Here is a 57,671-nt window from a genome sequence, read left to right on the forward strand (position 1 = left end):
GATTTCCCGCCAGCAGGCCCTCGATCATCGCCGCGACCTCAGATGACGAACAGCTTTTGAGCTGGGAGTAAATGCAGACGTTCTTCCGCTCGACGTGCCAGTAGGGGATCACGCCGTTGCCGGAAGTGGGCTGGTTCGCTGATTTCTGGTCGCTGAGTCAGTGGAACCCGCGCCTTGGTGGGCGAGCATGACCCTCTGGACGGACGAGTTCATGGCCACCGCCTGTCATCCGGGTGCCGTTAGCGAACGGGTCACCAGCCCCAAACCGCGGTGGTGAGTTACTGCGAGTGGGTGTCTTGGTCTGGAGTGGTTCGGCATGATGCGGTCATGGGGCGGGAGCCGGTGGGGATGGGCGAGCTGGTCGAGTGCTGGACGGTGCTCGATGACGAGGCGGAGCTCGTAGCAGAGAAGGGTAGCGCGACCGGTCTTCGCCTGGTCCGTCCTCCTCGGCCCCGCCGACCGCCGTGGCCTTACTCCCCTGTTCTGGCCCCACGTACGCCCTGACGGTGAAGTCCGCCTCGACCTCGGCACCCGCGCAGGGCCCTTCGAGGCGGGTCGTCACCGACGGCGGCCACGCACGGCACGGATCAGCTCCGCCACAGCCTTGATCACGATGGCGCGGTCCTCGAGGACTCGGCACTTCCTGGGGTGCGATAGCGACGATGAGCACGGCGGCCGTGGCCGCCACCAGCATGGCGGCCACGGGCACCCACACCCAGGCAGTGATGTCCGGAAATTCCTCCTCCGGCGCCGCCGTCCGTCGAGCGACACCGTGAGAAAGCGCACCACGTGGGCCCGCGACGCACCGCAGCTGGTGGACCGTGTGGACATGTTTGATAAAAGGCCAGGTCACACCTACGGGCGTTCTAAGCGTCGTTTCGGCGCGGGATGCAGTGCATTCGAGTAGATGCCGGGACACGGGAGAGGAGAGCAGTGGTGAACGACCCGTCGGACCTCAGTGCTGAACGCGCGGCGCTACGCAACGCACTGCGCGAACTGGAGGCCGTAGCGTACAAAGGCAACCACCGCACGCCGGCTGTCAAGGAAGCGAACGACCGCCTGGAGCGGATCGGGGTGTGCACGGCCGCTGAAAGCAGGAGCGGTCAGCCAATGGTTCACCTGGGGTGATCCTGAGACAGACCGCCGCAGCCTGTGGGCGCTGGTGGAAGCACTGCGCGAGCGGGCTGGGAGGCCGCCAGCCGGCACGCACTGGGACCCTACCCGCGGTCCGGCCGCCAGCGAGCGGCAATACCACCACGAGCTGTGGAAGATCCGCTGGGAGCGAGGCCAAGCTCACCCCTCCCCGGCGCACCAGCCTGGATGAGGGGCTGCTGCGCTACCTCGCTGGCGCCCGTGCTGCAGCCGCAGCACACCCGTACCTGGGCTTGCGCGACCCGAGACCTTGACGATGCCGAAGATACGCCGCCGCCGTTGACGGAAGTTTACGTGCGTCAGCAAAGCCGCTCCGGCAGCCCCGAATGCGCACCCCGGGCTCCCGAGACGACTTCCCGCTCGAACCGTGCAGAAGTCGACCTCGGTAACGACGCGCGCATCTCGGTGGTCATCGCCGGTCCGAGGCGTCGGGAAACCCACGCTTGCTGCGCGCACAGGTACGCAAGGCCGCTGACCAGTGGCTCGCCGACAAGCATTCCGCCGGGAAACGCTCGCGTTCCGATGCGGTCTGGGTGAACGCCCGCACCCTCGTCGGAAAGACCACCCACGTACACGAGGAGCCTCGCCGCCGCAAGCGACGTTCTCCCCGACCACGGGCTGTAACCCCTCCCTCCTCCCGAGCGCTTCCTGCAGTTGCCGTGCGCCGGGGCACACTGCAACTCCTCGTCGACAGCTTGGACGAACGGCCCAGCGCCAGCGAGCGCCGCGCTGTTCTAGAAAAACTGAGAGACAGCCATCGCGGAAGATCCCCGCTGTGCCGGTGCGTCGTGGCCACCCGCCCCCTGCCCCACAATGAACTGGGCGTCCTCGGCGACACAGCCTCGCGCTACGAACTGCAGCCCTTCGCCCCCGAAGACGTGCACGCCCACGTCGGAAAGTACTTCAACACCCGCTGGCCGCAACCGAGGCTACCCATCGCGCCGAGGAGTTCACCAGCGCGTTGCGCGGCGCCTCCCGGGCCGAGCCAGCCCGCACCCCGCTGATGGCCTTCATGCTCTGCCAGCTCTACCTCGCTCAGCCGGAGCCGCCGTTGCCCGCCGGCCGCAGCGCCGTGTACACGCAATTCACCGGCCTACTTTACCTGCACAACAAGAGCGAGGAAGGTCGCAGACAGCCACGAACTTAGCGATGCATCACCTGCTGACAGATCTCCAGACTGCGAAAGCGCGTCCGGAAGGCCGCCGCCGCCGCCGAAGCAGATCCACGAACAGCTACCCGAACTGATCGACTACCTGGCTTACCAATGGCTCACCGGGCAACCGACCTCAGCAGCCGAGGCAGTGGCCTCACTCATGGCCGTGCACCCCCCTGACGATGTACTGGCCAAGCGTTGGCGTGCTGTTCCTGGACGACCTTCTCAGACACAGCGGCCTGCTGTATCACCATGCAGACAGCCTCGGCTTCCCCCATCGTGACCCTCCTCGAGCATCACGCCGCCCGCTACGCCACCCGAAACACCCATGCCCGCGCGCACGCGGGCAATCCTTGTTTCGTTGGACCCCGAGTCGCGACCAGCCGTGGCCCCCTGGCCTCGAACCACGTTCTACGTCGGCTTCCTCTTGGACCAACTCCTCCACGGTGCAGACGCCCGCGCAGTTTGCTCACCTGTGGATGACGCGCATGACGGACGATCCACCTAGCCGCTCTGGACTTCTTGGCCAGCCAGATCCTGGCTGAGAACCGGACTCCCCGGTCAACCCACAGCCACGCTCCTCACCAATATCGCCGTCGATCCCGCCATTCCTGACCTCAGCCGTGGGGACGCTGCGCGAACACTGGCCAGCATGGACGGGTACGCCGAGGACTTCGCGCTCCGCCTCCTCGGCACGCTCGCCACCGACGTCCTTGAGCACGGCGCCCACTCCAACGCCATGCGAGGCCTACTCGAAGTGGGGCGCCGTGCAACGGGAGCGGCAAACATCCTGACAACGCTCGCCACTCGGACACGGCTTTCAACCCCACATCTCGCGTCCAGGCGGCCGAGGCGGCTTGACCAAGGTTGGTCGGTCACACCGAGAAGGGGCTCGTTTCCTCGCGGCGCTCGCCACCAATACAACTCTTGAGAATTCTGACCATGCCTGGGCGGCCCAGACGCTAGCGGGAGTGGAGGGATATGAGGGACGAGGGCGCCCGCCTCTCCTCGCCACGTTCATGGCCGACACCAATGTCGACGCCTTCCGTCGCATCTATGCGGCCCAGAGTCTGGCGAAGATGCCCGGCCACGCCGAGGAGGGGACTTGTTTCCTCGCCACGTTCGCCGCCGATGGCAACCCAGATCATGTCCGCTGTTCGGCCGCCAAAGCACTTGCCGAGGTGGGCGAACATGACGAGGAAGCAGCCCGCCTTCTCGCCATGCTCGCCACAGACAGCACCGTTTGGGTCAACACGCGCGCGTATGCCGCCATAGCCCTTGCCGAGTTCGGGGGACACGCAGAAAGAGCGGCCCGCCTTCTCGCCCTGGTCGTCACCGACCCCGCTCTCGACAGCTACGTCCGACATGAGGGCTGAGGGGGCACTCGCGCGGACTGAGATTCCGCACGTCCCGCGATAGGCACCAACGTGATCAACCTCAGGGCGCCGCACAGGGGTTGTTCGTTAGGGGATCCCTCAACGAACAGACACGATCATGAGTAGCGGGGGACCGCGACCTGCACGATCACCGTCTCATTTTAGGTGCCCGGTGATCTGTACGGTTAGCGAGGGGGAGAACTACGCCTCCGGCCGCACGTCGGCCACTCCCAGAGCTGGCCTTCCTGTTGCTGCGGCTCGCCGAGAACATCGTCTTCCCCGTCACGGGGGTCCTGGGCGACAGGGAGCCGCACGCGGACTCCTTCGCCCTGGACGAGGTCGGATGCATCTTGCTGTCCGCCCTGCGGGAATGGACGCGCGACTCCCCCACTACGGCCGTGCTGAGCATCGCCCGCAGCATCATCCGCTTCGTCGAGAACGTCATCCCCGACCCCGACAGCCACAAAGACACCGCCGCCACCCTGGAGACCATGCGCGACGAACACTTGGAGTGGGCCCGCACCGTGCAGTCCATGACCGCGCGCCCGTAACCACGCCCCATGCGCATCGGGTGGACTCGGTGCGGGGAGTGGGCGAGTGGAGGCGGCGCGTTCTCCTTGACCTGAGCTGAGCGCACCGAGTGGATGCGCGGCACCGTCCCACAAGATGTCGGCCACTCCACCCACTAGGCTCCGCCCAGTGGAGTCGATACCGAACACGGTGGTGTCCACTGGCACGACATCGTCGGTGTGCATCGAGTGGGCCGCGCCGGGTGCACTCAACGGCCGGCTTCTGGCCCGCGGTGTCGGTCCGGCTGCTGGGGGCGGTGCGCGCGCTGGTCGTCCTCGCGCACCGGGCGCGGTGGGGTGGTGTCCTCCGGATCGGCGTACCAGCTCATCGTCTCGCGGGCGCGGTCGGCCGACTTGGTGAAGGCGTCCTGGAGATGGCGCAGTCGTTCGTCGGTGAGATCGAGGGCTTCCACGTCGGTGCGCGACGCCTTCAGCGTGCGCAGTGCTGTCAGGTCGCTCCCCGACCGTGGCCCGGCCTCCGGCTCCTGGTCGTCGTCCTCGGGGTCAGCGGCCGGGGGCGCGAGCAGCTGCTCGGGCATCGCCGCCTGTTGGTGCGCGACGACGTCGTACGCCCGACCCCGCACGGCGGTGACGGTGGTGGTGCGCAGCTTCTCCTGTACGGCCGCGCCGGCGAGGACGGCACGGTCGTAGCTCAACGGGACGCGGGGTATCTCCCACTCCCTCGCCCTCTGGCCCGGCAGTTGGGGAGCCGCCGGGGCCGATGCGCCGGGGTCGGCCGGGGGCAGTCGGTCCGGGTCAGGGACAGCGGTCGGCGGGCGCCGGGGAGATCCGAGATCGGACAGCGCCCACCGGGCGGTGTAGAGGCGGTAGTCCGAGAGCAGGCCGCGTCTGGTCTTCGGCTCGCTGATGTCCAGGCAGTAAGTGGAGATGGCGGCACGCACAATGGTCTCGTCCAGGCGGGGGTCGCGGCGCCGGCCGCGCAGGACCAGAGCGAGGTGGCGGCGGGATTCGGCGAGCAGATGCCGGCGGTGGAACCGGCCGCCGCCGTTCATCACGATCACCACCGCGGCGACGTCGACGGCCGCCAGGGCGACGTCGACCACGGCGGCGACCCGGGCCCGGATCGCGGCGGCTGCGGCGCGGGCGCGCTCGAGGAGCGAGTTGATGACGTCAGCGGCCACCTTCGAGGTGTCGATCGCGCTCTGCTTCCACTCAGCGCGCAGTTGCGCGAGTGACCGGGCCTTCTTCTGCTTGGGCGGCCGGGTCTTGTGGGAGGCCAGCTGCATCAGTTCCACCCGGGCCCGCTCGGAGACCGCGGGCAGGTACTTCAGCTCGCCCTCGTCGTCGACGGCGGTGACGTACTCGTACTCCAGGTCCGCCAGGCAGGCGTCGATCTGCTCCCCGCGGCTGGCGGTCCAGCGGATCAGCTCGTGGGGCACGCCCGCGATGTCCATGACCGGACGCCGCCCGGTGCTCACCACGCGCGGCTCGGTAGCCAGGCCCAACTCCTCACAGACCTCAGCAGCCACGATCTCGTTGTAGAGCGCGGACGCGGCGACCGTGTTCTCCAACACGACCTCCGAGTGGACCGACCCCCACTTCCCGTCCAGGCGCTGCCCCTTCACCGACAGCAGCACATGGTCATGAAGCAGCGGCATACCGGAGCGTGCCTCGTAGTGGCGGAAGCGAGCCGCGACCAGGCCGCCGGGCGGCCGGACCTTGCAGATGCCGTCCTTGCCGTACCGGATCACCGCCGACTCGACCTCAATCCACTCCAGGACCCGCTCGATCGCCCGCTCGTGCGCGGCCTCGATCACCCGCCGAGTCTCCTCATCACCCAGCGCCCACAACAGGTAGATCGTCGGCTGCGGCCGGAACACGAGATCGAACCCGGTAACCGTCACCCGACGCCCCAGAGCGCCGGCCTTGAACGCCTGCTTCGGGGACTTCCCCGCGGCAAGCTCTTCGGCCTCGATCCGGTCCGCGTACGGGTGCCGGCCCCGCTCGCCGAACAGGTTCCGCAGTTGCGCCTCGGTGACTTCCTCACCCTCGCTCAGCCCGAGCGCGGCCAGGCCGCGGCCCATCCATCGCCCGGCCGGGACGCCGGCCTCCTCCTGAGCCTCGCGCAGCGGCGTACGCGCCGGGCGGCGGCCGTCGCCGACAACGACCTGGCGCAGGTAGTACCGGTACATCTGACCAGCTCGAATGATCGCGATATCCATCATGAAGACCACGCCACACGGCCCTGACCTGCAAGAAAAGGCCGGACAGTCGTACGTCCCGCCAGGCGGGAGCAGCGGCCGAACTTTCTTCCCAACTGGCCGTCAGGCGGGAAGCGGCCCCGGGCCGAATGCGAATGTCATCGCTCTCCGGCCGCAGGCACATCACGACCCGAACGGGACCGACAAACACCGCTGAGCATCACCACGCTCCAAGGAACGAGCACCGCCAAGGAAGCCCCCGGCGCCCGCCGGGGGCTTCGTCGTGCTGCCCGGAGGAGACCACCGTGCCCACCTTCGAGACCCTCCCCCGCTTCACCGCCGACTTCCAGCACCTCGCTCCCGCCCAGCGCCGGCTCTTCCGCCGGGTCGTGCTGGACGCCTTCGTGCCGGACTTGCGCACCGGCCGCCAGTTCCGCCCCGGGTTACGGGAAACGCGCGAGTTCGCGGATTCCTGGACGTGGCGAGAGCGGAACTCGCGCGAGACGCGCCAGTTCGGGGGGTCTCCCGCGCGGGTTCGTGCTCGTGGTGAGTAGCTGGGTCCTACCTGGAGTCGCCTCACGCAGGCGTAATGGGCTGCCTCTGCCGCAAGCCGGAGTCGGGACGCGCCCCGTCTTAGACGTGGCCGATGTTCCGCGGGCCGCGCCCAGTGACGGCCAGCTCCCGCAAAGCCAAGAGCCGAGCCTGCTCCGTTTTGTCCAGGCGCAGGGCTCTGGACAAGGCGTACAGGGTATTCGCAGACGGAGATGAGCCTTCCGTGTTGAATGCCTGGGACACCGTCGTGCGGCCAAGTTCTGTGCGCGCAGCGACCTGGGACTTGGTCAGTCCCGACCTCTCCAGAGCATCCCTGAGCATCTGCTTCAGCTCGATGTGGGAGGCCACATCGGGCACCACCTTGGACGACCCCGTGAACTCTGCCTCGCCCAGCTGGTCCTGCGGCCCGGGCAGCGGCTTCTCCATGGCGGCGTCGACGTTCCCCGGTGACGAGGCGGGCTCCGTGCCCATGAGCGCGTCCTCCACGTCGGACCGAAGCCGCAGCCACCTTCCCCTTGCCTCAGCGCTGTCCTCGTCCCACGCCGTCACCATCGCGCACAGCGTGTCCGTCGACGGTAGCCGAGTGCCGTTCAGCGCCGCGTAGATCGAGGCTCTGCTGGTCTTCCACAAGCCGTCCGGGGCGGCAATCTTGTCGATGCTGATCGCGCGGGCGCGGGAAGACGAGCCCGCCTGCGCAAGTGCCTTCCGTTTCAGGTCCAACAACTTCAACGCGAAGCCGCCCAGTGGAGTAGAAGCATCGATCGATCGTCGTCTGTTCGGCATCGAGTCCCCTCCGCAGCACACCACAAAGTCTCATGAAGTCTCACATGATCCTGCTTGATCTCAGAATCTGAACAGACTGGGACTTGGGTGCTGACATAAAAGCGGCCCGCCGGACGGCGTCCAACCAAGCCGGCGGGCCTCGGATCACCAACCTGAGAGAAGGGACCCTAATGTCCAACGGTACGTGTCCTGAACCCGCCCCGGCGGGCAAGCTGCTAGGCACTGTTTCTCGGATCTCCTGACGTGCGTGGGGTGTTGGGGTCAGGCTGTTTGTATGGGCCGTGGTGATCTGACGAATGCGGAGTGGGACAGGCTGGAGTCGTTCTTGCCTCCTGGTGGGGCCCGCGGGGGCCGGTGGAGTGACCACCGTCGGGTGATCAACGGGGTGCTCTACCGGGTCCGGACGGGCGTGCAGTGGAGGGATCTACCGGAGCGGTTCGGGCCGTGGGAGACCGTCTACAAACGCCATCGCCGCTGGTCAGCGGATGAAACTTGGACGATGCTGCTGTCGCGGATCCAGGCGGCCGAGGACGCTGCGGGCCAGATCGACTGGGACGTCTCGGTGGACTCGACAGCTGTGCGGGCCCACCAGCACGCCGCGGGCGCGCGCAAGGCGACGGCGGTCGCGGCCCCTCAAAAGGGGATCGCTGGGGGGACGAACCAGGTCGATCCGGTGTTGAGGAAACTGACGGTCCGGCTGGAGGAAGTGGTCAGATCGGCGAGTGTCTGGGACGTTCCCGCGGCGGATTCACCACCAAGATCCACCTTGCCGCCGACGGGCGATGCCGGCCCCTCGCCCTCGTCCTGACACCCGGACACTACGGTGACGGCCCCCAGTTCGAGCGAGTGCTGGAGCAGGTCTCCGTGCCCCGCATCGGAGTCGGCCGACCCCGGACCCGGCCCGACCATGTCCTGGCGGACAAGGCCTACACCTCTCGGAAGAACCGTCATTACCTGCGGCGACGCGGCATCCGGCACACGATCCCCGAACGCCTCGACCAGCAGAGACACCGCAAGAATCGCGGTTCCCGAGGCGGCCGTCCCACCGGTTTCGACAGCGAGCGATACAAGAAGCGCAACACCGTCGAACGCGCAATCAACCGCCTGAAAGGCTTCCGCGCCGTCGCCACCCGCTACGAGAAACGCGCCTACATCTACCTCGGCACTGTCACCCTCGCAGCCCTCGTCATCTGGCTCAGAACATGATCCGAGAAACAGTGCCTAGTGCTCTGCTCAGCTGTGCGCGGCGTCTTCTCGGGCGCGGCCCGCGCCGTGACTGACTGGGCCATCCGAACCTTCGTCGAGCGCTAAGCAGCTACTGGCTGGCTCCCGCTGAGGTTGGCGGGGGCCAGCCATCCTGGTCCACGGATCAGCCCCAGGTGTTCAGCGAGGAAGGCGAGCGGTCTTCTCGGGGTGGGCGGCGGTGACGTAGTGCATGGCGGTCTTCTCCGTGATCCCGAAGAGCCTCATCAGCCTGAGGGGTCGGCGGTTTCGGTTGCTTCGTTGAGGATGCGGCCGGAGTGGGGCGGGGCCGCCCGGGTGAGCGCGGGAACGGTGACCGGCGTGTCCTCGCAAACCACATTCGAACAGTCGTACTATTCAGGTGTGCCCACGTACGACTTCCCCCAGGACCTGCGCGACGCCCAGCTCGCCCTCCACCGCACCCGTGCCGCCATGGAGCAGTACGCCAAGACGCTGGCGTGGTCGGCCGAACCGATGCCCGGATGGGAGGCGGACAAGCAGCTGCACTCCGGCTACCGCTCCGCCAAGCCCGACAGCCCCGGCTACACCGACGAGCAACGCGAACAGCTCGCGGCCTACCGGGCGCAGCTCCTGGAGCTGAGCACCACGGTGATGACGCACCCGTACTGGGAGGGGCTGAGCGAGAACGTGGTCGCGGCCCGCATGGCGCTGCAGCACGCCCATGAGCAGCCGGCCGGTGAGGCGGGCTGAGAGCGATGTCCGGCGCCGGCTCTGGTGCGATATCCAGCCTCGACAAGTGGCGGGCGACGCGCGAGTACCTCGCGTGGCAGCTGCGGTGCGCGGACCAGAGGATCCGCGAGCTCGAGGCCGCAGAGGATAAGGAGCGTCGGCAGGCTGAGCGGGCGCAGGCTAAAAGAGCGTTTTGTCCCGGCGGGGGTGCTTCATTGCAGTTCAGATGGCGGACCGCTTCGGGCCGGCTGAGGTGGTAGACGCTTGTTGTGGCAGATGGGGCGGGTGACGGCCTTCGAGGGTCCGTTTCGGTCCCTTCGCTCCTGTCTGATCCCAACACGCCCCCGGTCGGCCCGTTTGCGCCCTGTGGCGGGACGACTGCCATCGGTACTACGGAAACATGCCTAGCCGACAGCGGCCGTACCCCAGTGACCTGTCCAATGCCCGTTGGGAACTGCTCGAACCAACCCTGACAGCCTGGCGAGTGGAACGCAGAGGGAAGGGCCTGGACATCGGGCGGCCGCCCGAACACGACCTGCGCCGGATCATGGACGCCATTCTCTACGTCGACCGGACCGGGATCCCATGGCGGTACCTGCCACGCGACTTCGCCCCGTGGGAAACCGTCTACGGATACTTCGCCGCCTGGCAGAAGGACGGCGTCTTCGACCAGCTCAACGGACTCCTGCGACGGCTGGTCCGGAAGGCCGAGGGCCGAGACGCCGAGCCCAGCGCCTGCATCCTCGACGCCCAGAGCATCAAGACCTCGGCCAACGTGCCCGCGGCCGGCCAGGGCATCGACGCGGGCAAGAAGATCGCGGGCCGCAAACGGCACATCGGCGTCGACACCGTCAGCCTCCTGCTGGCCGTGCTGGTCACCGCCGCCAGCGTCTCCGACAACGCCGGCGGAATCCGCCTGCTCTCGAACATTGCCGAAGGCCACCCTCGCGTCACGAAGGCGTGGGCCGACAGCGGCTACCGCACCAAGGCCATCGACCACGGCGCCCGCCTGGGCATCGACGTCGAAGTCACCCGCCGCGACCCCGCCCAGAAGGGCTTCAAGGTGATTCCGCGGCGCTGGGTCGTCGAGCGGACCTTCGGCTGGCTGATGCACCACCGCCGCCTCGCCCGCGACTACGAAACCCACCCACACCGCTCCGAAGCCATGATCAACATAGCGATGATCGACCTCATGAGCCGCAGACTCACACGCGAATCGACCCACAACTGGCGCGACAGTTGAACGGCGGCAGCGTCGGGCTCCTGCGAATCACAGCAGGTAGGGCCACAGGCTGACGCTGTTCCGCTCCACACTGATCTCGACCCACGTTCCATCGACAGCAGTCGATGGCGGCGGGTCGGCGAGGTCGAACAGGATGCGGGTTCCAGCTACTTCCAGCATGGCTCCGCCATCGCCCGTCAGGCCCAGCCGCCCCCGAAAGACGATCCGACCGCCTTCCTCCTCATCCACCCCGGGTGAAGATGAAGTGGCCGGTCGAGTGTTGCCGCCCCAGGCCACGTCCTCTTCAACGGTCCACTCCACATGATGTTCGCGGCCCACTCCCGTCGGATCGCCGCACCAGAACGCCGCAGCGGCACCCACCTCCGAGCGCACCCGAACCGTCGCGCGCCCGTCGGCGACCTGCCCCACCGCTTCCACGTGAACCAACACCCCGCAATCATCCACGGCAGCACTGCGTTGCCAAACACTCCTGCCAGGACAAAACGCTCTTTTAGGTGCGGGCTGGGTGAACAGGGCCCGCTCCGCGCGGGCGAGACCGTCCAGGATCTTGGCGCGGGTCCGGGCCGCGCGCTTCACGTCGTCATCAGTCATGTGATCATTTCCGCCCGACCGGGCCTGCGGACAGAGGCCGGAGACGTGGCGCCGCACGGCCGGTCTGACCTGATCTGTGACGTTGTGTCGGCGGATGGCCACATTGATTCGTAGTTGGCCAGCAGCCCCGGCTATAGATCGTTCGGCCTGCGGTTGCTCCGCTGGGAAGCGGTACCTGGACCGTGACTGGCCAACTGCCGTTTGGCTTCTGTGCCGCTGCCAGGCCAGAAGAGTGACTCGAGCATGCGTACGGGCACGTGGTGCCTGCCGAAGTCGGTGGGCAGACAACGATGCGGGCATGACGACGGATGCCCCCTGGAAGTTGGGTGGCGTGGAGGCGTGCCAGAACGCCGCGGAATCGCGGGGGTGGTGCCCGAAGCACTACTGGAGGTGGAAGAAGTACGGCGACCCGGATACTCCGGTGCGGGTGTATTCCACTGCGGCACCGGCGTTGGGGACGCGGCAATGCACGGTCTCGGGGTGCGAGCGGCCACGGCGGACGAAGGAGTGGTGTGGTACGCACTACGCCCGCTGGCGCAAGGAGGGGAACGTCGCAGGCGAGCGCCGGATCCGCGAGCGCTACGACTCGAATATCTGCAGGTCGCCGGTCTGTGACCGTCCCCGCCGCACCAAAGGGCTGTGCCTAGCTCACTACCAGCGCTTCAAGAAGCACGGCGAGGCGGCCCTGGTCACGCCGATCACGGTCGCGGTACCGCCCGCGGTACGGGGATGCCACGAGGGCTGCACGCGTCCGCATCAGGCCCAGGGCTACTGCGGAGGGCACTACCTCCGCTTCCGGGCCACGGGTGACCCCGGCGGGGCGGAGCTCCAGGCCAAGATGAAGCAGACCGGTGGGTGCCACGCCCCTGGGTGCACAGATCCCGGTCGGGCGAAGAACATGTGCGCCGGCCACTACCGGCGGCTCGCCTTGGGGCAGCCCTTGGGCGAGAAGAAGAAGTACGCCCCCGCCGGCGCGGGCTACGTGAACGGCGGCGGCTATCGGGTAATCCGGGTCAACGGCAGGAGTGTGATGGAACACCGGCATTTCGTGCAGGAGCTGCTGGGTAGACCGTTGCTGGCGACGGAGACCGTCCACCATGTCAATGGCGTCAAGGCGGACAACCGCACGGACGGGCCTCTCGTTGAGGACGAGCAGGGGCGGTGGCGGTCAGGGAACTTGGAGCTGTGGTCTCACGCCCACCCCTACGGCCAGGAGATCGGCCCGAAGTCGGACTGGGCGCGGGGGTGGCTCGCGGCGTACGGGACGCCGCAGGAGCGGGTGGCCTATGCCGGTTTCGCCGGCCCTCTGCCCCAGGCAGAGACAGGCGGCTCCTCGAACCTGGGGTGCGGGGAGGAGGAGCAGTCAGCGGGCGGCCGTGGATTCCGGGCTGCTGCCAGTACAGGTGCCTGAGCACGCCGATCAGCTCCGGAGCGTGGACGGCGTCCACCTTGTCACGCAGTCGTTCCACCTGCTCCAGCACGCTCTGCCGCGTGTGGTCGCGCCGCTGCTCGGCTTCCGCGAGGACGGCTTCGGCGCTGGTGAGATCGCGGACCGACCCCTCGATCTCGCCCAGAATCTCGTGCAGGCTCTCCTCACTCATGCCCGAGAGCTCATGCACCAGGTCAGCGGCCCCTTCCTCGAGGTGATCCTCATCGGCAACGGAAGCGTTCGGGTTGTGCGTCAAGTGGGCAACGAGCCGGACTGCGAGCCGGTGGACATCCAACCTGCGGGGATGAACAAGTTGATCGAGTTGGCCAGCACTCTTGCCTCCGGGGCGTTCATCGCCGTCCTGGCGGCGTGGCTGACCACGCGCTCCCACAACAAGCAGGAGCAGCAGGCCGAGATCGGGGCCCTGCGCGTGCAGGCGGATGCATTGACCGTGGCGGTGATGGAACTGCAGGGTGCGGCCGTCGCCAACCGTCTGCTGTGGGAGGGCCGGGCAGAGCGCGGGCGGACGTTCCTGCTGACCCTGCTCGCTTTTTCCGGTGGTGCCGCCCGTGCCCGGATCGCTGGCGGAACGGACGCACAGAGCGGACTGGTGGGCCTCGGGCGCGCGGCTGAGCTGCTGAGCCGGGAGAGGGTGGGGAGCAAGCAGATCGTGGCCGCCGTGCGGGAACCGCTCACCCGGGCTGGGACTGCTGCCGCCCCGCTCATGCGCTGCTCCGACCCCGCCGTCGTCACTGCCACCGAGCAGCTGCTCGCTGCTCTGGTCGCCGTGGAGGACACGGCGCGTCTGGAGGCCGCCCTGGAGGCATTCGGCCGGGCCGTCAACGCGGCCACCGCGCCGCAGCAGTCCTGGTGGACTCGGCGACGCGGTAGCCGGACTGGGTGACTTCTGCGTCATGGCGGAGCTGCCCAATGGCCGCCTTCACGAGGAGGTGCTCACCGTCATCGACGCCGTGGCCGAGGCCCCGCCCCTGGACAGCGCTGCGCGCCGGTCGCGGCGTTCGGCGCTTCGTGCTGGGGCACGCGCAGCGTGGCGGGCGGAGTCGTCGAAGTCCTGGATGTCGGATCGGCCGGCTGACGTTGGTCAGCGGCCGGGCCGGGGAGGTCCATGGCCCCGGCCCGGCCGGTCTCACCGGTCGCAGGACTCAGTGTGGTGTCCTGCGTGCGGGCCTGTCGGCGCCAGCGGCGTTTCATCCAGCCGGCCAGCGCCACGATGAGTGTGGCGCCCAGGCTCCCGAGAAATTCGGGCAGCGCGGCGGAGAGTGCGTTCACTTCAGTCTCCGTGCGGTGTGGTCTGCCGCCGCGGCACGGTCCATGTGTCGGTCGCCCAGTCTCTTGAGTTTGCGCCGCACTCTGTCTCCGAACTGCCGCTCGAAGCTGAGTTCCCTGGCTACCGAACCCCAGGAGTCGTGGGCCGCTGACCACTCCAGGGCGAGGGCCTGCTCGGCAGGTCGCATTGCCTTCAGCACCGAAGCGAGTCGCGTGTCGAGCTCGTTGGACAGCAGTTTCTGTTCGGGGGTGCGGTGATCGACCAGTAGGTCTTCGACGGTTCGGGTCGCGTCAATCGGCTGCCCCAGCAGGAGGGTCCGCTTCCCTCTTGCCTTCCGCTCCCACAGCGGCTGCAGCTGGCTGTGGTGCTCCTCCGCCTCACGCTCGAGCACGTCCCTGACGTAAAAGGCACCGTGTCTGCATGCCAACAGGTCGACCCAGTCCCCTAACAGGGCCATCTCCACGGCTTCGCGCCAGCGGCCGGGGTACCGGCCCAGTACGTCTTTGGTGAACGCGTCGACAACCCCAGCGTCGCCCTCAAGTGCGGCGTTCCGTGCGAGGAACGCTTCATGCACATGTGGATGGAACGCGACCAGCACGGACGGCCGCCTGAGCACGGCATCCAGCTGCAGCAGAATGATTGCGAGGAATTCGGCACCGTCACGGGGGCCGAAGACATTCTTCGCCAGGTCCTCAGCTGAGGACTGCGCCTCTCCTTCCTCCGGCGGCAGCTCTGCCAGCACAGCTGTTAGCTCGTGCTTGTACTTGCGGAACTCCTCGATCACTTGGACTGCCAGATGGATCAGGTGCTCGCGATGGCAGATCCTGGTGCCGTCGGCACCGTCCGTCTCTGCGAGGAACGACTCGAGAGTCTGCTCCAAAGAGTCAGAGGCCGTACGAATGCGGTCCTGCAAGGAAGTTGGATCTGGTCGGGGCGGCGTGTTCACGTGGGACTCCAGCGGCGTCAAGGTGAATGAGGCTTCTCCACCTAGGCCCGGGAGCGCCCTGGTCCGGCAATAAATCTTGCAGCCTTCTCTGTGATCTGCGCCACACCATCTCTGACCTGGGGCACACCGCCGGGCTCGCCCTCCGGCATGCCCCCGGAGAGAATGCGCGGCCGTTCAGATCCACGTGGAGCTGCTGCTGAAGTTCATAGACACCGCGACACGGTGGAAACGCTCGCCCGGATCGAGGCGCTGAACGCCGTGACGTACGAGGACTACCAGCAGGCGAGGCAGAAGCCTGCCGAGGAGAAGGCCGCCGCTGGCTGATCCGGCGGCGGCATGTGGCAGGGGCCCCGGACCGGCGCGCGATTCAGGGCCCCTGCTGTGGGCGGGTGATCACAGCTCGATGTCGAGCCACTCCACGTCGGTGAACTCCACGCCCAAGCCGTGGGCCCTGCTGTTGTTGGCGCGGAAGTACATCCGGGCCAGACCGTCGGCCGCGATCTGCCGGAGCTGGTCCTCGGTCTTGCCCTCCTCCCGTGCGCTGAACAGCTTGTCGGCGTACTCGGGCGGCAGGGCCTGGGTGATGTCCCGGATCCGGGCGTCGTCGGTTGTGCCCCCGGCGGCTTCGAATCCGAAGCGGGCGCGGGTGGAGACGACCAGCCCGTCCGTGGACGCCGCCTTGTTCCTCGCCTTCGCGCGGATCTGCGGCTGCCACCGCTTCTTGACCTCGCGCTCCAGGCGGCCTCGCAGGTCCTGGCGGGGCCGCTTGAGCTTGCCCACGAGTGCCGCACCAGGCAACGTTCGCCTCTTCGGACGTTGCCTGATGGTCGGCCAGATGCCCGCCTCCGACCGTAGGAACGGAACTGAGGCCCAGTGCTCCCGTAGGGTGCTTGGGTGTTCAATCGGCTTGAGATCAGTGTGTTGCCGCCAGGCCCCCGATGGGCTGCCCAGTTGTCTTTCCGGATCGATGGCGCGGAAGTAGTGGCAGCCGCGATTGGAGAGGGAGGCCGCAGCCCGCTTGCCGAGGAGGCATTGCCAGCCGATGGCCAGGGTCCCCTCTGGGCACCCGAGGGGGGAGGGGGAGGTTCCTGGCCCATGTGCGGATGTCCTTCCACTCGGTGGGGAGGTGCTCGAACACGTCGCGGCCATCGCCGTCGGCCGCTGCGAGCGCGGCAGCCAGGTCGGGGGTCGCAGGCAGGAAGCGGGGGTCGCGGCGACGAACGGCGGCCCTCACGGGGAGGAACGAGGCGGGCGGTGACCCAGGCGATCGGGCCGTGGCCGTTGTTCGCGACGTGACGGATGGGCCGCCCGGCGGTCTCCTGGCACAGGGCCGCGTAGGCAGGGGATTGGCCAGGATGCTGACGGTTTTCCTGGGCTTGGCAGACAGGTGTTAGGACTGGACTGGACACTGAAGACCTGCACTGATGCAAGTAGGCGCGGGCAGATGTGACGCTGCCTTCAAGAGCGAAGTGGATGAGTAACGGGATGGCGGCTATGCCGGGGTCAGGTACGCGGGGTCTCTCGCGGGGTGCATTGATCCGGCAGCGTGCGACGGCGCGGTTTGTGGGTCGGCACGCGCAGTTGGCGCTCTTCATGGAGAACTTGTCGAAAGACCCCTTCTCTGAGGATGCTCCGGCGGAGTTCTTGTTCCATGTGCGTGGGGTGGGCGGTGTGGGGAAGTCCACCCTGTTGCGTCAGTGGCAGGACGCGGCCAGGCGCGCAGACGCGGTGACGGCCGTGGTAGACGAGAACGACGTCCATGGGGTGCAGCAGGCCTTGGTCGAGCTCGCCCGGCAACTCGCGGAGCAGAACGGGCCGTGCAAGGAGTTCGACAGGGCAGTCGAGCAGTTCCGGCGTGAGCAGGAGGCGCAGGCGGAGCCGGTGCCCGTGGAGGGTGAGGCGTCGGTGTCGAGCCGGGTGGTCACGCAGGCCGCGCTGGGAGCGGCCTCATTCATCCCGGGAGCCGGTGTCGTGGCGGCGATGGCAAATCCGGATACGGCGGCGCAAGGCTTGGACCGGCTTCGGTCGGGCTCGCGGTCCCGTGCCCAGCGGCGCGGTGGCCGGGGGGACGAGTCGGGGCTGAGCCGTGCTTTCGTCGCGGAGCTGGAGCGGCTATGTCGTCGCCAGCGGTGGGTGGTGCTGTTCTTCGACACGTGGGAGCAGACCGCTCAGTATCTGGATGGGTGGCTACTGCGGTTGCTGGACGAGGAGTTCGGTCCTGTGCCGGCGAACGTCATCATCGTGCTGGCGGGCCGGGACGAGCTGACGGAGCGCGAGTGGGCGCCGCTGCGGAATCAGGTCGCAGACGTACCGCTGGAAGTCTTCACCGAGGCGGAGACACGCTCGCTGTTGGCCTCGCGGGGAGTGAGCGATCCGGGGGTGGTGGAAGCGGTGCTGCAATTATCGATGGGGCTGCCGCTACTCGTCGAGCTTCTCGCTCTGGCCCGCCCACAGACAGCCGAGGACGTAGACGACGGCGGGAACCTCACCGATGTGGCTGTCGAGCGCTTCGTGCAATGGATCACGGACCCAGCACGACGTAAAGCCGTACGGGCGTGCGCGTTGCCGTTGCAACTGAATGAGGACATCTTCGTCGCCGCGACGGGACCTGAGGCAGAGGGGTTGTGGGAGTGGCTGTGCAGACAACCGTTCGTCAGCGGCCGGGGCGACTACAACCACTATCACGCCGTGGTGCGCGCCAGCATGATCCGGCAGCAGCGCACTCAGTCACCGCAGAAATGGACTGCGGCACAACTCCGCTTGGCCGATCAACATGCCGCCTGGCGGATCGCGGCCGAGGAACGCATTCCCGAGGTCAAGCGCTGGAAAGACTCGAAATGGCGACGGCACCAGCTGGATGAAACCTACCATCGGTTGTGTGGGCATCCAGAATCATTCCTGAAACCCGCCCTTGAGAACGTGGTGCGCGCCGCAAGTCGGGACACGTCAGTGCTGCGGCAATGGGTGGAAACACTTGAGCAAGCCGCATACGACACTGCGAATGACTCACTGCTAACCTGGTCCAAGCGGCTCCGGGACGCTCTCGGCAATGAAGAATCCGCGCTCACCTGTCTTAGTGTTTTGATTTCTCATGGCCAACTCAGCAATACAGTCACGAGTGAGGCCTACACCTACCGCGGCTATCTCCTTTATCTCTCCGGCCGGGCGGAATCCTCCCTTAGTGAATTGGACTGCGCCCTGTCATTCGATGACCACAACACGTTCGCCTGGGCCTGCAGGGGAGAAGCCCGTCGTTGGTTGGGCCAACACGAGGAAGCCATCTCGGACCTCAACACCGCACTCGAACTCGACCCGACATACGCGTGGGCGCTCGGCTCCCGCGGCGGGGTGCACTTTTCCGCGGCACGGTATGACCAGGCTGAAATTGACCTCACAGTCGCACTCGAACACAATCCCACGTTTGTCTGGGCACTCGTTGAGCGCGGAGAAGTCCGCCGCAAGACAGGACGCTTTGAACAATCCATTGCCGACTGCACCACCGCACTCAAGCTCGACCCCTCCTACGCATGGGCACATGGTTCCCGCGGCCATGCATATTGCGGCGCGAAGCAATACACACAGGCCGTAGCTGACTTCACGGCCGCCTTGCAAATCAACCCCACCTACACGTGGGCACTAGCAATCCGCGGCCAAACACACAGTCGAATGGGACTGTACAGGAAAGCCATCGCCGACTTCACCGCTGCACTCGAACAAGACCCCACATACGCCTGGGCACTCGCATGCCGCGGCCGAACACACCAACAAGCCAGCCAGTACGACCAGGCCATCGCCGACTTCACCGCTGCACTCGAACAAGACCCCACATACGCCTGGGCACTCGCATGCCGCGGCCGAACACACCGAAAGGCGGGCCTCCGCGACAAGGCGCGAATGGACCTGGAACAAGCCGCCGAAGCGCACCCCGACAATCACTCGGTCAGGCTCGAAATCCTCATGCTCGAAACTGTGGAAGGGCGGCTTGAGGAATATACGGAGCAATGGAATCAACTATTTTCGTCCCCAATTACGCCACTGGAAGAAGCTCACGCCATATTCTTGAACCTCTTACAAGCACTGCTCATCGAACCGGAAGACCGTGTGCGAGAGGCAACAGCGAGGCTACTCACCACACACCCGGGGCATGGCGAAATCGTAGATGTCCTGAGCTACCTCGTCGAGTTTTTCGGGCTGCCAAACGGAGTGGGCGAGCGTGCACGGCAGTGCCATTTCCTGATCTCGGAACACGTCTCGAGACGAACTTCCTGACCGGCTTGTCTCGTGGATGTCGCCCTGCTGGACCACGTGGAAGCGGCCCGGGCGCGGGTTCTGCTTCGGGACAGGGCCGCCATCGGGGCGAGGCGCTGCCAGGTGTCGGCCAACCGCGCCCTGGCGGAGCGTTGGCACGCCCACCACCAGGAGCACGCCGTGCTCGGGCTCCTGTCGGCCAAGGAGAACCTGCGCCGCCCGCACCTGTAGAGCGCCGCACGCACCGGAGGTCCGGGGCGGCGGCGCGCGCACGGTGCGTTGAGTTGCCCACGATGTAACGCACCTTCCCACCCGGTGGAACGCACCGGGTGGACTCCACCCGCACCCGGTGCGCCACACGATGGCTTTTACTCCCCACTCGGTGCGGGCGATGTCGTGCACTTCCACCTGGTGGAACACACCGCGATACGGGAGTGCACGGCATCGTCCGCGCCACGCACCGGTTCTACACACAGTGACGGTGCGCGGCGTGCCGGGAGGGATCTCCCCCTTCCCGCACCAGACATCAAGGAACCAGTGCGGGTCGTCTCCGTGGCGATGCTCATCACCCTCGGCGAGCACGACACCCGCCGCCTCCTGACGAACCGGCTTGTCGACCAGGCCCTCGTCATTGCCCGCAACACCCGCACCATCACCCCGGCGTTCTGAGGAGGACACGATGACCGATCCGGACCCCTTCGTCCCGAAGGGCAAGCTGCGCCCCCTCAGTGGACAGACCTGCGGGTACTTCCCCCGCACCGCTTCTGGCCGGTGCGGGATGCCCGGTGCCTGGCACATCAGGTGGGACAAGCTCGACAACAGCGTCACCTGCGACGAGCACATGACCGTGATTCAGCAGCAGTGGGTGTACGACGACCGGCACCCCATCGGCGCTGACTGCACCATGCCCGGGGCTGTGTGGCTGTACCGGGACAGGAAGTGCGAGGTTCCGGGCAGCGAGGCCGCGCTCACGGAGTCCGCTTCGGGGGAGGTTCGGCTGTGACGACCGACGCTTCCGGCCTGGACCTCGCCCGGCTCGCCCTCGCCCAGTACGAGGCCAGCACCAAGAACCAGCCCCAGCAGCCCCGCCAGACGGCCCGGCGCCCACTCCGCAGCGTCCGCAATGGCGACCGCCGCGAACCCTCACCCAGCTCGCCGGCGACCTCGGCTGGCAGCCTGGCGTCCAGGGCGGGTGGACAAGGGTTGCATTCCATCCGATGGCCTGGGTGGAAACCGGCGGCACACCTGGTCAAGGGGGTGCATCGAGTGCACCCCATCCGATGCGCCGTCACCCTCTGCGCGCGCATTGGGTGGGTGAGCGGAGTGGCGGCTACTCCCGTGCGGTGCGGCCGGCGGGAGTGTCGTGCATCGTCGACCGGTGCACCAGTGCGCCTGATGCACCGCACCGCGCGCCGGATGGAGCGCACCGAGTGGAGGCCACCCACTACTGCGCTCCACCGTGAGCGCTCAGTGGAGCCCACCTCCCTGGGCGGCGCCCCACGATGGGCTCCACTCTCCGGGGGTGCATCGTCGGGCCCCGGCCTCGGTCCGCTTCCGCACCGTCCTGGTGGGCGGGCCACCCGGGCGCGCGGTGGGGTCTGCCGTGTGGGGCTCACCCGTGCCGTCGGCGCAGACGCGCGACCCGCCACGGGTTCGGCCGGCCGCCGGGGTACTGCCGGGAGCGGCGCCGGGTCGGCGGCGGCTTCGGGGACGGGGATCGCGCCGCGCGCAGCCGGCTCGCGGTGACGAGCTCCTCCAGGTGCTCCAGCTGCTCGGGCGTGAGGTGCGTGGGGCTGGCCAGCGAGAATCCCTGCTGGGGGCACCGAAGGATCCAGGGCGAACTGGCCCGGCTGGGCCATCCGATCGCACCATCCACGCAATCTCGCCGACCAACTCGACACGCGCATGGAGTCCCTGCGCTTCGTGCTGCGCGACCGCGACGCCAAGTACGACCAGTCCTTCGACGCCGTCTTCGAAGCCGAGGACATGGAGGTGCTGCTCAGCGCGCCACGGGCGCCTCTGATGAACGCGCACTGCGAGCGGGTGATCGGCACCGTCCGCCGCGAGGCGCTCGACCACCTCTTGCTCATGAATGAGGCCCACGCCCGTCAAGTTCTTGCCGACTTCGAACGGCACTACAACACGCATCGATCTCATAGGGCCCGAGATCAACGGCCCCCTCACACCTCCGGGCAGCCAGCCACCGTCCACGGCCTCGACGGCCGCAGACTCCTGCACACCCGCATCTTCGGCGGTGCTATCAACGAGTACCGGTACGCCGCTTGACCTGCGCCGATGACTTATCGATCCCCCACAAGGTGGAGCGGGGTACTCCCAGCACGCGGCACAGAAACGTCACGCTGTGACCTGGAGGATTACCCTCGGACGCCTTCTCCACGTCGATGAAACGGCACCGTGCGGCGGCGCCTACCTCATCTTGTCCCGCGCGAAGAAAGCGGTCGCTTTCCCCAGGACCTCGATCGTGGCCTCCTGCTCACGGAGCTTCCGCCGCAGCCGGACCAGTTCATCACGCTCCGCAGTGGCCAGGGCCCCAGTCGGTTCCTCGCCGCGGTCGATCTTCGCCTGTTTCACCCACCCGCGCAGCCCTTCCGGACTCACGCCCAGGTCCCTGGCGACCTCCGTGACGGTCTTGCCCGAGGACAGCGCCAAAGCGACCACGTCCCGCTTGAACTCGGACGTGTACCGCCTACTCATATTGCTCTTATTGCTCACTACCTGTGGCTGCTTCCTCCGGGACCATCCCGTCCGAGAAAAGCTGTCCAGGTCAAAGGGGGAACTTCAGTGTCGTCGCCACGGTCAGTGTGGACAGCAACGCCAGGTCGGCCTGTTCGAGGCTGTCCAGCAAGGTGATCCGGTCGGCCTCGGCGATCGGCACGGTGGAGGGAACGGCCAGCACCGAGCAGCGCGCCGCGTGCGCGGAGGCGACCCCGGTCGGAGAGTCCTCGACGGCCACGCAGGCCGCAGGGTCCAACCCGAGTCGGTGGGCGGCGGCCAGGTAGGGGGCGGGGTCGGGCTTGGTGCGCTCGGTGTCCTCGGCGGCAAGCGTGACGGTGAACCAGTGAGCGCCGAGGCTGCCGAGGACCAGGTCCACCACGCGGCGGGGTGAGGCCGAGACCAGCGCGGTGGGCACGGCCGCCTCGCTCAGCTCGGCGAGCAGCGCCAGTGCGCCGGGCTGGGGGACGACCTCGGCGGCGACCTTGCTGCTGAACGTGTCACTGAGGATCTCGGCCAGTGCGTCCGCAGTGAGGCTGGTCCGGGTGATACGGCCCAGGTGGGCGGCGGTGTGGTCGACAGCGCGGCCGAGCACCTCGGGCAGATCCTCCTCGGTGAGGGTGTGGCCGAGATCGGCGGCGAGTTCGGCCGTGGTCCGGAGCCAGAGTCGCTCGGTGTCGACCAGCGTGCCGTCCATGTCGAACAGGACGGCGGCGGGGAGTACGGGCACAGCGGTCCTACCTTCTTCGGTCATGGCTTGGCTGATCACTCGTGAGGTCGGTGGCTCCGGAGTTCCCTTACCGGAGAGCGTCGGTCAGCCACTCTTCCGGGGCCTCAGCCGGAGAGTGAGGATCTGGAACGGGCGCAGTGCCAGGTGCACTCCTCGGCCGTCCGTCTGTACGGCGTCCGTGTTCCGGCAGGGGTCGAGTTCACGCTCCAGCAGATCGGTCTCGACCGTGGAGGCCAGCGGGAATCCGGCGGTCAGAACGGTTCGGGCGCGTCCCCCGCATGCCTCGTAGAGACGTACGACGATGTCGCCGGAGCGGTCATCGGCGAGTTTGACCACCTCGATGACCACGGTCTCGTTGTCCACGGTGACGAGCGGCTCGACCTCGGCCGAGCCGAGGAGGCTGCGCTCGGGCTGGTTGAACACGTAGCCCTCGCGGACGGCGTCGGCGATGTCCGCGCCGATGACGAACCCGTATCGCAGATGGTGGTGGCCCTGGTCGGCGTCCGGGTCGGGGTAGCGGGGAGCGCGGAGCAGGGAGAGCCGGACGGTCGTGGTGGTACCGCCGTCCGTGCGGACGTCCCGGGTGACCTCGTGCCCGTAGGTCGAGTCATTGACCACGGCCGCGCCCCACCCCCGTTCGCCCAGGTGCAGGAAGCGGTGGGCGCAGATCTCGAACTTGGCGGCGTCCCAGCTGGTGTTGGTGTGAGTGGGGCGCCGGACGTGTCCGAAGGGGATGTCCGCGCTGGAGTGGTCGGCCCGCACATCGAGCGGGAAGGCCGCCTTGAGGAGCTTCTCCTTCTCGTACCAGTCGATCTCGGTGTCGATGTCCAGGCGTCGGGAGCCTTCGGACAGGGAGACCAGCTGTTCGATGCGGGAGTCACCGAAGGTCCGCACGATCCGGACACCGTCTTCCTGTGCCTCGACCGATTCGGCGTCGAGGAGGTTGTGAACGGTGTTGCGGTAGAAGGCGTCGATGTCCCAGGCGTCGTACTCGTTGGGGAAGTCCTGGTGCAGCTGGAGGAGGTTGGCGACGGCACCGGGGGCCAGCGCTTCGCGCCCGTCCGCGATGTCGTACGCCGAGGTCACCAGGCCCTGGGCATCGACCCGGACGCGTACCAGGCCGTTGTCCAGCGCGAAACCGTCCCCGCAGGGGACCGGGGCGACGGGCCGGCCCTGCGGCCGGGTGCGGAGCGTGGCGCCGAGGGCGGGGACACTGTCGCGGGCGAACGGAGCGGCGTTGAAGACCACGGGCAGATCGCCTTCGCCGGCCAGGGCGCGCTGGGCGGCGTCCGTGATCGCGCGCAACTCGGCGGTGACGGCGGCGTAGGTCTGCTCCGCCTCCCGGTGGACCCAGGCGATGGAGGAGCCGGGCAGGATGTCGTGGAACTGGTGCAGCAGGACCGTCTTCCAGAGTCGGTCCAGGGCCTGGTAGGGGTACGCGAGTCCGGTGCGCGAGGTGGCGGTCGCCGACCACAGCTCGGCCTCTCGCAGCAGGTGCTCGCTGCGACGGTTGCCCTGCTTGGTCCTCAGCTGGCTGGTCAGTGTGCCGCGGTGGAACTCCAGGTACAGCTCCCCCTGCCACACCGGCGCGTCGGGGTATTCGGCGTGTGCCCGCTCGAAGAAGTCCGCGGGGCTCTCGATGAAGACCCTGGCCGAGCCCTCCAGGTCGGCGAGACGCTCCGCCCGTGCCAGCATCTCCCTGGTGGGGCCGCCGCCGCCGTCCCCGTAGCCGAACGGGAGCAGTGAGCTGTTGGCTGCCTCCTTGTCCTGGAAGTTGCGGACGGCATGGGCGAGTTCGGCGCCGGTGATCTCGGCGTTGTAGGTGTCGACCGGCGGGAAGTGGCTGAAGATCCTGGTGCCGTCGATGCCTTCCCACCAGAAGGTGTGGTGCGGGAACTTGTTGGTGGTGTTCCAGGAGATCTTCTGGGTGAGGAACCAGCGGATTCCCGCCAGCTTCATCAGCTGCGGCATGGCCGCGTTGTACCCGAAGGTGTCGGGCAGCCACATCTCCTCGGTCTCGACGCCGAACTCGTCGAGGTAGAAGCGCTTCCCATGGATCAGCTGCCGGGCGAGGGACTCGCCGCCGGTGATGTTGGTGTCGGGTTCCACCCACAGGCTGCCGACCGGCAGGAACTGCCCCTTGTCCGCCTTCTCCTGGACCCGGGTGTAGACCTCGGGGCGGTGCTCCTTGAGCCAGGCCAGTTGCTGGGCCTGGGACATGGCGAAGAGGAAGCCCGGGTGTTCGTCCATGAGATGGGTGACGTTGGAGAGCGTCCTGGCGACCTTGCGGACGGTCTCGCGCAGCGGCCACAGCCAGGCGGTGTCGATGTGGGCGTGTCCGACGGCGGACATGCGGTGGGCGCTGGCGGCCGCGGGGGCGGCGAACGCCGGGCGCAGCACCTCGCGGGCGGTGGTGGCACTGCCGGCGATGTCCTGCAGGTCGATTCCGTCCAGGGCCTGCTCGATGGTGTTCAGGAGCTGCCAGCGGCGTGGGTCGGCCTCGGGCAGTTCGTGCATGAGGCCCCCGAGGACGTCCAGGTCCTGGGCGAGTTCCCACACCTGTGCGTCGAAGACCGCCAGGTCCAGTCGGAGCAGCTGGTACAGGGGGCCGATTCCCGATTCGGCTCCCGTCATCCACGGGGGCCTGTCCCCGGTCCGGGACGGGATGTGGTCATCGTTCAGGTTGGGATTGGCGGCAGCCTCCACGTAGTAGGTGAAGTTCTCGCCGCCCGCCGCCGGGTCGGCGACCGGAATATAAGCGTTGCGGGGGTTGAGGGCCTTCACCACGCTGCCGTCCGCACGGTGGACCAGGCCCTCGGCGGAGAAGCCCGCACCGGTGACGTTGAAGCCGAGGTCGATGACCGCCTCGACCCGCAGGCCGGCCCACTCCTGCGGAACCCTGCCGCTGATCCTGAACCAGCTTGTGGACCACGGCGGCCCCCACCGGTGCCCGAGCGCCACGGGTTCGTACGGTGCGGCCAGGCCGTCGGACACGGGGACCGGTTCGCCCGGCACGTTCCAGATCGCGATCTCGACCGGGACGGAACGCGCATGGACCGCGGGCCTGATGCGCTCGTTCAGCACCCGGTCGAGCCGCTGCTCGGTGAGACGTCGCTTGCTGTGCATGGATTCCTTCGTCGTCGGGCCGGCACACCTGAGCCGGTCGGTCCGCCGGCTGAGGCGTACCGACCGGTGTCACGGACGTCAGTCCTCGACGGGGCCCAGACCGGGGGTGCCCCGCAGTTCCACCGTGTGCGTGGTGGAGCTGTGCAGTTCGAGGACCGTGATCTCGTTCCGGCCGGCCCTCAGGACCGGCGCGGGGACGTAGAGCGCGGTCTGCGGTCCGCGGGACCAGTACCGGCCGAGTGCGAAGCCGTTGATCCAGACCTGACCCTTGGTCCAGCCGTCCAGGGCGATCCAGCCGTCGGCCGGCCGCTCGATGTCCAGGTGTCCGCGGTGGAACGCGGGGCCGACCGGGGGCGAGGCGGGATCGAATGCGGTGAAGGACATCCGGTCCGGATCGTCGAGGGGCAGCGGCCTGCTGTACCAGACCTCCGGGGCAAGTGCGTTGACGGTCACCTCGCCGAGCAGTCCCTTGCGGTCGTGCATGGCCTGCCCGTAGTTCACCCTGCCCTGGTTCTCCACCAGCACGGCCAATTGCGCGCCGCGCCGGGGGACGTGGAAGGCGAGGCTGTGCTCATGGTTCTCGCGTTCCAGGACGCCGACCGGCTGGCCGTCGACGAAGACCTGGGCGCGGTCGTGCACCTCGGCGATGCGCAGGACGGCCGGTCCGGCCTCCGGGAGCGCCGTCTCGTACAGGACGAATCCGAAGGACTGGCCGAGCTGCTCCATGAGCTGCGGGCGGTCGGCGCGCACCGCGCTGCCGAGCCGCTCGCACTGGTCCAGGAGGCTTGCGTATGCGGTGAGTTCGGCGACCGCAGGGGAGAGCTTGGGCGCGGGGGCGGGTGCCGGCTCCTCGGGGACCGGCGCGTACCGGGCGATGACCTCGCGGAAGGCGGCGTACTTGGGGCTGGGGTCGCCGGCCTCGTCCAGGGGCGCGTCGTAGTCGTACGACGTGACGGTGGGGCGGTACGTGCCCTTGTCGTTGGCGCCATTGGTGAAACCGAAGTTGGTGCCGCCGTGGAACATGTAGATGTTGACCGAGGCGCCGGCCGCGAGCAGCCGGTCGAGGTCGGCCGCGGCGTCTCCCGCGTCGCGGGTGGCATGGATGGAGCCCCAGCGGTCGAACCAGCCGATCCAGAACTCGCTGCACATCAGCGGCCCGGACGGCTGCTGCGTGCGCAGGGCGGCGAGCCCGGCGTCCACCCGGCTGCCCAGATTCACCGTGCGCAGGATGCCGTCGAGGCCGCCGCGCTCCAGGTCTGTGGGCTGGTCGCAGGTGAACAGCGGCACGTCGACTCCGTGCCGGTGCAGCAGCTCCGCCAGGTTCTCCAGATAACCGGAGTCGTCGCCGTACGCGCCGTACTCGTTCTCCAGTTGTACGGCGATGACCGGGCCGCCGCGCGTGGAGAGGTGAGGAAGGACGGCCGGGAACAGGGCGCCGAGGTAGTCGTCCACCGCCTTCAGATAGCGCGGGTCGCGGCTGCGCAGTTCGATGCCCTCTTCGGCCAGCAGCCAGGAGGGCAGACCACCGCCGTCCCACTCGGCGCAGATGTAGGGGCCGGGGCGCAGGAGCACGTGCAGGCCCTCGGCGGCGGCCAGATCGAGGAACCGGCAGAGATCGAGACCTTCGTCCAGCCGGAACTCACCCGGACGGGGCGCGTGGAGATTCCATGGGACGTAGGTCTCGACCGTGTTCAGCCCCATCAGACGTGCCTTGCGGAGCCGGTCGGCCCACTGCTCCGGATGGATCCGGAAGTAGTGCAGCCCACCGGAAATGATCCGCAGGGGCCGGTCGTCGAGACGGAATCCGTCTGCGGCAACCTCAAGTCGTGGCATGGCCGTTGTCTCCTTGATGATGGGGCTGATGGAACTGCCGGCGGTGGGTCAGCTCAGCGGACGGCAGAGCAGTGCGTCGGGCACACCGCCGTGGTTCCACTTCCAGGTGAACGCGACACCGGCGATGTACTCGTTGTCGGTGCACTGGCCCTTGTAGTAGCCGGGAGCCCAGTCGCTCCCGACCGAGCCGCCCGTGGCGGGGCGGTTGTCTCCCTGGTCGAACCAGACGTTGCGGCCGGTCAGCGGCAGCGGAGCCGCTGACGGTGCGCAGAGCAGGCCGGCCATGGCGTTGCCGCTGACGCTGTAGCCGACGGCGAAGGTGTTGTCGGGGCACTGGAGCTTGTTGTAGCCCGAGGCCCAGTCGCCGTGGGTGACGTAACGCTCGTCATGGACGGCCACCCAGTCGCCGGCGCCCTTGGCGGGCTGGTTCGCGTCGGTGCACAGGCCGCGCTTGTCGCTGCGGCCGAGCCCGGTCAGGCGCTGGCTGTCGGGGCAGTTGCCCTTGCGGTAGCCGGGGCTCCAGTCGCCCTGGGCGAGCATCCGGGTGGAGACGTTGTGGTCGCGGAAGTCGAGGTTGAGCATGTTCCAGTGGTCAACCCGGTCGACCGGACCGGAGCGGCCGGGGGCGTTGACCAGCTTGTTCCAGTCGGAGGTCCGCCAGTCACCGGAGTCGTTGAGGCTCTGCCGGTTGCCTGCGGTGTCGTAGGAGACCAGGGCCCAGGTGTCCTGCGGAGCGCCGTTGGCGCCGGTCCAGCCGACCAGCGGCCAGATGGCGAAATCGGTGTCGTTCTCGACCAGGATGTCGGTGAAGTTGCTGAACCAGGTCTGTTCCTTCGTGTCGGTGGACCCGCGTCCGCCGGCGCCGAACTCGCTGATCCAGACGGGGGCGGTGAAGTGCTGCCCGGACTCGGTGACGAACAGGGCCTCGTCGTGGACCAGTTGCTTCAGCTTGTCGAGCGGGAAGTTCTCGTACGGCCAGTCGTTGGTGTGGCCCGGTCCGCTGTCGGCGCCCGTGTAGTTCGGACCGGTGTAGCCGTAGAAGTGCGCGGCGTAGACCAGTTTGCCCGAGGTGGTCAGGGTGTTGGAGAGTTCGCGGACCGGGGTCAGCATCGGCCTGCCGTAGTCCAGGCCGTCCAGCGGGATGCCGTACCAGTTGATGCCCTCCATGATCACCAGCATGTCGGGGTCGGCCCCCAGGATGCGGGTGCCCGCAAGCTCGAAGGCCGCGTAGGTGTCGTGGTCGTCACCCCAGCCCCAGTTGGGGTCGTCCCAGGTGTCGCGGCGGATCTCGTTGCGCAGGTCGGCCCCGACCACCCGCTTGTTCGCCTTGTAGCGGTTCACCAGGAAGAGCCAGTCGTTCTGCCACTGCTCAGCGGACTGGCTGCTGTTCCAGCGCTCGTTGCCGTCGAGGCCACAGCAGAAGCGGTAGGTCGTGGTGTGGTTGTTGAGGATGACCGCGAATCCCTCGGCGGTCAGGGACGCCACCACCGCGTCGAACACCTGCAGCGGAGTCTTGCCCTTCAGCTCCGGATTGGCCGCGATCGCGGAATCCGGGACGATCGTGGTGTCACTCATCATCGCGTTGGCGAAGGGCAGTCGGATGCTGTTCAGCCCGAGCGCGTGGAAGTCGTCCATGATCTGCTGCATGGGCGCGCGGTCCAGGCCCAGCGGCAGGTTGTGCGACATCTGGTCCGCCTGGTGGTTCGCGGGGTCGTTGACGTCGCCGCTGCCCTCATAGGTGCCCTGGGCGCCGGCCCAGTTGCCGGACTTCAGCTTGAAGCGGTTGCCGTTGGCATCGACGATGTACCGCCCACGGGTGCTGAGCGGGCCCTTCCATGAGGCGGCCAGCTGCGGCCCGGTCATGACGGTGGGGGTGGCGGTGGGCGTGGCGTCGGTGGGAGCTGCGACAGAACCGGAGGTTCCGGCGAGAAGGAGTGTGATCGCTGCTGCCGTGGCAGGCAGGATCCGGGAGAAGAATTTCCTGACGGCGGGAGCCGACCTATCGGATCTCATGATGGTCCCCTCAAAGGGTGGGGTTGGGGTTGGATCTTCAGGTGGTGCGGCCCGGACGGGTGGTCCGGAGTCAGGTGCGGCTCAGCCCTTGAGACCGCTGGAGGCGATGCCTTCGACGATGTAGCGCTGGGCGACCAGGAACATGGCCACCAGTGGTGCGATGGTCACGACGGCGCCGGCGAACAGGCCGGGCAGGTTGATGGTCTGTGAGGTGAGGAACGTCGACAGGGCGATCTGGGCCGTCCAGGTGGACGGGTCCTGACCGATGACCAGAGGCCACAGGAAGGCGTTCCAGCTGTCGATGAAGGCGAGCGCGCCGAGCGAGGCGAGCATCGCCCCGGAGGACGGCAACGCGATCCGGCGGTAGAGGCCGAGCCAGCCGAGCCCGTCCAGGCGTCCGGCTTCCTCGATCTCGCTGGGGAACTGGAGGTAGAAGTTGCGAAAGAGCAGGACGGCGAAGGGGTTGAACAGCCCGGGCGCGATGATTCCCCACAGGGTGTTCACCCCGCCCATGGAGCCCACGACGACGAAGGTGGGGACGAACGTCACCGAGCCGGGGATCATCAGCGTGGCCACCACCAGGGCGAGCATGACGCCGCGTCCGGGGACCGGGATCCGTGCGAGGGCGTACCCGGCGGCCGAGGCGAGGAGCGTCGACACCGGGGCGGTGATCGCGGCGATCAGCAGGGAATTGCCGAGGGCCTGGCCCATGTGCAGGGAGGGATCACTGAAGAGCGAGGTGAAGTTCTCCCAGTGCATCGGCGACGGCCACCAGGTCCAGTCCGGTGACGTCAGGCCCTGCGTGTCCATCAGCGCGTTGCGCAGCATCAGGTAGAAGGGCGCCAGGAACACTGCCGTCAGCAGGCCGGCCAGCACCCCGCGCATGGACCGGCGCATGACCCGGGGCAGTTGTCGGGTGGTTGTCACAGTGCTCACTCCTCACCCTTGCCGAAGCCGGTGAACCGGCCCTGGATCAGGGTCACACCGACGATCAGGGCGGTCAGTACGAAGGCTCCGGCCGACCCGAGGCCGTAGTTCTGGGCGCCCATCGCGGTGTCGTAGAGGTAGCCCAGCGGGGATCGGACGGGCGCTGTGGCCACCCCGGACTGTCCGCTGTTGAACAGGTTGTAGAACTCGTCGAACGCCTGGAAGGCGGCGATGAACTGAAGCATCAGGACGGCCACCGAGGTGTTGCGCAGCATCGGCAGGGTGATCCTGCGCAACAGGCGCACGCCGGTGGCGCCGTCGAGGGCGGCGGCCTCGTACATCTCCTTGGGGATGGCCTGGAGCCCGGCCAGGAAGAGCACCATGTAGAAGCCGACCTGGAGCCAGAGGCGCAGGGTGATCAGGACGACCCAGTACAGCGGCGGCGAGGTGGTCTGCAGCCATGGTTCGGCCTCCATGCCGAACCAACCGCCGATCGTGTTGGCGATTCCGCTCGGCAGCCCGTTGAACAAGCTCATCTTCCACAGCAGGGAGGCTGCGACGTACGAGACCGCGGCCGGGATCAGGAAGGCGGTGCGCAGTACGGCCCGGCCGCGCCGGATGCGGTGCACCAGCAGTGCCAGCCCCAGCGAGGCAGCGAACGTCACCGGCACGATGACCACCGTGAACAGCAGGATCTGCCCAAGCGACTTGCGGAACACCGCATCGGAGAGCAGCGCCTGGTAGTTGTCCAGGCCGACCCAGTGCCCCAGGGCGATGGAGCCGCGGGCCTCACTGAGGCTGAGCAGGAAGCTCCAGCCGATGGCGACGTACTTGAAGAGGCCCAGGCCGATCAGCAGGGGCCCGGCGAGCAGCGCGAACGCTCCCCAGGCACGCAGGTCCGGGCGGGAACGGCGGAGGGGGGCGGTGCCCCGCGGCTCGGCTGCGGGGCACCCCACACGCTCGGGGTGAAGCGTGGGTGAGGGTACGGACGTCATCACGCGCGCTGCTTGTCGATCTCGCCCTGGGCCTTCTTGGCCGCGTCGGCCAGGAGCTTGCCCGCATCGCCCTGTCCCCGGACGACCTTCATCGCAGCCGCCGAGAAGAGGGAGCTCACGGCACTGTTCCAGGTGCTGGGGTTGTTCCTGCCGTACTTGGCGGCCAGTTCCACGGTCTCCTTGGCGGGGCCCTGGGTCAGCTTGTCGGCGGTGGCGGCGACGGAGGTGCGCGGCGGGATGTGGAGGCCGTAGCTCTGCGACCAGTCGGTCTGGAGGTCGGTCTGCTCGATCCAGAGCCACTGGACGAACTTCTTGGCCGCTTCCACGTTCTTGCCCTTGGCGTTGACGCAGGTGCTCCAGCCACCGACGCGCACCGCGGGCTTGACGCCGGCCTTGAAGGCGGGCCAGGGCAGGACGCCGAAGTCGTCGCCGAGCGCGGTCTTGATGGCGGGCATCGACCAGAGGCCGCCCCACTGCATCGGGACGACGTTCTGGTTGAGGGCGGCGGGGTCCCACCAGTCGGTGGTGAAGCCGAGCAGCAGGGACTTGTCGTCGTGCAGGCGCTTGAGCCCGGCCACGGCCTCGGCGGCCTGGGGGGAGCCGAAGGCCGCCTTGCCGTCGGCGACGAGGTCGCCGCCGTTGGCGAACACGGCCAGGATGGCGCTGTCGCCGAGGCCGTCCTGGCCGACGAACAGACCCCTGGTCTTCTTGGAGGACAGGGCCTTGGCCGCGTCGGCGAGCGCGTCGAAGGTGGTGGGCGGGGTGATGCCGGCCTTGGACAGCACGCTCTTGCGGAAGTAGAGCATCATGACGTCGTCGAGCGTCTTGACGCCGTAGAGCTTGCCGTCGACGGTCACCATCTCGCGGGCGCCCGGGTTGAAGTCGGACTTGGCGCTGCCGTAGATGTCGTCCAGCGGGGCTATCTGGCCCTGCCTGGCGAGGCTCTCGCTGAAGTCGCCGATCTCGAAGACGTCCGGGGCGGAGTCGGTGAGCAGCGTCGCGTTGAGCTTGCCGGTGTAGTCGCCCGGGGTCCAGGTGACCTTGACCGCGATGTCCGGGTTGGCCTTGGTGAACGCCTTGGCATAACGGGTGAGGGCCTGCTGGGTGCCGGCCTCGCCGTAGGCGTGGGACCAGACGTTCAGCGTGGTCTTCGCCCCGCCGGAGCCACCGCCGGCCGGGTCGGTGCTGCAGGCGACCGCCGCACCGGCGACGAACAGGAGGGACCCGCCGAGGAATCCTCTGCGGCTAAGCTGGGCTTTCTGTGCGCTCACTTCGTGTCCTTCGGGTTGAAAGAGGGTTGGGCGTACGTGTGGTTGGCCGGCACAGCCGGTGTCCGGGATTCACGGTTGGCAGACGGTGACGGACATCGGGTGCGCCGGCAACGTGGACCGGCGAACGTGACAGTGGTGCTCGTGGCAGTGGTGCTCGTTCAGGGGAAGAGGGCCTGGATGCCGGCGACAGCAGCACCGCGGGCCCACTCCTCCCAGGGGAGGGGGCGCAGGGTGAGCGGGCATTTCGCCGCCGCTTTGAAGGTGTGCGCGGCGTAGGCGTCCCTGATGTGCGTTCCGAAGAGGTCGAAGGTGTCGAGCCCCTCGCCGCTGACGACGACGCGCTCGGGACCTACGAGGTTCACCAGCGTGGCGATGCCGACGCCGATGGCGTGGCCCGCCCTCGCGAAGGCGCCCTGCGCGGTGGGGTCTCCACCGCGGGCGAGCTGAACCGCTCCGTCGAAGTCCAGGTCCGGGCGATCGGTGTCGCGGCGGATGACCGCGAGCACGGCGTTGGTGGAGGCGAAGGCCTCGACGCAGCCGACCTGGCCGCAGTGGCACCGCGGCCCGGCCGGGTCGATGCTGATGTGTCCGACCTCGCCCGCGACTCCGTACGCGCCGGGGACCAGTTGACCGTTGATGACGATCGCCGAACCGATCCCGGATCCGATGGTGACCAGCGCGAAGTACTCGGTGCCGATGCCCTCGCCGAACCAGTGCTCGGCGGCGGTGATGGCCTTGACGTCGTTCTCGACGGTGACGGTCAGACCGGTGGCCGCGGCGAGGTTGTCGGCCAGCGGCACATCGCGCCAACTGGGGAGCGCAGAGTAGCGGACACGTCCGCAGGAGCGGTCCACGTCGCCGGAGACCGCGATGCCCAAGTGCCGGGTGCGGGCGCGGTACTCGGGCTTCACGTCGAGAAGTTCCGAGACGAGGTCGGCCAGCAGCGCACACACGGCGGCCGGGTCGCGGTCGCCCAAGGGCCGGCTGGCAGTGGTCCGCATGTGCGCCCGCAGGTCGCAGACCGCACCGAAGAGGGTGTCGACACTGATCTTCACACCGACGAAGAACTCCCGGTCGGGAGTGACGGCCAGCGGGTTCACCGGGCGTCCGGCCCCCGGCGCGGTGCGCTCCGGTGGGAGCTCGTGCAGGTAGCCGTCGTCGATGAGTGGTCGCGCGGCCTTGGTCACAGCGGTCGAGGACAGCCCCGTCCGGCGGGCCAGCTCCACCCGGCTGAGCGGGCTCTCGGCCAACAGCAGCGTGAGGACGGCGATTTCGGCCGGTGCGGAAACCAGCGGCCGCGATTGGTTTGGAAACACGGCGGCAACCTACCGGTAAATAAATAACTTCGTCCAGTATTGATTTTCTCGATCGTGCGGTCCTACGCTCTGGCCCAACTCCAGCCAGTTGGAAAGTTGTTTGCCGCGGACAGTTGCCCGGCCCTGGCTGCCGCTCGAAACCCCTCAGGATCTCCTGTGCCTCCCACGCCCTCATCCGTACTCTTCGACGCCGCCCGCGGGCTGGCGGTCCTCCGTACCCCGAACAGCGTCTACGCCGTACGCATCGGCGCAGACGGCAGTCCCCGGCATCTGCACTGGGGGAACGAGATCGGCACCGACGCCCTCGGCGAGCTGCTCGTGGCCGACTCACCTGCCGCGAGCAGCTTCGAGTCGGACCCCGCCCCGGACGAACTGGCCCCGCAGTCAGGTGCGCGCTTCGGGCCCGCCGGACTCCAGGTACGGTTCGCCGACGGCACCCGCGGCGCCCAGTGGACCTTTACCGGACACACGGTCCGGGACGGCGAGCTCCGCCTCCAACTGGCCGACCGCCGTTATCCGCTGGCCGCCGAGCTCTGCTATCGCGTCCGCCCCGGCAGTGACGTCATCGAGCGCTGGACGGAACTCACCCACACCGGAGCCGACGGCTCGGGCCCGATCGCCGTCGACCGGCTGGACTCGGCCTCCTGGACGCTGCCGGCCCTGCCCGACTACCGGCTCAGCCACCTCGTGGGCGGCTGGAACAGCGAGTTCCAGCTGAACCGTGACCGCCTCCCCGTCGCCGAGACCGTACTCACCAGCCGCCGCGGTCTCACCAGCCACCACGCCAACCCCTGGCTCGCCCTCGACGACGGCACCGCCGGCGAGGAACACGGCGAGGTCTGGAGCTCCGCCCTGGCCTGGAGCGGGAGCTGGCGCATCACCGTGCACCGCGACCCGGTCGGCCGGACCACCTGGACCGGCGGCTTCGGCCACGAAGGACTCAGCTGGACCATTGAGCCCGGCCAGGGCCTGCACACACCCGTCTTCGCCGGTCTCTACTCCCGCGACGGTTTCGGCGCCGCCAGCCGGGCCTGGCACACCCACATCCGCACCACCGTCCTGCCCGACGCCGACCGCGACCGTCCCGTCGTCTACAACTCGTGGGAAGCCACCGGCTTCGACGTGGACGGACCAGGCCAGCTGCGTCTGGCCGAGCTGGCCGCACGTCTGGGCGCCGAACTCTTCGTCCTCGACGACGGCTGGTTCGGCAGCCGTACCAGCGACCGGGCGGGCCTCGGTGACTGGACACCCCGGCCGGAGGCGTTCCCCGACGGGCTGCGCCCGCTGGCCGACGAGGTGCACCGCCTGGGCATGGCGTTCGGGCTGTGGGTCGAGCCGGAGATGGTCAACCGCGACAGCGACCTCTACCGTGCGCATCCCGACTGGGTCGTCCACGCGGCGACCCGGGATGCCACCGAACAGCGCAACCAGCTCATGCTGAACTTCGCCCGCCCCGAAGTCGAGACCTGGGCCCACCGGACCCTGGACCAGCTGGTGCGCGACCACGACATCGACTGGTTCAAGTGGGATGCCAACCGGGTGGTCACCGAGGCGGGGTGGGCCGGCTGTCCGGACCCCGACCGGCTGTGGATCGATCACACCCGCGCCGTCTACCGGATCATGGACCGCCTCCGCGCCGATCACCCGGGTCTTCGGATCGAGGCATGCGCGGGCGGCGGCGGACGGGCCGACCTCGGCATCCTTGCCCGTACCGACCAGGCATGGACCTCCGACAACACCGATCCCGTCGACCGGATCGGCATCCAGCACGGCTTCAGCCAGCTCTTCCCCGCCCAGGCCATGGCTGCCTGGGTGACCGACACCCCCAACGTCGCGACCGGCCGCACCACGCCTCTGCGGTTCCGCTTCCACGTCGCCATGGCCGGGGCGCTCGGACTCGGCGGGGACCTCACCGACTGGTCCGAGGCGGAACTCGACGAAGCCACCGCGCTCGTCGTCCGCTACAAGCAGATCCGTCGTCTGGTCCAGCACGGCCGCCAGTACCGCCTCCACGGCCCCGCCGGACTCACAGCCGTGCATTACGCGTCCCAGGACGACACCGAACACGCCGTCCTCGCCTGGCGCCCCGCAACCCGCTTCGGCCACCCGACCCCCGGTCTCCCCCTGCCGGCCCTGGACCCCGCGGCCCACTACCTCGACATCGACGAGGGCATCACCCACAGCGGCGCCGTCCTGACCCGCCAGGGCATCGACCTGCGGCTGCCCGCCGGCGACTACGCCAGCCGCCTGATCCGGCTGCGCCGCACCGTCTGACACCGGTAAGAGCATCCCCCGTCCCTTCTCCGCCCGCCCCACGAAAGAACCGAGAACATGCCCACACCCCGCGTCCTGGTCGTCGGAATCGACGGCGTCCGCCTCGATCTGCTGCCGATGCTGGAAACGCCCAACCTCGACGAAGTCGCGAACGCCGGCTTCTTCGCGCCCGTCCACATCGACGACGACACACCGACCATGTCGGGCCCCTGCTGGACCACGATCGTCACCGGTGTCGGCGTGGCCAAGCACGGAGTCTGGGGCAACAACTTCTCCGGGAACCGGCTCGGGGTGTTCCCCGACTTCACCACCCGGCTGGCCGCCGAGCGCGGGAAGCGGACCTTCGCGGCCGGCGGTTGGGAACCCCTGTTCCTGGCCCGGCAGGGCGGCCCGGTCTTCGCGGCCCCGAGCAGGCTCGCCTATATCGCTCCGCGCGAGGACACCCCGCAGGGCTGGGACGAGTGCGACCAGAGCGTGGCCGACGAAGCCGCAAGAATTCTCAGCTCCGGCGAAGACCTCGACGCCTCCTTCGTCTACCTCGGCGCTGTTGACGAGACCGCCCACTTCCTCGCCTGCGGAGCCGAGTACCGAAACGCGATCGAGACCGCCGACCGGCAACTCGGACAGCTGCTCACCGCCATACGTGAGCGTCCCGACGCCGGGTCCGAGGAGTGGACCGTCATCGTGGTGACCGACCACGGCCACCGCGACGAAGGCGGCCACGGCGGTCGCAGCACACTGGAGCGCACCGCCTGGATCGTTGCGAACGGCCCCGGCATCGACTCCACCACCCCACCGGACAGCCTCCGCCACGCCGATGTCGCCGCCCACGTCTACGCCGCCCTGGGTATCACGCCCGACCTGCACTGGACGCTCGACGGACAGCCCTTCCACTCCCTCACGCCCCAGTCCGCCTGAGCCGCCAGGAAACCTCCGGCCGGGGGGAAACCTCCGGCCGGCAGGAAGCCGTCGGCCAGCGTCCCCGAGGCGCGGCAGCCAACCGCAACGACGCCCCACTCGCGTCCCGCAGAGAGGTTCCTTCCGTGGATACCACGTCCCTCGACTCCATCGACCTGGCCGCCTTCGACCCCGGCCAGTGGGCAGACGGCGCGAACACCCTCGATGTGGGCGACACACGCACACATCAGGGCGTGCGACATCCGCGACGCATTGCACCAGCTGCCCGAGCTGCGGCACCTGGCCGCTGACGCGGATGCCTACGGCGCCCTGTGGGAGCGCGCGGAGGGGCTCGACAAGCTGCCGCGCGGCATGGCGATGCACCCCTGCGGAGTCATCCTCTCCAACAACACCCTGCTGGACCGGCTGCCCATCCAGCCGACGCCAGGCGGCTACCCGATGGTCAGGCCGACAAGGAAGACATCGAAGACCTCGCCCTGCTCAAGCTTGATGTGCTGGGGGTGCGGATGCAGTCGGCGATGGCGCACGCCGTCACCGAGATCCGACGTACCACCGGCCGGCAGATCGACCTGGACAACCCCGTCCCCTGGACGACCAGTTCGCGTTCGCACTGATCCAGGACTCCGACACCGTAGGCATGTTCCAGCTGGATTCACCCGGCCAGCAGGACCTCGTCGGCCGGCTCCAGCCCCGCGACCCCCAGGACGTCATCGCCGACATCCCCCTGTTCCGGCACGGCCCGGTATTGTTTCCGCACTCGCTGTGTCCCGCGCTGGTCGTGTCTCGTTGTGGCGAGGTCACGTCGCAGGCTGTGTCCCGGGGATTTGGCCGGCCGTGTCGCTCCGGTGCGGGAAGAACACGAGCGGTTTCCGAAATGTGTGTCCCTCTGTGCCCCTGCTTCCGACACGTCGGCCATAGCGACCCGGCTCTGCGTGCGGCCCAGGAAGGATCGTCAGGCCGCGACGGTGGTCCCCGGCGCCGTCCTGGGGCCGACGCCGGTGAATGTGCCGTCCCCTGGCAAGATCTTGTCCATGAGCTCCATGCCCTTCGACGCAGTGCTGTGCGACCTCGATGGAGTCCTTCGCCTGTGGGATCCAGACGGGATGTCCGGCCTCGATCATGAGTACGGGCTTCCGGGTGGAACGCTTGCGACGGCAGCCTTTCGGCCCGAGCGCCTCGTGCCGGCGGTCACGGGAGAGATCACGGACGAAGAGTGGCGTTCGGCCGTAGCAGAGGATCTTGCCGAGGCATGCGGATCAGCGGAGAGAGCGCATGCCATTTCCGCCGCCTGGGGGGTGCTGATCGGCCGGGTTGACGGGGACGTCCTGGCCCTGCTTTCAGCGGCGCGTCGGCGGGTTCCTGTCGTGCTTGTCTCCAACGCCACCACCCGGCTGGAAGCCGACCTCGCCCAGCTGGGGCTGACCGACGCGGTGGACGCCGTCGTGAACACCGCGCGGATCGGCGTGGCCAAGCCCGACCCGCGTGTCTATCAGATCGCCGCCCAACGGGCCGGGGTTCCCACGTCGCGGTGTCTGTTCATCGACGACACCCTCACGAACGTCACCGCGGCGACCGCAGTCGGCATGACCGGGCTGCACTTCCAACGGATCCAACAGCTGCGTGATGCGCTCGCACCGGTCGCCGGCGCCGACCAGCCGCGGTAGGCAAGCACCGCCCCTCCCGAAAGTAGTGCCCCTGTGGGGGTGTGACCGAGACACGCGCCAAAGGGGCATTGGGATGATCTTGAAGCCCTGAGCGCCCGGCCCGTCCCGTATTTCAGAGGGACACCCGCGCTGTTCTGCCAGCGGCAGAACAGCAGCCGGACCGGGCTCGACGATCACTACAGTCCAGTCTCATGACGAAGATTACGACGCGTACGGTCGAGTACCCGGCGGACGGTTTGACGATGATCGGGCACCTCGCTCTCCCGGCCGGTGTCGACCGCCGGCCCGCGGTGCTGCTCGGACCGGAGGGCATGGGGCTCAGCGACGTCGAGCGCCGCCGGGCCGATGCCCTCGCCGAACTGGGATATGTAGCGCTGGCCTTCGACCTTCACGGCGGGCGCTATTTGGGCGACCCCGAGGAGATGCTGGCCCGTTGCCTGCCGCTGCTCGCTGATCCCGACCGGATGCGGGGCATCGGCCATGCGGCGCTCGACGTGTTGCGCGCCGAACCGCGGACCGACCCCGACCGGATCGCCGCCGTCGGCTATGGCACCGGAGGCGCCGTCGGGCTGGAACTCGGGCGCGGCGGCGTCAGCCTGCGCGCGATCGGGACAGTCAACGCACTGACCACGGGCCGACCGGGCGAGGCGGCGCGCATTCGCTGCCCGGTGTGGGCCGGGGTCGGGTCGGAAGACCCGATCATGCCGCCCGCGCAACGGAACGCGTTCACTGCTGAGATGCAGGCCGCGGGCGTCGACTGGCGCCTCGCGGTCTACGGCGGCGCCTTGCACGCCTTCCACCACCCGCCGGTCGGCCACCCTGTGGTCCCCGGCGTCGGCTACCACCCACGGCACGCGCAGCGAGCCTGGCGCGACGTCGTCGACCTGCTCGCCGAGTGCCTGCCCGTGACGGAGGATCTGGGGCATGACCCAGGTAAGCATGCTGGCGCCGGGCACTGACAGTCCCCTCCCCCCAAGTCCGCACAGCAGAACCGCATTCGAGCGGATGGTTGATCGCGGAAACGCGTTCGCACCCCGCTCGATCAGCACTGCCCACTCCTACGACCGCGACGAGCTCGACCCCGCCCGGCATCACGCTGCCCTTCTCGGCCTCGCCAATGAACTCGGCGCCCGCCTTCGCGAAGAGCGCAGCATTACCCAGGCACTCACCCTGACCGTCACCTATGCCGACCGGACCAGTACCACCTGCGCCCGTACCCTGACCGAAACAACCGCCCACACCGCGCAGCTCGCCCACACCGCACTCGACCTCCTTGGACTCCTCGGCCTTCAGCGAGCCCGTGTCCGCACCATCTCGCTGCGTGCCGAACGGCTGCTCCCGGCCGAACAAGCCGTGCGTCAGCTCACGTCAACACCCACGACGACAAAGCCCATGCCCTTGAAGCCGCCCTCGACCGCGCCCACGCCCGCGATCGACCTGGCATCACCGGAACCGCAGCCGCCCACCGCCCGGGCTGATGGCGGAGCCCGGCGCCATCGGACTCTGTCGAAGGAGAGCACAGCTGTGACCTGGGCCCATCTTGCTGGTATGGGGCATGACGGTGCGCTGCGGGCGAGGCACCAACGAACTCCGCCCACGCGGTGATAGGTGTCAGTCATGGACTGGACGCTGCCGGAGCCGATGCTCGCTGCCGCGGTGGACAGACCAGTCCTGCCCGCCCAGCACCTGCGGAGCCGAAGTGGGACGGCTACCGGGCGCTCTTGGCCCGGTATGCGGACGGGCGGGTGATGATCCGTTCCCGGCGGGGAACGGACACGACCATGGCGTTTCCAGAGGTCACCGCAGCGGCCGCCGCACTCCCCGTGGACGTGGGACTCGACGGGGTTATGTGACCTGTGGGGGTGCCTCAGCCCCAAGGTGTCCCAGGCGGCGCAGCTCCCAAGACGAGACGTGACGGGCGTCGCGGCCACGTGCCGCAGCGGCCGCTCAGAGGTGGCCGTCCAGGAACTTCCGTATCTCGGTGATGGTCATAGGCCCCGTGCCGTGCGCCACCGCCTCTCCCTCCTTCAGCAGGACGTAGGACGGGGCTCCGGTGATCCCGTATCGCTCGGTTGCGGCCGGACAACGCGTGATGTCGGCGCGGACGGCCGTCAGGCGGCCCGTGTAGTCGTCGGCGATGCCACCCACGACGAGGTCCATCACCCGGCAGGGCTCGATTGCCTTGGGCCATGTCCCGGTGAAGTATGCGAGGACCGGAACTCCGCTCATCCCGAGGATGAATTCGAACTCCGCATCCTCACGGGGTCGGTGAACCCGCTTCGTCATGGAATCTCCTGACCTCACGTTCCGTCGTTCCATCCCCATCATCCCTTGCGCGGTGCGCCAGGCCGCCCCGCCGGTCACCCAGTTGCAGCCCGCCGCTCGCCCGTGGGTGAGCTCGTGCCAGGACAGCGCTCTCCAAGACGATATGAAAGCCGTTTTCCATGGCATAGCGGCCCAGATCGCCGACCAGATACTCGATGAGCGCGTCGACGAGCGGGCCGGTGCGCATCGTCCACCGGATCCAGTCGAACCGTATCCGCCACCGCGCTTCTCAGAGACAACGCCCCGACGGGCTTTCCGAGGCATCGTCTGGTCTTCACATCAACCCCTGGTCTCAGCTGGCTCATACCGCTCTTCCCCGGGCCGCATGAGCCAGCTGATGGCACCGCGAACCAGACACGGTTCCTGGACTGCTCGCGGACGCGTTCGTGGACGGTCGAAGTAAGCGTCAGGTGACCCGAATACCGACCGCCAGCGTCAGTTCAAGGACCCGGTGTGGCGATGCGAGATCCGGAAACACCTCCCGCAGCTGCGACATCCGGTACCGGACTGTCTGGGGATGGACGAACAGCGCCGCCGCCACCTCGTCCCGCCTGCCCTGGTGCAGCAGCCACGCCCGCAACGTCTCCTCCAGCCGCCGCGCGGTCGCGACAGGCAAGGTCCGCAACGGCGCGAGGACTCGGGCACGCAGGTCTGCGAACGCGTCCACGTCGGCGCTCAGCACCAGCTCGGGCAGGTGGTCCTCGGTGTCGCGAATATCAGAGGAGAGGGAGCGCGCGCGTATGGCTCGTGCGTACGAGGCGGACGCACGAGTCCATGGCCGGGCCGGGCCGGCCACTGCGGTGCGGTCGGTTAGCTGCCGCAAGAGATGTGATCGGTTGGCATCGGGGACGAGCAGCACACCGGTGGCGTCCGGCAGATCGTCGAGGACGAGGGTGCTCGGGTCGAGCGCGCGGTAGGCAGGCCGGGCCTGGGCGGCGGGCAGCAGGACCGCGGTCAGCGAAACCGGAGGCTGCCACCCGGCCCGTTGAACAGAGGCCAGCAGCACGTCCGGGCTCGCGCCGGCGAGGAGGTCGCGGGCCAGGTGTTCCAGGTGGCGCTCGTGGGCCCTGCCTCTGGCGGCCAGTTCGTCGGCGTGGCCCGCGGCGCTCGCGGCGGAGAGCTCGTCGATGTAGGCGAAGGTCAGCTCGGCGAACTTGGCGACCTGGGCGGCGGGCAGACCTGCGGGTACGGCACCCGCTGCCAGGCATCGCCAGGCCACGCGGGCGCCGACGCGGTAGGCGCTGAGTAGGGCGTCCATCGAACGGCCGTCACGCACCTCGCCGCGGCCCAGCTCGTAGGCTGCGTCACCGGCGTCGCCGCCTGTGGCGTTCCCGCTCGCGAGGTCCAAGTAGTGCCCCAGGGCGGTGCGGACGGCTCGGCGGATGGTGCCGCCCATGCGGCCCGAGAGGGCGTTGGCGTAGGGAGGGACCTCGTCGATGATCGCTTGGACGACCTCGTCGGCGGTGGTCTTCAGCGCGGACCGAAGTGCGGTGACCGTCGTCTCATTGAGGGCCAGTTCGCTGGCCCTCCGGATTGCATGGCTCACGTTTTGTTCCCTGCGCACAATTCAGCCGACCAGATTTACATCCTGCGGTCAGGACTTTACGCCTTGAGGCGCAGCAAGCTGGAGTCATGACGAGTGCAGCCCTCCGCAGCAGGGCGTGGAAACTGCTGGAGATGGTCACGACGCCGCTGCTGCCGTCGGACTACCTCGACCTGGTCAGCCCGCTGCGTGCGAGCGCTGACCTGCGTGGGCGCATCGAGGCCGTGCACCCCGAGACGGGTGACGCCGCGACTGTCGTGATCAAGCCGGGACGGGGCTGGCGCGGCCACACAGCCGGTCAGTACGTGCGGATCGGGGTCGACGTCGACGGGGTGCGCCTGTGGCGTGCCTACTCCGTCACCTCGCCGACAAACCGCCAGGACGGCCGCGTCACAATCACCGTGAAGGCGATCCCGGACGGCAAGGTCAGCAACCACCTGGTCCGCAGGGCGAAACCGGGCACGCTGATCCAGCTCGACCAGCCGACCGGTGACTTCGTGCTGCCGCAGGCCAAGCCCGCCAAGGTGCTCTACCTGACGGCCGGCAGCGGCATCACGCCCGTGATGGGCATGCTGCGCGACATCGAGTTGGACGACGTCGTCATGGTCCACTGCGCGCCACAGCCGCGGGACGTGATCTTCCGCAACGAACTGCACGACCTGGTCGCGGACAAGAAGCTGCGGCTCACCGAAGTGCACACCGACACAGACGGCATGCTCGACATCGGCCGTCTCGACGAACTCGTGCCCGACTGGGCCGAGCGCGAGACCTGGGCTTGCGGGCCCGCGGGCCTGCTCGACGCCGCCGCAGAGCACTGGGCCGAGCACGGCGTACAAGAGCGCCTGCACACCGAACGCTTCCGCCCCAGCATCGTCGTCGCCGGAGACGGCGGCGAGGTCACGTTCAGCGCCACCGGCAAGACCGTCGACGCGGACGGCGCCACGCCGTTGCTGGACATCGGCGAGGAGGCCGGCGTGCTCATGCCCTCCGGGTGCCGCATGGGCATCTGCTTCGGCTGCATCACGCCGCTCAAGGCGGGCGCCGTCCGCGACCTGCGCACCGGAGAGATCACCGAGGCCGAGCCGGGCGTCCTCATCCAGACCTGCGTGTCCGCCGCGGCGGGCCCCTGCGACATCGAACGGTAGGAGCATCTTGACCGCCATCGACCCCACCGCCCACCTGACTGCGGAGCAGATCGAGGAGCTTGGCCGTGAGCTGGACGCGATCCGCGACGAGGTGATCGCCAGCCGCGGCGAGAAAGACGCCGCCTACATCCGTAAGGTCATCTCGGCGCAGCGCAAGCTCGAGCTGGTCAGCAGGGGCGTGCTGCTGTTCTCGATCTTCCCGCCCGCGTGGCTGCTCGGCACCGCCGGTCTGTCCGTGGCGAAGATCATGGACAACATGGAGATCGGCCACAACGTCCTGCACGGCCAGTGGGACTGGATGCGAGACCCGAAGATTCACTCCACCACCTGGGAGTGGGATCACGTCTCGCCGTCCGAACAGTGGAAGCACTCGCACAACGAGCTGCACCACACGTACACCAACGTGATCGGCAAGGACAACGACCTCGGCTACGGCATCATGCGCGTCGACGAAGACCAGAAGTGGCACCCGTTCCACCTCGGCCAGCCGCTGTGGAACTTCATCAACGCCTGCTTCTTCGAGTACGGCATCGCAGCGTACGACCTGGAGCTCGGCACGAACCTGCACAAGCGCCGCCGCAAGAACCCGGAGTTCCGCGCGCGGGCCAAGGCCGTGGGCCGCAAGATCCGCAAGCAGGTGCTCAAGGACTACGTGATCCACCCGCTGCTGTCGGGCCCGTCGTTCCTCACCACGCTCGCCGCCACGTTCACCGCGAACCTGATCCGCAACCTCTGGTCCCACTCGGTGATCATGTGCGGGCACTTCCCCGAAGGCGTGCAGGTCTTCGAGCGCCGGTCGATCAAGGGCGAGACGCGCGGCCAGTGGTACCTGCGCCAGATGATGGGCTCGGCGAACATCAGCGGCAGCAGGGCCATGCACTTCATGACCGGCAATCTGTCGCACCAGATCGAGCACCACCTGTTCCCGGACCTGCCGAGCAACCGGTACGCCGAGGTTGCGGTGAAGGTGCGCGCGCTGTTCGACAAGTACGAGCTGGAGTACGTCACCGGCCCGCTGCCCAAGCAGGTGTTCTCCGCGTGGCGCAAGGTCTTCCGACTCTCGCTGCCGAACAAGAAGCCCAAGGTCAAGACGCCGGACCGTGAGCAGGAGCTCGTCGCCGCCTGATTCCCGGTTCAGATCTCTCGGCCGTACCGGCGGCACTGGCGGCACCGCCGGGTTCGGTGAGATCCGTTGCGGACGGTGGGCGGCCGCGACGTCAGACCGTACGACACGGGATCCGGGCAGCCCGGCTCCCGGAACTGCTCGACCCCTACCTTCTGATCGAGCGTCCGCAGATCGTGGCCAAGGCCCAGCGCACGCTGCGGCGCCGTCACTGGGACCGTGTCCAACATCAGGGGTCAAGGCCCTGCCCCGCCAACCCCCGCACCCCGCACAGTCCTGTTCATCGCTCGGTTTCGCCACGGCGGGATCCTGAAGCGGCAGCACTGACAATCAGCCGCAGGTCAGACTGGGATTGCCCACGCCCGACCCCAGGGCGCCGGATGGGTTCGCGCTCGACAGTCTCCACACCCGGACGGCCGCAGGGGCCCTGTCTCACATGATCGCCGCTCAAAACGGCGCGTGTGTGGCCTCCTGCGCCTCGGTGCTGCTACCGCTTCGGCAACGGCTGATGGCGTTCTACCGGCTCGTGCGGGGCGCGGGGATCTTCGGCAGGAGCTCCCATAGGGGACGTCCGCCGCCGGCCCAGGCGGCGAGGGTCCGCCGATCGGCCAGGTGCATGTGCAGTTGGGCGGCGAGCGGTGCACAGCGGGTGGAGAAGCGGCCGTTGGTGACGACCAGGACGATGTCGGCGCCGTAGAGCTGGCGGGCGGTTCCGTTGACGCGCTGGAGGTCGGGAGTGCCGACGGCCGAGCCCCGGTCGCCGTCTCTGCGGTGTTTGCACTGGATGACCCAGGTGCGACCGTGGGGGTCGGTGGCCAGGACGTCGGCTCCGTTGTCGCCGGCTCCGCCGATCTGGCGGGCGTCGGTGCATCCGTCGCGGCGCATCAGGTCACGGACCGCGTACTCGAAGTCGCGGTGGTGCAGGGAGTCCAACTGCGGGAGTCCGTAGCGCAGCGCCTGCTGGCGTACCCGGTCCCATGCCCGCTGCTGCCGGTAGCGGTGGGCCCACCATGCCCCGCCCACCGCTGCGACGGCGCCCAGGACGATCAGGACCCACCAGTGCGTCGCGAGCCACGAGATCACCGCCCAGGCTGCTGCTGCGGCCAGGACGCCGGCGGCGAGCAGGAGCACCTGGCGGTCGCGCTGCCGCTGCCGGCGGGAGCGGACCGAGCGGCGGCGCGGTGCCGTTCGGCGTACGGGGCGGCGGCGTTGCGCGCGGCGGGTGGCCATCAAGGGGCTCCGGGTGGTCAGCGGCTGGAGTCGGTGATGCCGGAGGCGAGTTGGCCTAGGAAGTCGAGAATGCCCTCGCCGACCGGGGTCGGCGCGATGACCACGCCAAGGGCGAGCACGATGATCACGGTCAGCTTCTCGTCGTTCCGGCTGCGGGCCTCCGTACGGCGACGCAGACGCAGGAAGACGATCACGGCGAGCAGTACCCCCAAGTTGATCGTCAGTTTCAACGCCCGCTCCCCCGGATCACCCTCGGCCTCGTCCCGACCCCCTTGTCTACCCAGGACCCGACCGCCGCGCCGCCCAGTCACACGATGTTGACGGAAAGTGACTGCTTGGCTGGATCGAACCCGCGCACGACCCGTCGGGGCGAAGAAGCTGCGTCCGTGCGCCTGTCCCCCAGCCGGCGTTCGGGACCGAGAGGTTCAGCGACGTTTGCTCCGGCGGCCGAGCCGGCCGGGCAGCCGACGACGACGGAACGCGGCAGGAAGGGGTGGCGACGAGGGCTGGGGTGGCTGCGCCGGTCGCGGCGGCACGACAGGTTCGGGAGGCACAGGCCTCTCCACTCCCTCGACACGCTCCTCGGCGGCCGCCGTGCCAGCGGCCGTGGTGACCGGTTGCCCTTGGCCCCGGCGGCCCGCAGTCCGTCGTAGGTCAGTTCCCGCTGGAGGTCGCGCTGGAGTTCGCCGGCGCTGCGAGGGGCTGCACCATGAACTTCACGGTGGACAGCAGCTCTCCGGTGCGCGGTGAACTTCGGACGTTGGAGCGGATGGAGGTGCCGGCCTTCTCTTCGAACGGGATCGGGTCCTCGATCCCCCTCGTCCAGGACCAGATTCTGCCGGGCGGTCGACTGCTGGTCGGTCGAGACCCGCTTGCAGACCAGGTTCGCCATCCCGGGCGCCTTCCGCACGGAGGATCGGACCCTGTCTGTCACCAAACCCTGTCATCAATCACCAACGGATCCGATTGGATCAGCGCCGCTCCAGCGCCCGGAACGCCCGGGTTCATTGGACGCCCGCCGCGCCTGGCGTCATTCGATCGTTCAACGACAGGGGCGTTCATGGTGAGCATGTCACGGTTGGCCGGGGATCGTCAGTCGCTTGGGTGTGGTGCGAGGGCCTGGGGCGTGGCGGCCCAGGAGGAGAGCAGGCGTAGGCCCTCTTCGGAGGGTGAGCCGGGTTCGGCCGTGTAGATGGTGAGGGTGAGGCCGGGTTCGGCGGCCATTTCCAGGCCCTCGTAGGCGAGGGTGAGGTCGCCGACGGTGTGGTGGTGGAAGCGTTTGGTGCCGGTGCCGTGGTGGCGGACGTTGTGGGCGCCCCAGCGGGTGCGGAAGTCGTCGCTGCGGGTGGACAGCTCGCCGACCAGGTCGTGCAGGTCCTTGTCGTGGGGGTTGCGGCCGGCTTCGGTGCGCAGGATGGCCACGGCGATGTCGGCGGCCAGGTCCCAGTCGGGGTAGAAGCGGCGTGACGAGGGGTCGAGGAACTGGAACCGGGCCAGGTTGGCCTGGTTGCCGGCCGTGGCATAGACGTCGTCGTAGAAGGCGCGGGCGAGCTGGTTGGTGGCGAGGATGTCCATGCGGCCGTTGCGGACGAAGGCCGGGCTGGCGGTGACGGCGTCCAGCGCCCACTGCAGGCTCCGGTGCGCGGTCCAGGCCCGGGTGGCGCGGCGGCGGGGCCGGGTGAGGGCGTCGGAGCCGTCGGCGGCATGTGCCAGGTTCATGAGGTGAGCGCGTTCGGCGTCGTCGAGCTGGAGGGCGCGGGCGACGGCTTCGAGGACGGCCGGCGAGGCTCCGGCGAGGTTTCCGCGCTCCAGCTTGGCGTAGTACTCCACGCTCACATCGGCCAGCGCGGCGACCTCGCTGCGGCGCAGGCCGGGCACTCGCCGGCGGCTGCCTGCGGGCAGTCCCGCCTGCTCGGGGCTGATCTTCGCGCGCCGCGAGGTCAGGAACTCGCGGACCTCTGCCTGGTTGTCCACGCCTTCGACGGTACGTCCTGCCCGCGTCCATAGGGGTGTACTGGCAGTACACCCCTTGATGGTGTCTCGCTACGGGCGCGAAGTACGGGTTACCTGGATGACGTGGCGCTTTCCGCCCGTCCCGTCACGACGGGCGTGTACCCCGCTCTGTACACGGCGACGGTCCCGGTCATCTGGCGGCCGTACGCCTCGGCACGCAAAGGAAGTCCTACTCATGCGCGGCGCAGTGATCCACGCTCCCGGCGACGTCCGGTTCGAGACCGTGGACGACCCCAGGATCCTTCGCCCGACCGACGCGGTCATCCGGACGGCCGTGACCTGTGTATGCGGCTCGGACCTGTGGCCCTATCGCGGCGCGGAGCCGATCGGCGACCCGCACCCCATGGGCCACGAATACGTCGGCTTCGTGGAGGAGGTCGGCCCCGAGGTCACCTCGGTGAAGCCGGGCCAGTTCGTCGTCGGCTCCTTCGCGACCTCGGACAACACCTGTGTGAACTGCCGAAACGGCTTCCAGTCGAACTGCCTGCACCGCGAGTTCATGTCGACCTGCCAGGCCGAGTACGTGCGCATCCCCAACGCCCAGGGCACTCTGGTCGCCACCGACGAGGTGCCGGATGAGGGGTTCTGGCCGGGTCTGCTGGCCGTGTCCGACGTGATGGGTACCGGCTGGTGGGCCGCCGACGCCGCCGAGGTCAAGCCCGGCTCGACCGTCGTGGTCGTCGGCGACGGCGCGGTCGGCCTGTGCGGGGTGATCGCCGCGAAGGAGATGGGCGCGCAGCGGATCATCGCCATGTCCCGGCACGAGCCCCGTCAGAAGCTCGCGCTGAAGTTCGGCGCCACCGACATCGTCACCGAGCGCGGCGAGGAGGGCGTCGAACGGATCAAGGAACTGACCGGCGGGATCGGCGCGGACAGCGTGCTGGAGTGCGTCGGCACCGCCGAGGCCATGCGGCAGGCCCTGCACGCGGCCCGGCCCGGCGGCAACGTCGGCTTCGTCGGCGTCCCCCACGAGGTTGCGATCGACGGGCAGGAGCTGTTCTTCTCCCACGTCGGCCTGCGGGGCGGCCCCGCCCCCGTGCGCCGCTACCTCCCCGACCTCATCGACCGCGTTCTCACCCGCCGGATCGACCCGGGCAAGGTCTTCGACCAGACCCTGCCCCTGGACCAGGTCGCCGAGGGCTACAGGGCGATGGACGAGCGCCGCGCCATTAAGACCCTCCTCAAGCCCTGACCCTCCCACCGCCCGAAGGAGCAACCGTGCAGATCACCCACAGCTCGATCGACACCGCCAAGGGACCGGCCGACTGGTTCACCGGCGACGTCTACATCGACGCCGTCGCCGCCGCCCCGGCCCCGTCCCGCGTCACCGCGAACCTGGTCCACTTCATGCCCGGCGCCCGTACCCACTGGCACCGGCACCCGCTGGGGCAGACCGTCTTCGTCACCGAGGGGATCGGCCTGTGCCAGCGCCGGGGCGGGCCGGTGGAGGTCATTCGGCCCGGTGACCGCGTGCTGTTCGAGGCCGACGAGGAGCACTGGCACGGTGCCGCACCGAACCGGCTGATGGTCCACCTGGCCATCAACGAGGGCGACGACGACCACGACGTCGTGCACTGGCTGGCCCCCGTCACCGACGAGGAGTACCACGCCACCCCGGCCACGCCTGAACGAGGAGGAACACCGTGACCACCTTCGCCCTCATCGGCGCCGGCCCCGGCCTTGGCCTGGCCGCCGCCCGCCGCTTCGGGACCGCAGGCCACCGCGTCGCCCTCATCTCGCGTACCGCCCAGCACCAGGACGCCCTGGCCGCCGAACTGGCCCGGGACGACGTCCACGCCCGCGGGTTCACCGCGGACGTCCTCGACCCCGCCTCCCTCACCGCGGCCCTGCACGAAGCCGCCAACACGCTGGGGCCCGTCGAGATCCTTCAGTTCAGCCCCGTGCCCCGCGGCGACTTCATGAAGCCGGTCCTCGACACGACTGCCGCCGACCTGGACGACCCGGTGGCCTTCTCCGTGAAGGGCCCGGTGACCAGCGTGAACGCCGTCCTGCCCGGAATGCGTGAGCTGGGCCGGGGCACGCTGCTGTTCGTCAACGGCGGCAGCGCCGTACGCCCGAACCCGAAGGTGGCCGGTACCTCGATCGCATTCGCCGCCGAGAGCGCCTACGCGGCGATGCTCCACGACGCGCTCGCGCCCGAGAACATCCACGTCGCACAGCTGATCGTTCCCGGTGCGATCCGCCCGGGCGCTCAGCACTCCAGCCCCGACGCACTGGCCGAACGGCTGTACGGCATCCACACCGAACGCGGCACCTTCCGGCATTACGCCGAACCCATGCCCACCTGATCACTCCGGGACGCCCCTCATGAACAGGGCAGTTCGCCGCCGTCTGGTCCGCGTCGCTCCGACAGCCGCCCTGCTGCTGGACGTGACCGCCTGCTCCAGCGACGCGCAGGAAGCCACCTCGGCCGCCACGTCCTCCGTCTTCGCGTCTTCCACTTCCGCGTCCCCAGGTCAGCAGGAGACGGCAGCCACCACCCCGCCATCCACCTCCGAGAGGAGCACTGCCATGGGCATCCGGGTCACCCTTGACGGCCACCCGGTCGAGGCCACCATGAACAACAGCCCTGCCGCCCGCGACTTCACCGAACTGCTCCCGCTCACCCTGGACCTGAAGGGCTTCCACAGCACGGAGCGGGTCGCCGACCTGCCGCGCAAGCTGGACACCTCCGGCGCCCCCGAACCGGCCGCGGCCAAGGTCGGCGACATCGCCTACTACGCGCCCTGGGGCAACCTGGCCCTCTTCTACCAGGACGGGCCCGCCCCCTCCGCCCACCTGCTCATCCTCGGCCACCTCGACGTCAGCGCCGACCAGCTCGGCCGGGCGACGCGCATCACCATCGAAGCCGCCTCCTGACCCCTGACTTGGGCGAATACCCAAGCCTCCTGCCCGTATCCGCAATGCGAACCGGGGCGTGGCCCAGTGCCCTGCCCGCGTACCAGACGGCACCACCGCACCGGCGCCCTCACGGCGCTGACCCACCCACCGGGCCCCTCCTCGGCGGCCCGCCTTCCGATGGGAGAACACGCGTGAGCACCACCTACGACTTCCACGACAGGACCGCGTTCGTCACCGGCGCTGCCTCCGGTATCGGCCGGGCCACCGCCCTCGCCTTCGCCCGCGCGGGCGCACGGGTCGCCCTCGCCGACCTGTCCGCCGACGGCCTGCGAGAGACCGCCCGCCTCATCGAGGCAAACGGCGGCGAAGCCCTCGCCCTCACCTGCGACGTCACCCGCGAGGAAGACGTCCAGGCCGCGGTCGACCAGACCGTCGAACGCTTCGGGAGCCTGGACGCGGCCTTCAACAATGCCGGTGTCGAGCAGCCCGTCCAGCCGGCCGCCGACACCGCCAAGGAGGACTGGGACCGCATTCTCGGCGTCAGCCTCACCGGAGCGTTCCTGTGCACCCGCGCCCAGATCCGGCAGATGCTCCGGCAGGACGGCGGCGGCGCGATCGTCAACGTCTCCTCCGGCGCCGGCGTCAAGGGCTTCAAGGGCCAGGCCGCCTACGCCGCCGCCAAGCACGGGATCATCGGCTTCACCCGCTCTGCCGCGCTCGACCACGCCGCCCAGGGCATCCGAGTCAACGCCGTCTGTCCGGGCATCATCGACACCGAGATGATCCGCCGCTTCGGCGACACCCGGCCCGGCGGCAGGGAAGGACTCATCGCCGACGAACCCGTCGGCCGTCTCGGCAAACCCGAAGAGATCGCCTCCGCCGTGCTCTGGCTGTGCTCTACCGACGCCGCCTTCACCACCGGCGCCGCCCTCGTCGTCGACGGCGGCCAGACCGTCTGACCCCACCGGCACCCCCGTATGACAGGCCCCGCCGAATCTCCGCGCTCCGTCGAAACCCCTGTGAGGAGCCGTCCCCATGTCATGGCACTGCCTCATCCGCAATTCAGTGCACCGCGTGTGCTGGGCGTGGACGACTTCGCGATCCGTCGCGGTCAGATCTACTCCACCGTCTTGACCAGCGTCGAAGACCAACGCGTGGTCGATACCGGGTACTCCCGACGCGTGAAGCCGGGCCACTGGCCGTCTGGCTGGCCGGTCACCCCGGCGTGAGAGATCATCTGCCGGGACCGAGCGGGCGCCTAGCTCTGCAGGTCACCGACCGCTTCCATCTGTGGCTGGCCTCGGCCGAGCCGTGGAGACGTGCGTCGCCGCCCACCGCGACTGCCTGAGCAATCCTTCGCCCAGCGGCATGGTGCCGGGAGGCCGCCGGACCGGCCTCCCGTCGGCCGCAGGGCGACTCGGTGCCCGCCGGCGGGCCGAGCGGACGAAGGCAGCGCATGCCCTGGTCCACGAGCTCTTTACTCAAGGTCACTCACGCCGGGCGATCTCCCGGCACCTGGGCTGGGAGATCGACACTGTGCTCCGGTACGTAAACGCCGCACGCTGGCAGGACACCATGCGCGACAACCGGCCCCGCCCCAGCAGGCTGGCCCCCTACAAGCCCTACCGTGAGCGCCGTTTCGCCGCAGGATGCACCAGCGCCATCCACCTCCACCGAGAACTCCTCGCCGACAACGTACCCGTCACCTACCAGATGGTCCGCGCCCACATCGCCACCCTGCGCGCGGCTTCGGCCAACGCCCCACCCCGGCCGCTGACATCGCGACTGCGGCGCCTTCGGCCGATCGCAGCAGCCCACCCTCGAACACCTGCAGACGGTGCAGCGCCGCGTGTCCGGCACCGACGTCACGCTCAGCGACGTCCTTTCAAGGACGAAAGGGAAATCCAGCTGAACCTGGACGCGCCACACGGCGGGGCCTATGTGGGGCCCACGGAGATCGCGGTAGGTCGTCATCGCCTCCACGAGCTGTGCGGCTACACCTCCGCCGACCACTCATCGTTCAAGTTCTACGCGGACGGCCCGACCCGCGTCGTCGTCGAGGCCACGAACGACGGCACCGACCTTGCCGGAAACCCGTGGTCGATGACCGTCGTCGAGCTGGTCGACGTGATCGACGGGAAGATCGCCAAGAAGCGCACCTCGGTCCAGGCCGCATTCGTTCTTCGCGCTCTGGAAGCATTCCTCGACCTTTCAGCGGCAGCCGGCGATACGTACGAGGTCGGCGACGGTGGCGTCCAGGGGTGCGCTGGCGAAGTAGTAGGCGAGTTCGTCGGGCCGGCGATGCTGCGGCGGGCCAGCATCCAGCGTTGTGGCTGGGCTCGTCGCCGTCGAACTCGCACAGCTGGCAGGCGGGCTGCGGCCCAGTCGTAGAAGCGCTCGCCCTTGGCGCCGTCTCCTGCGGAAAGCCGCTGCCTGGCATCGGGCGGGGCCTGGCCGATGAGGTGGTCGATGCGCGGCGGTGGTCGATGCGCGGGCCGTGGACCTGCTGGGACTTCGGCACGGCCACGACGCCAGCGAACGCCCCCTCCGCCTCCAGTCGGCACCAGGCGCCAACCAGGCACCACTGTCCCGCAGCATGAGCCGCAGCAGCTCTACCTCGGTGTCCATCGACACCTCTGCTCCGTCGGGTGGCAGGGCCGGCTGCTGCCGCCATAGAGGTGCTGGTCCCACCCAACGTGCACCGCTGCCTCGTAGGACTCGCGGGTTCTGTCGTAGCGGGTGGCGGTCGCGCGGCCACACGTAGGACAGGTCCTCCATGGACAGTGTCTTGGTGGCGCGGCCTTTCTGCCACTGGTCCGTGCTGGGGGTACGCATGAACCCTTCCTGCTCACACGGTCAGTGTTCGTCGTCGAGATGACGAAGCCGTTGAGGGCCTGGGGTGGTCAGCCGCTTCGCTTGACCTGTTGCGCTCAGCCGCTCCGTGGCGGACGCCCCGCCGGCTGCGAGCCGCTGTGTGATCCGGTCGAACAAGTCCGTCAGTGGCGCACCGACGTCCCTGCCGAACTCAGTCAGCCCGTAGGTGACTTGGGGTGGCGTCGTCGGCTCGACCTTCCGCCAGACCAGGTCGTCCTGGACCAGTGCGCGCAGTGTCTGAGCGAGCATCTTCTCGCTGATGCCCTGGATGCTGTCGCGCAGCTCGTAGAACCGAAGGTCGGTGCTCCGCAAGGAGATCAGCACCCAGATACCCCACCTGCTGGTCACGTGGTCGACCACGTCGCGCGCAGGGCAGTCGGTGTGAAACACCTCATACCGATTGCCCGCCTCGGCCTGCGTCAGCTGCGCGCCTTCCCTCATGTCCGGAGCTTACCTCTGGGTATGTTCTTACGAAAAGTAAGCCTGCCTCCTAGCGTCAATTGCCGCAGTGCACAACGGACTAGGAGCTGAACATGATCGTGGTGACCGGAGCTACGGGAAATGTGGGCCGGCCTTTGACGCAGGCCCTGGCCAACGCGGGCGAGCAGGTGACGGCAGTTTCACGGCACGCGGCAGCAATGCCGGACGGGGTCCGGCACGTGCCCGCGGACTTGGCCGAGCCGCAGGGCCTCACCCCCGCTTTGGACGGGGCGAAGGCGCTGTTCCTCCTACTGTCCGGCGACCTGCACGCCCCCGAAGCCATGCCGACCGACATCATCGACCTGGCCGCTGCCAGCGGGGTCCGCCGAGTCGTCCTGCTGTCTTCGCAGGGCGTGGCGACCAGGCCGCTCGGCCCGTCGCGGATCGCGATGCGCGCGGTGGAGGACGCGCTGAGAGAGTCCGGCCTGGACTGGGCCGTCCTACGACCGGGCGGCTTCGCCTCCAACGCCGTGGCGTGGGCGGAGTCCGTCCGCACGGAAGGGACAGTCGCCGCACCCTTCGGCGATGTCGGGGTTCCGATCGTCGACCCGGCGGACATCGCCGAGGTTGCGGCGGCCTGCCTGCTGGACGACCGGCACACCGGCGGAATCTTCGAGCTGACCGGGCCCGAGGTAATCACGCCCCGTCAGCAGGCGGAGGCCATCGCCGCCGCGCTCGGCTCGCCGGTGCGGTTCCATGAACTCACCCGTGAGGAGGCCAAGGCCGCGATGACCCGGTTCGTGCCGCCGGAGCTCGCCGACGACACCCTGGACATCATCTCCGCCCCGAACCCCGCCGAACTGCGGATCAGCTCGGACGTGGAACGAGTCCTCGGTCGCGCTCCGCGCCGTTTCAACGACTGGGTCGCCCGTAACATCGCCGCTTTTCGCTGAGGCACAACTCAGCTGAAGCGCCCGGGCAGCCCCGTGCGGCTACGGCAGCACGGGGCTGCCCCATGACGTCACCACCCACCACCATCCAAAACTCAAGAGCCGGAGCGACCTGACAGGGTCCTGCTGGTCTCCTGCGCCGGAGAGCCGTTGGCAGGAGCCGGCGAGGGAGTCGAGGATCTGTCCGGCTGTTTCGGTCCAGGTGAGCGGGGGTCGAGTTCTCGTTCCACCGGCTTTGCCCAGGCGCGGACGTCAGATTCCAGGGAGAGCGGCGATGTCCTATGGATCGCCTCCTTCGGGCCAGCCGCAGCTCACAGCCTCTGAACAGGACACGAACCGCGCGAACCTACAGCGGGCCGGAAGGGCCGGTGCGCCCAGAGATGGGCGCACCTGACCGCCGCCCGTACTTCGATCCTCGTGTAGCAGCCGAAAGCAATCACTCCACCTTCGCTGAGAATCGCACAACTTCGACATCGTGCTGTCCTCGGACGAGTTGGCGGTTGCCGACGGGATCACGAAGAAGACCAGTGCTGCGAGGACCGCCACGCTCGCTGCGAGTGCCAAAGTGTCTGGAAGAGACCAAGACGCGACTGGTCCGGCGACTGCTGACCCCAGGGCGAATCCGGTGATCTTCAGGCTGGCGCCGGTGGTGAAGATTTGGCCTCGCAGGTGATCTGGGGCATCTCGGTGGCGGACTGCGAACAAGGCGGCCAACTGAGGTCCCTCACCGACCCCCGCTATGAGTACGGCCACGATGAGTACGACTGGTTCACCCCACGCGGCCAACGCCAGCGCGGCAGCCTGGACAAGGGCGCTGGCCCAGATGATCGTGTCGGGGGCGACCGAACGCGGAAACCGAGCGAGTGCGACGTTGGCCACCAAAGCTGAGATCGCCACGCAGGAGAGCAGCACCGCGCCGCGACTGGCCCCGCCCAGAACACGTTCGCCGAGGAGCGGGATGCACGCCATCAGCATTCCCTGGGCGATGCAGGAGACGGTCGAGGTGAGAGTGGCTCGGGCCAAGGACGGTCTTCCGATGATGACCCGAACTCCGGCAACAAGGTCGCTGGTCACCGAAGTTGCCTGCACTCCCAGCACTCGATCGGGACGGGCGGGCAACATCCACGCGGCGGGCAGCGCCAAGGCGATGAGCACTACAGAGACCACCACGGCCATCGGGGCGCCCAGCGCCTCTGCCACGCCGCCAGCGAGAGCCGGACCAGCCAGACTCGCCATATTGAACGTCATGGCATCGAGCGCATTCGCCCGAGGCAGGTGGTCACCCACCACCACACGCGGAAGTTGGGCCGTCCATCCGCCCGACAGGGCGGGCCCCAGCAGCCCTGTCACCGCTGCGATCAAGATCGTGACAGCGAACGGCCACCGCCCTAGTCCCCCAAGAATCATCCCCAGCCCCACCGCATATGTGACGAGGACCCCAGCCAGCAGGCGTCCCGGCCGATCTGCTCTGTCAAGGAGCGCCCCGAGCATCGGCCCCCCTACCGCGGCAGAGATCGTGAGGCCCGAGAGCAGCGACGACGCGGCGATGGTCGATCCGGTCAAAGCAAATGCTGCCAGCATCAACGCCGGTCCTGACATCTCGTCCCCGGCACGGGCTGCCACTGCTCCGACGAGATAGAAGCGGAGTGAGTAACGCTTTCCCATCATCAGGACGTTACGAAGGTAACTGGAACCTTCGCAAGATGCGTTACATTCCACAGGTGTCATTCCACAGCGACGATTGGTCCACCCGGCACTCCGTGTTGACCACAGCCCGGCGCACCGCCGCCCTGATCAACGTCCTGGCTGACAGCTGCCCCGACCCAGCTGACGTCGCCGACGTGCTCCGCGCATACGGTGAGACCGACCCCGTCGACCTCACCACCCGCGATATCGCAGAGATGCAGGCGGCTGCGTCCCTGCTGCGGCTAGTCTTCGCCGCCGAGCATGCCGGTGACGCCG

52 protein-coding genes and 3 pseudogenes (1 of these 55 running past the window's edge) are annotated in these 57,671 nt (G+C 68.5%); 31 read left to right on the top strand and 24 right to left on the bottom strand.

Translation table 11 applies throughout. From position 1 onward, the window contains the following. Window positions 1-121 (bottom strand): annotated as a pseudogene (locus SH922_RS00065) (Tn3 family transposase); the annotation flags it as partial. 815 nt (window positions 122-936) lie between these two features. Here SH922_RS00065 and SH922_RS00070 point away from each other — a divergent pair. From SH922_RS00070 to SH922_RS00080, 3 genes are all read left to right on the top strand, one after another. Beyond that, window positions 937-1,128, top strand: coding sequence for a hypothetical protein (locus SH922_RS00070; protein WP_393052978.1), 192 nt, complete (start codon window positions 937-939; stop codon window positions 1,126-1,128). 2,196 nt (window positions 1,129-3,324) lie between these two features. Then, window positions 3,325-3,681 (top strand): hypothetical protein, encoded by a 357-nt coding sequence (locus SH922_RS00075; RefSeq protein WP_393052981.1) that lies wholly within the window; start codon window positions 3,325-3,327, stop codon window positions 3,679-3,681. Window positions 3,682-3,929: 248 nt separating this feature from the next. Next, window positions 3,930-4,232 carry a hypothetical protein gene (locus SH922_RS00080; protein ID WP_393052984.1) on the top strand — a complete coding sequence of 101 codons (303 nt, stop codon included), beginning with the start codon at window positions 3,930-3,932 and terminating at the stop codon, window positions 4,230-4,232. Window positions 4,233-4,459: 227 nt separating this feature from the next. On the opposite strand, the gene mobF is transcribed toward SH922_RS00080, so the two are convergent. Next, window positions 4,460-6,436: a MobF family relaxase gene (gene mobF / locus SH922_RS00085; RefSeq protein WP_393052987.1), complete on the bottom strand. Its 1,977-nt coding sequence runs from the start codon at window positions 6,434-6,436 to the stop codon at window positions 4,460-4,462. A 281-nt stretch (window positions 6,437-6,717) separates the two neighbouring features. Here mobF and SH922_RS00090 point away from each other — a divergent pair, with 281 nt between their 5' ends. Then, window positions 6,718-6,966, top strand: coding sequence for a hypothetical protein (locus SH922_RS00090; RefSeq protein WP_145768087.1), 249 nt, complete (start codon window positions 6,718-6,720; stop codon window positions 6,964-6,966). Between the two features lie 79 nt (window positions 6,967-7,045). Here SH922_RS00090 and SH922_RS00095 read toward each other — a convergent pair whose 3' ends face one another. After that, window positions 7,046-7,747 (bottom strand): helix-turn-helix transcriptional regulator, encoded by a 702-nt coding sequence (locus tag SH922_RS00095; protein ID WP_145768086.1) that lies wholly within the window; start codon window positions 7,745-7,747, stop codon window positions 7,046-7,048. A gap of 274 nt (window positions 7,748-8,021) precedes the next feature. Here SH922_RS00095 and SH922_RS00100 point away from each other — a divergent pair. The 3 genes and pseudogenes from SH922_RS00100 (at window position 8,022) to SH922_RS00110 (ending at window position 10,922) form a co-directional block, all read left to right on the top strand. Next, window positions 8,022-8,953: pseudogene (locus SH922_RS00100) on the top strand (IS5 family transposase). A gap of 399 nt (window positions 8,954-9,352) precedes the next feature. After that, on the top strand, window positions 9,353-9,700 hold the full coding sequence (locus SH922_RS00105; RefSeq protein WP_393052991.1) for a hypothetical protein: 348 nt from the start codon (window positions 9,353-9,355) through the stop codon (window positions 9,698-9,700). 379 nt (window positions 9,701-10,079) lie between these two features. Next, entirely contained in the window at window positions 10,080-10,922 is an 843-nt protein-coding gene (locus SH922_RS00110; RefSeq protein ID WP_393052993.1) for an IS5 family transposase, read from the top strand. A 27-nt stretch (window positions 10,923-10,949) separates the two neighbouring features. Here SH922_RS00110 and SH922_RS00115 read toward each other — a convergent pair whose 3' ends face one another. After that, window positions 10,950-11,513: a hypothetical protein gene (locus SH922_RS00115; RefSeq protein ID WP_393052996.1), complete on the bottom strand. Its 564-nt coding sequence runs from the start codon at window positions 11,511-11,513 to the stop codon at window positions 10,950-10,952. Window positions 11,514-11,811: 298 nt separating this feature from the next. On the opposite strand from SH922_RS00115, the gene SH922_RS00120 reads away from it, so the two are divergent. Then, window positions 11,812-12,924: a hypothetical protein gene (locus SH922_RS00120; RefSeq protein WP_393052999.1), complete on the top strand. Its 1,113-nt coding sequence runs from the start codon at window positions 11,812-11,814 to the stop codon at window positions 12,922-12,924. Between the two features lie 22 nt (window positions 12,925-12,946). Further along, window positions 12,947-13,846, top strand: a complete 900-nt coding sequence (locus SH922_RS00125; protein WP_393053002.1) for a hypothetical protein — start codon at window positions 12,947-12,949, stop codon at window positions 13,844-13,846. A gap of 382 nt (window positions 13,847-14,228) precedes the next feature. On the opposite strand, the gene SH922_RS00130 is transcribed toward SH922_RS00125, so the two are convergent. After that, window positions 14,229-15,110: a hypothetical protein gene (locus tag SH922_RS00130; protein WP_393053005.1), complete on the bottom strand. Its 882-nt coding sequence runs from the start codon at window positions 15,108-15,110 to the stop codon at window positions 14,229-14,231. 459 nt (window positions 15,111-15,569) lie between these two features. Then, the gene (tpg, locus tag SH922_RS00135) at window positions 15,570-15,956 is read right to left on the bottom strand and encodes a telomere-protecting terminal protein Tpg (RefSeq protein ID WP_393053008.1); all 387 of its coding nucleotides are present in this window, start codon (window positions 15,954-15,956) and stop codon (window positions 15,570-15,572) included. Window positions 15,957-16,769: 813 nt separating this feature from the next. Between tpg and SH922_RS00140 the strand changes: the two genes are divergently transcribed. The 4 genes from SH922_RS00140 (at window position 16,770) to SH922_RS00155 (ending at window position 20,427) form a co-directional block, all read left to right on the top strand. After that, the gene (locus SH922_RS00140) at window positions 16,770-19,445 is read left to right on the top strand and encodes a tetratricopeptide repeat protein (RefSeq protein ID WP_393053011.1); all 2,676 of its coding nucleotides are present in this window, start codon (window positions 16,770-16,772) and stop codon (window positions 19,443-19,445) included. 12 nt (window positions 19,446-19,457) lie between these two features. Further along, complete coding sequence (locus SH922_RS00145; protein WP_393053014.1) at window positions 19,458-19,655, top strand: hypothetical protein; 198 nt, start codon at window positions 19,458-19,460, stop codon at window positions 19,653-19,655. Between the two features lie 306 nt (window positions 19,656-19,961). Continuing rightward, window positions 19,962-20,093: a hypothetical protein gene (locus SH922_RS00150; protein WP_393053017.1), complete on the top strand. Its 132-nt coding sequence runs from the start codon at window positions 19,962-19,964 to the stop codon at window positions 20,091-20,093. 10 nt (window positions 20,094-20,103) lie between these two features. Continuing rightward, window positions 20,104-20,427: a hypothetical protein gene (locus SH922_RS00155; RefSeq protein WP_393053020.1), complete on the top strand. Its 324-nt coding sequence runs from the start codon at window positions 20,104-20,106 to the stop codon at window positions 20,425-20,427. Window positions 20,428-21,036: 609 nt separating this feature from the next. Here the strand turns inward: SH922_RS00155 and SH922_RS00160 are convergent. Then, a complete protein-coding gene (locus SH922_RS00160) occupies window positions 21,037-21,300 on the bottom strand; it encodes a hypothetical protein (protein WP_393053022.1) in 264 nt (87 codons plus the stop codon). A gap of 29 nt (window positions 21,301-21,329) precedes the next feature. Here SH922_RS00160 and SH922_RS00165 point away from each other — a divergent pair, with 29 nt between their 5' ends. Further along, a complete protein-coding gene (locus SH922_RS00165) occupies window positions 21,330-21,710 on the top strand; it encodes an integrase core domain-containing protein (protein ID WP_393053024.1) in 381 nt (126 codons plus the stop codon). Between the two features lie 141 nt (window positions 21,711-21,851). Here the strand turns inward: SH922_RS00165 and SH922_RS00170 are convergent, their stop codons facing one another. From SH922_RS00170 to SH922_RS00210, 9 genes are all read right to left on the bottom strand, one after another. Continuing rightward, window positions 21,852-22,139, bottom strand: coding sequence for a transposase (locus tag SH922_RS00170; protein WP_393053026.1), 288 nt, complete (start codon window positions 22,137-22,139; stop codon window positions 21,852-21,854). Window positions 22,140-22,209: 70 nt separating this feature from the next. Beyond that, window positions 22,210-22,911: an HAD family hydrolase gene (locus SH922_RS00175; RefSeq protein WP_393053028.1), complete on the bottom strand. Its 702-nt coding sequence runs from the start codon at window positions 22,909-22,911 to the stop codon at window positions 22,210-22,212. Between the two features lie 60 nt (window positions 22,912-22,971). Continuing rightward, window positions 22,972-26,013, bottom strand: coding sequence for an alpha-mannosidase (locus SH922_RS00180; protein WP_393053030.1), 3,042 nt, complete (start codon window positions 26,011-26,013; stop codon window positions 22,972-22,974). A 78-nt stretch (window positions 26,014-26,091) separates the two neighbouring features. Continuing rightward, window positions 26,092-27,846 carry a beta-galactosidase gene (locus tag SH922_RS00185; RefSeq protein WP_393053032.1) on the bottom strand — a complete coding sequence of 585 codons (1,755 nt, stop codon included), beginning with the start codon at window positions 27,844-27,846 and terminating at the stop codon, window positions 26,092-26,094. A 48-nt stretch (window positions 27,847-27,894) separates the two neighbouring features. Next, entirely contained in the window at window positions 27,895-29,859 is a 1,965-nt protein-coding gene (locus tag SH922_RS00190; RefSeq protein WP_393053035.1) for a glycoside hydrolase family 5 protein, read from the bottom strand. Window positions 29,860-29,940: 81 nt separating this feature from the next. Further along, entirely contained in the window at window positions 29,941-30,786 is an 846-nt protein-coding gene (locus tag SH922_RS00195) for a carbohydrate ABC transporter permease (RefSeq protein ID WP_393053037.1), read from the bottom strand. 5 nt (window positions 30,787-30,791) lie between these two features. Further along, window positions 30,792-31,781: a carbohydrate ABC transporter permease gene (locus SH922_RS00200; RefSeq protein ID WP_393053038.1), complete on the bottom strand. Its 990-nt coding sequence runs from the start codon at window positions 31,779-31,781 to the stop codon at window positions 30,792-30,794. Continuing rightward, window positions 31,781-33,052 (bottom strand): ABC transporter substrate-binding protein, encoded by a 1,272-nt coding sequence (locus SH922_RS00205; RefSeq protein WP_393053039.1) that lies wholly within the window; start codon window positions 33,050-33,052, stop codon window positions 31,781-31,783. The genes SH922_RS00200 and SH922_RS00205 overlap by 1 nt, the downstream gene beginning before the upstream one ends. Before the next feature lie 158 nt (window positions 33,053-33,210). Beyond that, window positions 33,211-34,368, bottom strand: coding sequence for an ROK family protein (locus tag SH922_RS00210; protein WP_393053041.1), 1,158 nt, complete (start codon window positions 34,366-34,368; stop codon window positions 33,211-33,213). A 156-nt stretch (window positions 34,369-34,524) separates the two neighbouring features. Between SH922_RS00210 and SH922_RS00215 the strand changes: the two genes are divergently transcribed. From SH922_RS00215 to SH922_RS00245, 7 genes and pseudogenes are all read left to right on the top strand, one after another. Continuing rightward, on the top strand, window positions 34,525-36,642 hold the full coding sequence (locus SH922_RS00215; RefSeq protein ID WP_393053043.1) for an alpha-galactosidase: 2,118 nt from the start codon (window positions 34,525-34,527) through the stop codon (window positions 36,640-36,642). A 57-nt stretch (window positions 36,643-36,699) separates the two neighbouring features. Continuing rightward, a complete protein-coding gene (locus tag SH922_RS00220) occupies window positions 36,700-37,560 on the top strand; it encodes an alkaline phosphatase family protein (protein ID WP_393053045.1) in 861 nt (286 codons plus the stop codon). 222 nt (window positions 37,561-37,782) lie between these two features. Then, window positions 37,783-38,305 (top strand): annotated as a pseudogene (locus SH922_RS00225) (DNA polymerase III subunit alpha); the annotation flags it as partial. A gap of 286 nt (window positions 38,306-38,591) precedes the next feature. After that, window positions 38,592-39,224, top strand: coding sequence for an HAD family hydrolase (locus SH922_RS00230; protein ID WP_393053047.1), 633 nt, complete (start codon window positions 38,592-38,594; stop codon window positions 39,222-39,224). Window positions 39,225-39,415: 191 nt separating this feature from the next. Further along, window positions 39,416-40,183, top strand: a complete 768-nt coding sequence (locus SH922_RS00235; protein WP_393053049.1) for a dienelactone hydrolase family protein — start codon at window positions 39,416-39,418, stop codon at window positions 40,181-40,183. Further along, complete coding sequence (locus SH922_RS00240) at window positions 40,149-40,829, top strand: hypothetical protein (protein WP_393053051.1); 681 nt, start codon at window positions 40,149-40,151, stop codon at window positions 40,827-40,829. The genes SH922_RS00235 and SH922_RS00240 overlap by 35 nt, the downstream gene beginning before the upstream one ends. Continuing rightward, window positions 40,826-41,077 carry a hypothetical protein gene (locus SH922_RS00245; protein WP_393053052.1) on the top strand — a complete coding sequence of 84 codons (252 nt, stop codon included), beginning with the start codon at window positions 40,826-40,828 and terminating at the stop codon, window positions 41,075-41,077. The genes SH922_RS00240 and SH922_RS00245 overlap by 4 nt, the downstream gene beginning before the upstream one ends. Before the next feature lie 94 nt (window positions 41,078-41,171). Here SH922_RS00245 and SH922_RS00250 read toward each other — a convergent pair whose 3' ends face one another. From SH922_RS00250 to SH922_RS00260, 3 genes are all read right to left on the bottom strand, one after another. After that, complete coding sequence (locus tag SH922_RS00250) at window positions 41,172-41,510, bottom strand: thioredoxin family protein (RefSeq protein ID WP_393053054.1); 339 nt, start codon at window positions 41,508-41,510, stop codon at window positions 41,172-41,174. Continuing rightward, window positions 41,482-41,736 carry a hypothetical protein gene (locus SH922_RS00255; protein WP_393053056.1) on the bottom strand — a complete coding sequence of 85 codons (255 nt, stop codon included), beginning with the start codon at window positions 41,734-41,736 and terminating at the stop codon, window positions 41,482-41,484. The genes SH922_RS00250 and SH922_RS00255 overlap by 29 nt, the downstream gene beginning before the upstream one ends. Window positions 41,737-41,955: 219 nt before the next feature. Further along, window positions 41,956-43,095, bottom strand: coding sequence for a PucR family transcriptional regulator (locus tag SH922_RS00260; protein WP_393053059.1), 1,140 nt, complete (start codon window positions 43,093-43,095; stop codon window positions 41,956-41,958). Window positions 43,096-43,181: 86 nt separating this feature from the next. On the opposite strand from SH922_RS00260, the gene SH922_RS00265 reads away from it, so the two are divergent. Then, window positions 43,182-44,237, top strand: a complete 1,056-nt coding sequence (locus SH922_RS00265; protein WP_393053061.1) for a ferredoxin reductase — start codon at window positions 43,182-43,184, stop codon at window positions 44,235-44,237. 7 nt (window positions 44,238-44,244) lie between these two features. Continuing rightward, window positions 44,245-45,363: a fatty acid desaturase family protein gene (locus SH922_RS00270; RefSeq protein WP_393053064.1), complete on the top strand. Its 1,119-nt coding sequence runs from the start codon at window positions 44,245-44,247 to the stop codon at window positions 45,361-45,363. 513 nt (window positions 45,364-45,876) lie between these two features. Here the strand turns inward: SH922_RS00270 and SH922_RS00275 are convergent. From SH922_RS00275 to SH922_RS00285, 3 genes are all read right to left on the bottom strand, one after another. Next, window positions 45,877-46,590: a restriction endonuclease gene (locus SH922_RS00275; protein ID WP_393053067.1), complete on the bottom strand. Its 714-nt coding sequence runs from the start codon at window positions 46,588-46,590 to the stop codon at window positions 45,877-45,879. A gap of 17 nt (window positions 46,591-46,607) precedes the next feature. Further along, window positions 46,608-46,820, bottom strand: coding sequence for a hypothetical protein (locus SH922_RS00280; protein ID WP_393053069.1), 213 nt, complete (start codon window positions 46,818-46,820; stop codon window positions 46,608-46,610). Window positions 46,821-47,682: 862 nt separating this feature from the next. Then, entirely contained in the window at window positions 47,683-48,564 is an 882-nt protein-coding gene (locus SH922_RS00285) for a helix-turn-helix transcriptional regulator (RefSeq protein ID WP_393053072.1), read from the bottom strand. Window positions 48,565-48,778: 214 nt separating this feature from the next. On the opposite strand from SH922_RS00285, the gene SH922_RS00290 reads away from it, so the two are divergent. The 6 genes from SH922_RS00290 (at window position 48,779) to SH922_RS00315 (ending at window position 53,856) form a co-directional block, all read left to right on the top strand. Next, window positions 48,779-49,795, top strand: a complete 1,017-nt coding sequence (locus tag SH922_RS00290) for a zinc-dependent alcohol dehydrogenase family protein (protein ID WP_393053075.1) — start codon at window positions 48,779-48,781, stop codon at window positions 49,793-49,795. A 26-nt stretch (window positions 49,796-49,821) separates the two neighbouring features. Next, the gene (locus SH922_RS00295) at window positions 49,822-50,250 is read left to right on the top strand and encodes a cupin domain-containing protein (RefSeq protein ID WP_393053078.1); all 429 of its coding nucleotides are present in this window, start codon (window positions 49,822-49,824) and stop codon (window positions 50,248-50,250) included. After that, window positions 50,247-50,912: an SDR family NAD(P)-dependent oxidoreductase gene (locus SH922_RS00300; protein WP_393053081.1), complete on the top strand. Its 666-nt coding sequence runs from the start codon at window positions 50,247-50,249 to the stop codon at window positions 50,910-50,912. Before SH922_RS00295 ends, SH922_RS00300 begins: the two co-directional genes overlap by 4 nt. A gap of 19 nt (window positions 50,913-50,931) precedes the next feature. Next, window positions 50,932-51,483 (top strand): cyclophilin-like fold protein, encoded by a 552-nt coding sequence (locus SH922_RS00305; RefSeq protein ID WP_393053084.1) that lies wholly within the window; start codon window positions 50,932-50,934, stop codon window positions 51,481-51,483. A 173-nt stretch (window positions 51,484-51,656) separates the two neighbouring features. Further along, window positions 51,657-52,424, top strand: coding sequence for a glucose 1-dehydrogenase (locus SH922_RS00310; protein ID WP_393053087.1), 768 nt, complete (start codon window positions 51,657-51,659; stop codon window positions 52,422-52,424). A 577-nt stretch (window positions 52,425-53,001) separates the two neighbouring features. After that, window positions 53,002-53,856, top strand: a complete 855-nt coding sequence (locus SH922_RS00315) for a hypothetical protein (protein ID WP_393053090.1) — start codon at window positions 53,002-53,004, stop codon at window positions 53,854-53,856. A gap of 465 nt (window positions 53,857-54,321) precedes the next feature. On the opposite strand, the gene SH922_RS00320 is transcribed toward SH922_RS00315, so the two are convergent. Next, window positions 54,322-54,780 carry a winged helix-turn-helix transcriptional regulator gene (locus SH922_RS00320; protein ID WP_393053093.1) on the bottom strand — a complete coding sequence of 153 codons (459 nt, stop codon included), beginning with the start codon at window positions 54,778-54,780 and terminating at the stop codon, window positions 54,322-54,324. Window positions 54,781-54,872: 92 nt separating this feature from the next. On the opposite strand from SH922_RS00320, the gene SH922_RS00325 reads away from it, so the two are divergent. Next, entirely contained in the window at window positions 54,873-55,712 is an 840-nt protein-coding gene (locus SH922_RS00325) for an SDR family oxidoreductase (RefSeq protein WP_393053096.1), read from the top strand. A gap of 276 nt (window positions 55,713-55,988) precedes the next feature. On the opposite strand, the gene SH922_RS00330 is transcribed toward SH922_RS00325, so the two are convergent. Then, on the bottom strand, window positions 55,989-57,428 hold the full coding sequence (locus tag SH922_RS00330) for an MFS transporter (RefSeq protein ID WP_393053099.1): 1,440 nt from the start codon (window positions 57,426-57,428) through the stop codon (window positions 55,989-55,991). Here SH922_RS00330 and SH922_RS00335 point away from each other — a divergent pair. Then, window positions 57,413-57,671, top strand: partial view of a CGNR zinc finger domain-containing protein gene (locus tag SH922_RS00335; protein ID WP_393053102.1) — the 5' end (the start) only. Its footprint extends 338 nt past the window's final position; 259 of the gene's 597 nt are visible here — the first part of the coding sequence; its start codon is at window positions 57,413-57,415; its stop codon lies beyond the right edge, outside the window. The two genes, SH922_RS00330 and SH922_RS00335, sit on opposite strands and share 16 nt — an antisense overlap.

This window comes from Streptomyces sp. LN549, assembly GCF_043203805.1.
In the GTDB taxonomy this organism is placed as follows: domain Bacteria; phylum Actinomycetota; class Actinomycetes; order Streptomycetales; family Streptomycetaceae; genus Streptomyces.

What these genes read in the sequence shown, in the direction of transcription:
- SH922_RS00075 (WP_393052981.1), top strand. Translation starts at nt 3,325, where the DNA reads ATGGCCGACACCAATGTCGACGCCTTCCGTCGCATCTATGCGGCCCAG.
- mobF (WP_393052987.1), bottom strand. Translation starts at nt 6,436, where the DNA reads ATGATGGATATCGCGATCATTCGAGCTGGTCAGATGTACCGGTACTAC.
- SH922_RS00095 (WP_145768086.1), bottom strand. Translation starts at nt 7,747, where the DNA reads ATGCCGAACAGACGACGATCGATCGATGCTTCTACTCCACTGGGCGGC.
- SH922_RS00110 (WP_393052993.1), top strand. Translation starts at nt 10,080, where the DNA reads ATGCCTAGCCGACAGCGGCCGTACCCCAGTGACCTGTCCAATGCCCGT.
- SH922_RS00115 (WP_393052996.1), bottom strand. Translation starts at nt 11,513, where the DNA reads ATGACTGATGACGACGTGAAGCGCGCGGCCCGGACCCGCGCCAAGATC.
- SH922_RS00120 (WP_393052999.1), top strand. Translation starts at nt 11,812, where the DNA reads ATGACGACGGATGCCCCCTGGAAGTTGGGTGGCGTGGAGGCGTGCCAG.
- SH922_RS00140 (WP_393053011.1), top strand. Translation starts at nt 16,770, where the DNA reads ATGGAGAACTTGTCGAAAGACCCCTTCTCTGAGGATGCTCCGGCGGAG.
- SH922_RS00155 (WP_393053020.1), top strand. Translation starts at nt 20,104, where the DNA reads ATGACCGATCCGGACCCCTTCGTCCCGAAGGGCAAGCTGCGCCCCCTC.
- SH922_RS00165 (WP_393053024.1), top strand. Translation starts at nt 21,330, where the DNA reads ATGGAGTCCCTGCGCTTCGTGCTGCGCGACCGCGACGCCAAGTACGAC.
- SH922_RS00170 (WP_393053026.1), bottom strand. Translation starts at nt 22,139, where the DNA reads ATGAGTAGGCGGTACACGTCCGAGTTCAAGCGGGACGTGGTCGCTTTG.
- SH922_RS00175 (WP_393053028.1), bottom strand. Translation starts at nt 22,911, where the DNA reads ATGACCGAAGAAGGTAGGACCGCTGTGCCCGTACTCCCCGCCGCCGTC.
- SH922_RS00180 (WP_393053030.1), bottom strand. Translation starts at nt 26,013, where the DNA reads ATGCACAGCAAGCGACGTCTCACCGAGCAGCGGCTCGACCGGGTGCTG.
- SH922_RS00185 (WP_393053032.1), bottom strand. Translation starts at nt 27,846, where the DNA reads ATGCCACGACTTGAGGTTGCCGCAGACGGATTCCGTCTCGACGACCGG.
- SH922_RS00190 (WP_393053035.1), bottom strand. Translation starts at nt 29,859, where the DNA reads ATGAGATCCGATAGGTCGGCTCCCGCCGTCAGGAAATTCTTCTCCCGG.
- SH922_RS00200 (WP_393053038.1), bottom strand. Translation starts at nt 31,781, where the DNA reads ATGACGTCCGTACCCTCACCCACGCTTCACCCCGAGCGTGTGGGGTGC.
- SH922_RS00220 (WP_393053045.1), top strand. Translation starts at nt 36,700, where the DNA reads ATGCCCACACCCCGCGTCCTGGTCGTCGGAATCGACGGCGTCCGCCTC.
- SH922_RS00230 (WP_393053047.1), top strand. Translation starts at nt 38,592, where the DNA reads ATGAGCTCCATGCCCTTCGACGCAGTGCTGTGCGACCTCGATGGAGTC.
- SH922_RS00235 (WP_393053049.1), top strand. Translation starts at nt 39,416, where the DNA reads ATGACGAAGATTACGACGCGTACGGTCGAGTACCCGGCGGACGGTTTG.
- SH922_RS00240 (WP_393053051.1), top strand. Translation starts at nt 40,149, where the DNA reads ATGACCCAGGTAAGCATGCTGGCGCCGGGCACTGACAGTCCCCTCCCC.
- SH922_RS00250 (WP_393053054.1), bottom strand. Translation starts at nt 41,510, where the DNA reads ATGACGAAGCGGGTTCACCGACCCCGTGAGGATGCGGAGTTCGAATTC.
- SH922_RS00255 (WP_393053056.1), bottom strand. Translation starts at nt 41,736, where the DNA reads ATGCGCACCGGCCCGCTCGTCGACGCGCTCATCGAGTATCTGGTCGGC.
- SH922_RS00265 (WP_393053061.1), top strand. Translation starts at nt 43,182, where the DNA reads ATGACGAGTGCAGCCCTCCGCAGCAGGGCGTGGAAACTGCTGGAGATG.
- SH922_RS00275 (WP_393053067.1), bottom strand. Translation starts at nt 46,590, where the DNA reads ATGGCCACCCGCCGCGCGCAACGCCGCCGCCCCGTACGCCGAACGGCA.
- SH922_RS00290 (WP_393053075.1), top strand. Translation starts at nt 48,779, where the DNA reads ATGCGCGGCGCAGTGATCCACGCTCCCGGCGACGTCCGGTTCGAGACC.
- SH922_RS00305 (WP_393053084.1), top strand. Translation starts at nt 50,932, where the DNA reads ATGAACAGGGCAGTTCGCCGCCGTCTGGTCCGCGTCGCTCCGACAGCC.
- SH922_RS00320 (WP_393053093.1), bottom strand. Translation starts at nt 54,780, where the DNA reads ATGAGGGAAGGCGCGCAGCTGACGCAGGCCGAGGCGGGCAATCGGTAT.
- SH922_RS00325 (WP_393053096.1), top strand. Translation starts at nt 54,873, where the DNA reads ATGATCGTGGTGACCGGAGCTACGGGAAATGTGGGCCGGCCTTTGACG.